53 protein-coding genes and 1 tRNA gene (1 of these 54 cut by a window edge) are annotated in these 55,381 nt (G+C 72.7%); 29 read left to right on the forward strand and 25 right to left on the reverse strand.

Annotated features, from left to right (window positions below):
• Positions 1-178 precede the first annotated feature (178 nt).
• Positions 179-301, forward strand: coding sequence for a hypothetical protein (locus DEF28_RS28755; protein WP_258862752.1), 123 nt, complete (start codon positions 179-181; stop codon positions 299-301).
• A 66-nt stretch (positions 302-367) separates the two neighbouring features.
• Positions 368-1,963: a hypothetical protein gene (locus DEF28_RS00885; protein WP_114400755.1), complete on the forward strand. Its 1,596-nt coding sequence runs from the start codon at positions 368-370 to the stop codon at positions 1,961-1,963.
• Here DEF28_RS00885 and DEF28_RS00890 read toward each other — a convergent pair.
• On the reverse strand, positions 1,953-2,402 hold the full coding sequence (locus DEF28_RS00890; protein ID WP_233515012.1) for a hypothetical protein: 450 nt from the start codon (positions 2,400-2,402) through the stop codon (positions 1,953-1,955). The two genes, DEF28_RS00885 and DEF28_RS00890, sit on opposite strands and share 11 nt — an antisense overlap.
• Positions 2,403-3,052: 650 nt before the next feature.
• Between DEF28_RS00890 and DEF28_RS27175 the strand changes: the two genes are divergently transcribed.
• Positions 3,053-3,331 carry a hypothetical protein gene (locus DEF28_RS27175; RefSeq protein ID WP_147280279.1) on the forward strand — a complete coding sequence of 93 codons (279 nt, stop codon included), beginning with the start codon at positions 3,053-3,055 and terminating at the stop codon, positions 3,329-3,331.
• A gap of 146 nt (positions 3,332-3,477) precedes the next feature.
• Here the strand turns inward: DEF28_RS27175 and DEF28_RS27915 are convergent, their stop codons facing one another.
• From DEF28_RS27915 to DEF28_RS00910, 3 genes are all read right to left on the reverse strand, one after another.
• Complete coding sequence (locus tag DEF28_RS27915) at positions 3,478-3,912, reverse strand: peptidoglycan-binding domain-containing protein (RefSeq protein WP_233515013.1); 435 nt, start codon at positions 3,910-3,912, stop codon at positions 3,478-3,480.
• Positions 3,913-4,228: 316 nt separating this feature from the next.
• A tRNA-Arg gene (locus DEF28_RS00905) sits at positions 4,229-4,301 on the reverse strand.
• A 1,353-nt stretch (positions 4,302-5,654) separates the two neighbouring features.
• Positions 5,655-6,584 (reverse strand): SDR family NAD(P)-dependent oxidoreductase, encoded by a 930-nt coding sequence (locus DEF28_RS00910; RefSeq protein WP_233515014.1) that lies wholly within the window; start codon positions 6,582-6,584, stop codon positions 5,655-5,657.
• A gap of 36 nt (positions 6,585-6,620) precedes the next feature.
• On the opposite strand from DEF28_RS00910, the gene DEF28_RS00915 reads away from it, so the two are divergent.
• Positions 6,621-7,037 carry a winged helix-turn-helix transcriptional regulator gene (locus tag DEF28_RS00915; RefSeq protein WP_114397809.1) on the forward strand — a complete coding sequence of 139 codons (417 nt, stop codon included), beginning with the start codon at positions 6,621-6,623 and terminating at the stop codon, positions 7,035-7,037.
• On the opposite strand, the gene DEF28_RS00920 is transcribed toward DEF28_RS00915, so the two are convergent.
• Positions 7,034-7,939, reverse strand: a complete 906-nt coding sequence (locus DEF28_RS00920; RefSeq protein ID WP_114397810.1) for a LysR family transcriptional regulator — start codon at positions 7,937-7,939, stop codon at positions 7,034-7,036. The two genes, DEF28_RS00915 and DEF28_RS00920, sit on opposite strands and share 4 nt — an antisense overlap.
• A 95-nt stretch (positions 7,940-8,034) precedes the next feature.
• On the opposite strand from DEF28_RS00920, the gene DEF28_RS00925 reads away from it, so the two are divergent.
• Positions 8,035-8,874: a PhzF family phenazine biosynthesis isomerase gene (locus tag DEF28_RS00925; protein ID WP_114397811.1), complete on the forward strand. Its 840-nt coding sequence runs from the start codon at positions 8,035-8,037 to the stop codon at positions 8,872-8,874.
• Between the two features lie 219 nt (positions 8,875-9,093).
• Here the strand turns inward: DEF28_RS00925 and DEF28_RS00930 are convergent, their stop codons facing one another.
• The gene (locus tag DEF28_RS00930) at positions 9,094-10,359 is read right to left on the reverse strand and encodes an aspartate aminotransferase family protein (protein ID WP_114397812.1); all 1,266 of its coding nucleotides are present in this window, start codon (positions 10,357-10,359) and stop codon (positions 9,094-9,096) included.
• Between the two features lie 247 nt (positions 10,360-10,606).
• On the opposite strand from DEF28_RS00930, the gene DEF28_RS00935 reads away from it, so the two are divergent.
• On the forward strand, positions 10,607-12,076 hold the full coding sequence (locus tag DEF28_RS00935; protein ID WP_114397813.1) for an NAD-dependent succinate-semialdehyde dehydrogenase: 1,470 nt from the start codon (positions 10,607-10,609) through the stop codon (positions 12,074-12,076).
• 95 nt (positions 12,077-12,171) lie between these two features.
• On the opposite strand, the gene DEF28_RS00940 is transcribed toward DEF28_RS00935, so the two are convergent.
• Positions 12,172-13,062, reverse strand: a complete 891-nt coding sequence (locus DEF28_RS00940; RefSeq protein WP_114397814.1) for an NAD(P)-dependent oxidoreductase — start codon at positions 13,060-13,062, stop codon at positions 12,172-12,174.
• Positions 13,063-13,213: 151 nt separating this feature from the next.
• Here DEF28_RS00940 and DEF28_RS00945 point away from each other — a divergent pair, with 151 nt between their 5' ends.
• Together DEF28_RS00945 and DEF28_RS00950 are read left to right on the forward strand one after the other, a co-directional pair.
• Positions 13,214-13,543, forward strand: a complete 330-nt coding sequence (locus tag DEF28_RS00945; RefSeq protein WP_114397815.1) for a winged helix-turn-helix transcriptional regulator — start codon at positions 13,214-13,216, stop codon at positions 13,541-13,543.
• A 122-nt stretch (positions 13,544-13,665) separates the two neighbouring features.
• Positions 13,666-14,508 carry a MerR family transcriptional regulator gene (locus tag DEF28_RS00950; protein WP_114397816.1) on the forward strand — a complete coding sequence of 281 codons (843 nt, stop codon included), beginning with the start codon at positions 13,666-13,668 and terminating at the stop codon, positions 14,506-14,508.
• A gap of 95 nt (positions 14,509-14,603) precedes the next feature.
• Here the strand turns inward: DEF28_RS00950 and DEF28_RS00955 are convergent, their stop codons facing one another.
• On the reverse strand, positions 14,604-14,837 hold the full coding sequence (locus DEF28_RS00955; protein WP_233515015.1) for a DUF397 domain-containing protein: 234 nt from the start codon (positions 14,835-14,837) through the stop codon (positions 14,604-14,606).
• 35 nt (positions 14,838-14,872) lie between these two features.
• Positions 14,873-15,700: a helix-turn-helix domain-containing protein gene (locus DEF28_RS00960; protein ID WP_114397818.1), complete on the reverse strand. Its 828-nt coding sequence runs from the start codon at positions 15,698-15,700 to the stop codon at positions 14,873-14,875.
• A 243-nt stretch (positions 15,701-15,943) separates the two neighbouring features.
• Between DEF28_RS00960 and DEF28_RS00965 the strand changes: the two genes are divergently transcribed.
• Complete coding sequence (locus tag DEF28_RS00965; RefSeq protein WP_147280117.1) at positions 15,944-16,267, forward strand: hypothetical protein; 324 nt, start codon at positions 15,944-15,946, stop codon at positions 16,265-16,267.
• Positions 16,267-16,848 carry an ATP-binding protein gene (locus DEF28_RS00970; protein WP_114397820.1) on the forward strand — a complete coding sequence of 194 codons (582 nt, stop codon included), beginning with the start codon at positions 16,267-16,269 and terminating at the stop codon, positions 16,846-16,848. The genes DEF28_RS00965 and DEF28_RS00970 overlap by 1 nt, the downstream gene beginning before the upstream one ends.
• Positions 16,849-17,172: 324 nt before the next feature.
• On the opposite strand, the gene DEF28_RS00975 is transcribed toward DEF28_RS00970, so the two are convergent.
• The 3 genes from DEF28_RS00975 to DEF28_RS00990 all read right to left on the reverse strand — a co-directional run bounded on the left by DEF28_RS00975 (position 17,173) and on the right by DEF28_RS00990 (position 20,322).
• Positions 17,173-18,231 (reverse strand): methyltransferase domain-containing protein, encoded by a 1,059-nt coding sequence (locus DEF28_RS00975; RefSeq protein WP_114397821.1) that lies wholly within the window; start codon positions 18,229-18,231, stop codon positions 17,173-17,175.
• A gap of 511 nt (positions 18,232-18,742) precedes the next feature.
• Positions 18,743-18,970 carry a DUF397 domain-containing protein gene (locus DEF28_RS00985; RefSeq protein ID WP_114397823.1) on the reverse strand — a complete coding sequence of 76 codons (228 nt, stop codon included), beginning with the start codon at positions 18,968-18,970 and terminating at the stop codon, positions 18,743-18,745.
• Between the two features lie 422 nt (positions 18,971-19,392).
• Entirely contained in the window at positions 19,393-20,322 is a 930-nt protein-coding gene (locus DEF28_RS00990; protein WP_181874292.1) for a nitroreductase/quinone reductase family protein, read from the reverse strand.
• A 528-nt stretch (positions 20,323-20,850) separates the two neighbouring features.
• Between DEF28_RS00990 and DEF28_RS00995 the strand changes: the two genes are divergently transcribed.
• Positions 20,851-21,765, forward strand: a complete 915-nt coding sequence (locus DEF28_RS00995; RefSeq protein WP_114397824.1) for an SDR family oxidoreductase — start codon at positions 20,851-20,853, stop codon at positions 21,763-21,765.
• A gap of 19 nt (positions 21,766-21,784) precedes the next feature.
• Here the strand turns inward: DEF28_RS00995 and DEF28_RS01000 are convergent, their stop codons facing one another.
• Positions 21,785-22,459: a FadR/GntR family transcriptional regulator gene (locus tag DEF28_RS01000; RefSeq protein ID WP_114397825.1), complete on the reverse strand. Its 675-nt coding sequence runs from the start codon at positions 22,457-22,459 to the stop codon at positions 21,785-21,787.
• 23 nt (positions 22,460-22,482) lie between these two features.
• Here DEF28_RS01000 and DEF28_RS01005 point away from each other — a divergent pair, with 23 nt between their 5' ends.
• From DEF28_RS01005 to DEF28_RS01015, 3 genes are all read left to right on the forward strand, one after another.
• Positions 22,483-23,727: a CynX/NimT family MFS transporter gene (locus DEF28_RS01005; RefSeq protein ID WP_199493074.1), complete on the forward strand. Its 1,245-nt coding sequence runs from the start codon at positions 22,483-22,485 to the stop codon at positions 23,725-23,727.
• A gap of 898 nt (positions 23,728-24,625) precedes the next feature.
• Positions 24,626-25,135: a hypothetical protein gene (locus DEF28_RS01010; RefSeq protein WP_114397827.1), complete on the forward strand. Its 510-nt coding sequence runs from the start codon at positions 24,626-24,628 to the stop codon at positions 25,133-25,135.
• Complete coding sequence (locus DEF28_RS01015) at positions 25,116-27,689, forward strand: M48 family metalloprotease (protein ID WP_114397828.1); 2,574 nt, start codon at positions 25,116-25,118, stop codon at positions 27,687-27,689. The genes DEF28_RS01010 and DEF28_RS01015 overlap by 20 nt, the downstream gene beginning before the upstream one ends.
• 29 nt (positions 27,690-27,718) lie before the next feature.
• On the opposite strand, the gene DEF28_RS01020 is transcribed toward DEF28_RS01015, so the two are convergent.
• From DEF28_RS01020 to DEF28_RS01045, 6 genes are all read right to left on the reverse strand, one after another.
• Positions 27,719-28,426 (reverse strand): GntR family transcriptional regulator, encoded by a 708-nt coding sequence (locus DEF28_RS01020; RefSeq protein WP_114397829.1) that lies wholly within the window; start codon positions 28,424-28,426, stop codon positions 27,719-27,721.
• Between the two features lie 110 nt (positions 28,427-28,536).
• Positions 28,537-29,271: a maleate cis-trans isomerase family protein gene (locus tag DEF28_RS01025; RefSeq protein ID WP_114397830.1), complete on the reverse strand. Its 735-nt coding sequence runs from the start codon at positions 29,269-29,271 to the stop codon at positions 28,537-28,539.
• A 32-nt stretch (positions 29,272-29,303) separates the two neighbouring features.
• Positions 29,304-30,107 (reverse strand): maleate cis-trans isomerase family protein, encoded by an 804-nt coding sequence (locus DEF28_RS01030; RefSeq protein ID WP_114397835.1) that lies wholly within the window; start codon positions 30,105-30,107, stop codon positions 29,304-29,306.
• A 379-nt stretch (positions 30,108-30,486) separates the two neighbouring features.
• A complete protein-coding gene (locus tag DEF28_RS01035; RefSeq protein ID WP_199493075.1) occupies positions 30,487-30,969 on the reverse strand; it encodes a DUF3830 family protein in 483 nt (160 codons plus the stop codon).
• Positions 30,970-31,367: 398 nt separating this feature from the next.
• A complete protein-coding gene (locus tag DEF28_RS01040) occupies positions 31,368-31,877 on the reverse strand; it encodes a hypothetical protein (RefSeq protein ID WP_114397832.1) in 510 nt (169 codons plus the stop codon).
• A 24-nt stretch (positions 31,878-31,901) separates the two neighbouring features.
• A complete protein-coding gene (locus DEF28_RS01045; RefSeq protein ID WP_114397833.1) occupies positions 31,902-32,261 on the reverse strand; it encodes a hypothetical protein in 360 nt (119 codons plus the stop codon).
• A gap of 815 nt (positions 32,262-33,076) precedes the next feature.
• On the opposite strand from DEF28_RS01045, the gene DEF28_RS01050 reads away from it, so the two are divergent.
• The gene (locus DEF28_RS01050) at positions 33,077-34,108 is read left to right on the forward strand and encodes a D-2-hydroxyacid dehydrogenase (RefSeq protein ID WP_114397293.1); all 1,032 of its coding nucleotides are present in this window, start codon (positions 33,077-33,079) and stop codon (positions 34,106-34,108) included.
• A 30-nt stretch (positions 34,109-34,138) separates the two neighbouring features.
• The gene (locus DEF28_RS01055) at positions 34,139-35,614 is read left to right on the forward strand and encodes an amidase (RefSeq protein WP_114397294.1); all 1,476 of its coding nucleotides are present in this window, start codon (positions 34,139-34,141) and stop codon (positions 35,612-35,614) included.
• Between the two features lie 66 nt (positions 35,615-35,680).
• Here the strand turns inward: DEF28_RS01055 and DEF28_RS01060 are convergent, their stop codons facing one another.
• A complete protein-coding gene (locus DEF28_RS01060) occupies positions 35,681-36,361 on the reverse strand; it encodes a DJ-1/PfpI family protein (RefSeq protein ID WP_114397295.1) in 681 nt (226 codons plus the stop codon).
• Positions 36,362-36,460: 99 nt separating this feature from the next.
• Between DEF28_RS01060 and DEF28_RS01065 the strand changes: the two genes are divergently transcribed.
• From DEF28_RS01065 to DEF28_RS01080, 4 genes are all read left to right on the forward strand, one after another.
• A complete protein-coding gene (locus DEF28_RS01065; RefSeq protein WP_114397296.1) occupies positions 36,461-37,462 on the forward strand; it encodes a GlxA family transcriptional regulator in 1,002 nt (333 codons plus the stop codon).
• 9 nt (positions 37,463-37,471) lie between these two features.
• Complete coding sequence (locus DEF28_RS01070) at positions 37,472-38,215, forward strand: hypothetical protein (protein ID WP_147280089.1); 744 nt, start codon at positions 37,472-37,474, stop codon at positions 38,213-38,215.
• Positions 38,216-38,445: 230 nt separating this feature from the next.
• Complete coding sequence (locus DEF28_RS01075; RefSeq protein WP_114397298.1) at positions 38,446-39,108, forward strand: response regulator; 663 nt, start codon at positions 38,446-38,448, stop codon at positions 39,106-39,108.
• Between the two features lie 71 nt (positions 39,109-39,179).
• Positions 39,180-39,587 carry a pyridoxamine 5'-phosphate oxidase family protein gene (locus DEF28_RS01080; protein WP_114397299.1) on the forward strand — a complete coding sequence of 136 codons (408 nt, stop codon included), beginning with the start codon at positions 39,180-39,182 and terminating at the stop codon, positions 39,585-39,587.
• Between the two features lie 173 nt (positions 39,588-39,760).
• On the opposite strand, the gene DEF28_RS01085 is transcribed toward DEF28_RS01080, so the two are convergent.
• Positions 39,761-41,452: a sensor histidine kinase gene (locus DEF28_RS01085; RefSeq protein WP_114397300.1), complete on the reverse strand. Its 1,692-nt coding sequence runs from the start codon at positions 41,450-41,452 to the stop codon at positions 39,761-39,763.
• Between the two features lie 740 nt (positions 41,453-42,192).
• Between DEF28_RS01085 and DEF28_RS01090 the strand changes: the two genes are divergently transcribed.
• On the forward strand, positions 42,193-42,963 hold the full coding sequence (locus tag DEF28_RS01090; RefSeq protein WP_147280090.1) for a hypothetical protein: 771 nt from the start codon (positions 42,193-42,195) through the stop codon (positions 42,961-42,963).
• A gap of 442 nt (positions 42,964-43,405) precedes the next feature.
• A complete protein-coding gene (locus tag DEF28_RS27180) occupies positions 43,406-44,098 on the forward strand; it encodes a hypothetical protein (protein WP_147280091.1) in 693 nt (230 codons plus the stop codon).
• Positions 44,099-44,230: 132 nt separating this feature from the next.
• On the opposite strand, the gene DEF28_RS01100 is transcribed toward DEF28_RS27180, so the two are convergent.
• From DEF28_RS01100 to DEF28_RS01110, 3 genes are all read right to left on the reverse strand, one after another.
• Entirely contained in the window at positions 44,231-45,130 is a 900-nt protein-coding gene (locus tag DEF28_RS01100; protein ID WP_233515016.1) for an ACT domain-containing protein, read from the reverse strand.
• Between the two features lie 78 nt (positions 45,131-45,208).
• The gene (locus DEF28_RS01105) at positions 45,209-45,922 is read right to left on the reverse strand and encodes a TenA family protein (RefSeq protein ID WP_114397303.1); all 714 of its coding nucleotides are present in this window, start codon (positions 45,920-45,922) and stop codon (positions 45,209-45,211) included.
• Between the two features lie 268 nt (positions 45,923-46,190).
• Positions 46,191-47,411, reverse strand: coding sequence for an LCP family protein (locus tag DEF28_RS01110; RefSeq protein ID WP_114397304.1), 1,221 nt, complete (start codon positions 47,409-47,411; stop codon positions 46,191-46,193).
• Positions 47,412-48,011: 600 nt separating this feature from the next.
• Here DEF28_RS01110 and DEF28_RS01115 point away from each other — a divergent pair.
• Both DEF28_RS01115 and DEF28_RS01120 read left to right on the forward strand, forming a co-directional pair.
• Positions 48,012-48,434, forward strand: coding sequence for a hypothetical protein (locus DEF28_RS01115; RefSeq protein WP_114397305.1), 423 nt, complete (start codon positions 48,012-48,014; stop codon positions 48,432-48,434).
• Between the two features lie 98 nt (positions 48,435-48,532).
• Positions 48,533-48,883 carry a hypothetical protein gene (locus tag DEF28_RS01120; protein WP_114397306.1) on the forward strand — a complete coding sequence of 117 codons (351 nt, stop codon included), beginning with the start codon at positions 48,533-48,535 and terminating at the stop codon, positions 48,881-48,883.
• 13 nt (positions 48,884-48,896) lie between these two features.
• Here DEF28_RS01120 and DEF28_RS01125 read toward each other — a convergent pair whose 3' ends face one another.
• Positions 48,897-49,151 (reverse strand): GlsB/YeaQ/YmgE family stress response membrane protein, encoded by a 255-nt coding sequence (locus tag DEF28_RS01125; RefSeq protein ID WP_114397307.1) that lies wholly within the window; start codon positions 49,149-49,151, stop codon positions 48,897-48,899.
• Positions 49,152-49,485: 334 nt separating this feature from the next.
• On the opposite strand from DEF28_RS01125, the gene DEF28_RS28935 reads away from it, so the two are divergent.
• The 5 genes from DEF28_RS28935 to DEF28_RS01150 all read left to right on the forward strand — a co-directional run.
• Entirely contained in the window at positions 49,486-50,775 is a 1,290-nt protein-coding gene (locus DEF28_RS28935; RefSeq protein WP_114397308.1) for a glycoside hydrolase family 16 protein, read from the forward strand.
• A 349-nt stretch (positions 50,776-51,124) separates the two neighbouring features.
• A complete protein-coding gene (locus DEF28_RS01135) occupies positions 51,125-52,093 on the forward strand; it encodes a substrate-binding domain-containing protein (RefSeq protein ID WP_220270023.1) in 969 nt (322 codons plus the stop codon).
• 54 nt (positions 52,094-52,147) lie between these two features.
• Positions 52,148-53,203, forward strand: a complete 1,056-nt coding sequence (locus DEF28_RS01140; protein ID WP_199493077.1) for a galactitol-1-phosphate 5-dehydrogenase — start codon at positions 52,148-52,150, stop codon at positions 53,201-53,203.
• A gap of 2 nt (positions 53,204-53,205) precedes the next feature.
• Entirely contained in the window at positions 53,206-54,720 is a 1,515-nt protein-coding gene (locus DEF28_RS01145; protein ID WP_114397310.1) for an FGGY-family carbohydrate kinase, read from the forward strand.
• On the forward strand, positions 54,717-55,381 hold the 5' portion of the coding sequence (locus DEF28_RS01150) for a sugar-binding transcriptional regulator (protein ID WP_181874261.1). The gene runs 310 nt beyond the window's last position; the window shows 665 of its 975 coding nt (coding positions 1-665); it begins with the start codon at positions 54,717-54,719; the stop codon falls past the right edge of the window. Before DEF28_RS01145 ends, DEF28_RS01150 begins: the two co-directional genes overlap by 4 nt.

Raw genomic sequence — 55,381 nt, forward strand, 5'->3', positions numbered from 1 at the left:
CCCCCGCCCCGGACGGCGACCGCGAACCCCCGGCCGTCCTCGCCGGGCTGCTCCTTGACGCCCCCGTGCCCTGACCCAGCGCGCGGGCCCGGCGAGAACCGGCGACCAGAAACGGTCAACCGCCCCGGAGCCCCGCCCACGCGGGAATCCCACGGATCGAACAGAAAGGACATCCACCATGCAGCCGAGCCTCGATGACCTGTTCACCGACCCCGAGACCCTGACCGTCCCGGACGACGCCGAGGAGTACACGAAGAAGAACGGCTCCTCCGACATCCCGACCAAGTACGACGAGATGTAGCCACCCCTGCCGCTTCACCTGTGGGGCGGGCGTGTGAGCGTCCGCCCCGCCCCTCTCGGAGGTGCCGTGTTCCGCCTGCGTTCCACCCCGACTGACGACCCGCCCCACCTGCGCTGGGAGCCCACCGGCCGCTACCGGAGCGGCGCCTCCTGGATCGAGCCGTTCACCCACCCCGTCCTCGAACACGGCGCCATCGTCCGCCGCTCCGACCAGCAGGCGGTCATCGTCAATCGGGAACGCCAGCGCGCCGTCCGCACCTGGTGCCACACCCCAGGACCGCACGTGGTGGATGACGCCGTCTACGAGCAGCGGCTGGCCGAGGTGCGGTCCTGGCCCCTCGCCCACACCCTCGTCCACGTGGATCGCGGCGGCCTGCGTGTGGAGGCGAGCCGGTGGGGTGCCGCCCCGATGCACCTGGCTGAGGTCGACGGTGAACTGCGCGGATCGTGGGACCTACTCGACCTCGCGCCGCTCATCGACACCTGCCGGCTGAACGAGCTGGAAGTGGTGCGGTTCCTCACCTACGCCACGCACTACTCGGCCCAGACCCTGCTCGCCGACGTCATCACGGTGACCGAACGCGCCACCGCCGCCCACGACGCCCGTGGCCTGCGCATCACCTACCCCGCGCCGGGCCTGCACGCCCAGCCCCGCACGCTCAAGCCCGGCGCCGATCCGGTGGGCTTCTTCGAGCACGCGCTGGCCGAGGTGGTGCAGCGGTGGGACGTCGACCCTGATGCGGCGGTCGCCGACGTCTCCGGCGGTATGGACTCGGCGAACGTCGCCGTCACGCTCGCCCAGCTGCACCCCGGCCGCGTGGCCACCGGCGCGATGATGCTTGTCGGCCCCTACCGCGAGCAGCAGGCCCGCCGGCGCCGGGAACTCCTCGCCGACGGGTTCGCCGAGGATCACCGGTTGGAGATGATCGCGCAGCTGCCGTTCGCGCCGGGCGGGCCGCGCGACCGCGGCGAGCCGTTCGACCCGCAGGAGGGCCCCTACGCCGAGGCCCGGAATCTGCTGCTGGACCGCTACGCCGCGGCCGGCAAGCGCGTGGTGTTCACTGGGCTGGGCGGCGACGAGATGATGAAGCTGCGCCGCGCCGAGGCCGCCGCCCTCGGCCTGGCCGCGCAGGCGCCGCCGCTGCGCGCCACCGAGGACGGGGTGCCGGTCTTCCTTGGGGAGCGGGGACGCGCTCTGCTGCCGCGCCGCTTCGACGGCCTGGCGCCGATCGGCCCTACCCTGTGGTCGATCCTGGACTGCTTCTCCGCGCTGTACCCGCACTACATGAAGCGCGGACTGTGGCCGATCAACCCGCTCGCGGCGCCGTCCATCGTGCGGCTGGCGGAGTCGCTGGCCGCGCCGTGGCGCGCCAAGAAGCACCTGCTGCGGGAACGGCTACGCCACCGCGGATTCTCCACCGACGTCGTCCACCCGGAGCTGCCGGAGAACTTCCAGCACATCCTCGACCTGGCGATGCGCCGCCACGGCGCCGCACTCCTGGAACACCTGGTGGATGAGGGGGCGCGGCTGGTCGCCGACGGCTACCTGGACGAGACCGAACTGCGCCGCGCGGCCCGGACGTTCGCCGTGACGGGGCGGCGGACGTTCGACGTCTACCGGCCCCTCATGCTGGAGATGGCGTTGCGGTCCCTCACCCGCTGACCGGCGCCACAACGGGCAGACCGGGCTGATACTGGGCGGGCCGGGTCATGATGTAGCCGGTCCGGCCGCGCCGCTCCACCTCACGCAGCAGCGTCCAGCCCTGCACCTCGCAGTAGTAGCGGGCCAGCCCCGCCTCGAACGCCCCCCGCCGCACCGCCGTCGCGCCGGTGCGCGCGGCGTGGTCCAACGCCCATCGCGCGATCACGTGCCCCAGCCGCCGGCCGTCGGTGGGAAGCGTCCAGGTCGAGGCGAGGAACAGCGCGGGCTGCGCCCGCTCGTGCTCGGTGAACGCCCACGCCGGGCTGTCCTCGAACACCGTCGTGCACCCCACGACGGTGCTGTCCTCCTCCAGCACCCACACCGGGAAGTCCGGATCACCCGCCTGCTCGGCGATGGTCTCCGCAGCGCCGTCGAAGACCCGCATCCCACGGCTACGCATCCACCCAGCGCGGGCCTCCACCATCGCCGCGACACCGTCACGGTCACCGGCATCAGCCGGCCGCATCCGAAACATCAGCGCCTCCCAGCATGCACGGTGCCCACCCTATGACGGGCACGCCGACCCGGCCCGGTAATGACGAGAACCGCCCCGCTCACCATCACGGCGAGCGGGGGCGGTGTTGTTCAGATGGGCATGCCGAGCAGCAGCCGGGTGGGAGCGCTCGAATCGTGGTCAAATAGCTCCGAATGTGGAGCGACGCATTCTTTGTCTCATCTGAGCGGTTTCCGACAATTTCCTGCAGCTGCTAACACAGATTGGCCACGGTCGGTCGTTCAGGGGTAACACCGACCACCCAGGAGAAGACCAGAAGAGACGGGAATTCTGGAGTAGCTACGGAGGTTGCCACAATGGCGTCCAAGTCACCAGCGAAGACGACCAAGCGGATACTGACCACAGCGGCAGCACTCACCACGGTACTCGTGGTCACCCCAGGGAGCGCGCATGCCTCAGCAGCGCAGGACCCCGCTGGCGCTGGGTTTCGGCTACCCGGGTGTGCCGTGACCTATCTGCCGAATGCGGACAGTACCGCAGGAGCGGAGTGCCTACAGGCCGAATCTGCCCATGCCCGCGCAGCTTCAGCTGCCGGAGTGACGATCACCCTCTATGAGAACGGGCCATACGGATCGGATGCCATGCGCAGGGGTGAGGCCTGGAACCTGACGTATTCCGGGTGGTACAAGCTGCCTTTCTTCATGGACAATGAAGCGAGCGCATGGCGCTCTTACTGCACAGAAGGTCACTTCTTCGACGTCGATCCCTATTCGGGCGGGACCGCTCATTTCCCTGCCCGGTCCTCGGGCAACTTCCCCCGTGGCGGCGTCGGAAACGACCGGCTCTCGGGGGTCGCGCCCTTCCGGAGCTGCTGAGGTCAGAGCGAATCACACGGGCGCCGCCGGACTCTTCGCCTGGAAGGGCAAAGTCCGGCGGCTCTTTAAGCGCCGATACGTCATTCCAGACAGAGCCTCCCCGGCCCCATTCGGCTTCCTCACTGGGATGCAGTCAGTTAGCTGGTTCAGATCGGCATGCCCAGAGTGAGCCGGGCCGGGGCGGGCGGGGTGGGCGGTTCGGGCCCGGGGTCGATCCACGGGCCGTCGCTGACGGCGACGTGGGAGACGTACAGCGGCGGCCACCGTCGGCCGAGTTCGTAGTCCATGGCGGCGCGGGTCTCGGGGCCGGGGATGCCGTCCGCCGGTGACAGGCCGCGCGACGTCTGGAACGCGACGACCGCGTTGTAGGTGGCGTTGCCGAAATCCCCGTCCGCGCCCGCAGGACCCAGCGAGTACCCGAGGTCCAGCAGTTCCAGTTGGAGCGCTCGCACCTCGGCGCCCTGGTCGCCCCAGTACAGGGTCGGCCGGCGCCGGTACCGGTACCCGGTGAGTTCCACCGTGGCCCCGCCGAGTGCCGCGTTCGACCAGGTGAGGACGCGCGGATCCACGACCTGTGCCACACCGCGGCGACGATCCTGTACGAGGAGGGATCCGACCTGAAGGACATCCAGCCCGCGCTCCGGCACACCCGGTTGCAGACCACGGTGGAGGTGTACACCCACTTCACGAAGAAGACCCAGCTCCGCACGGCGAACGTGATGGACGGCGCGCTGTCGCGGATGAACCTGGTGGCGTCGAAGTAGGCCCCTCACAGGGACGTTCGGTCCCTCCCGGATCGCCTCGAACTCTCTCGGTTGCTACACCCGTCGCTACACCTGAGAGGGTAAATGACGAAGGCGCCTACCTCGCTGAGGTAAACGCCGTGGTCAGAGTGTGCGCACCCGGGAGGATTCGAACCCCCAACCTTCTGATCCGTAGTCAGACGCTCTATCCATTGAGCTACGGGTGCCGATCTTCGGTTGTGGCGCCCGGGAAGACCTTGGGTCTCCCTGGGAACGACTAAGACTCTACCACGCTCCCCGGAGCGGATTGCCCGCGTTGTGCGGCCCGCGGCGCAGTGTGTAGGTGGTTCCCGCGCGGGTCTGCAGTACGAGGGTGGTGGGCGGGGTGAGACGGCTCCGAGGGCGGGGGTCGGTTGGGGCGGTGATCGTGAAGGGGGTGCGGAACAGCGGCACTGCGCAGGCGGAGGGTGCCGGTTGCGGGCGGTGTGCACCGTGATGGTCGTTGGTTGACACTCCGTCCAGGTGATGTCCACGGTCAGGTCGCCGCGGGCGCGCAGGCCGGTGTCCCACAGGTGGTGGTGCGCATCGACGCGGTGGAGTGCCGCGGGCGGAGTTCCGGTCATTGATCACCTCCGGTTTTCGGATGTGCGGGCCGGGCGGGAGTGTCGGCGGCCGGGGGCGGACGGACGGCAACCGGCGTTTCCTGGTCGGCGAGGGGGAACGGGCCGGAGGCGGACGGGAACGGGGGCGGCCTGCGCGTCATCCGGCTCCTCGCGGAGGATCGGTACCGAGGGGGACCGGGAGCGGCGGGACGGGCCGGCCGCTCCGGGACGGTCGGGCGATCTGCTCGGCCCCTATCCCGCGGGTCGACCGACCACCAGACGCCCGGGTGACTCGCGGCTCGTCGGGGCTCGGTGGTCGGAGTGGGCAGAGTGGTCGGACCACGTCCGCCGGTCTTCGAGCGAGTGAAGTGGACGCCGCAGGCCGCGGCTCGCCGATCTTCCCATGCACCTGGGGCCACGCCGCCGCAGGCCGGGCGTGTCGCGGACCGCCGTCCAACGGAGCCCGGGCCACCCGACGAGGGACGTCCCCAGGCCGCTCGGTTTTCCACAGGCTGGGGATACCCCTTGGCGGAGACCGGTTGCGGCCGCGCCGCGGTCGCCGACCGGGCCGGCAGCCACCGCAGGGCGTACGGGACGGAGCACGTCGGCACCGGCGCGCCCGCGGTCCCCGTCCGGGCGGCCCCGGACCCGCTCCCCGGACACCGCAGCGGCCCGCGCTCCCCTGCGGCCCTTGACACGAGGCTGCCCGGAACGTACTAGTGGTCAGACCAATCCGTTCGGTAGCGGACCCCGCACCCCCTCCCTCGCTGCACCTCGATCCCGCGTCCGCGCACCCGAGACGACGTCCGTCCGGCCCACCACGGCGTGAAACGGCCCTGCCAGCCGAGGTGGTGAGAGATTCCGAGCGTCGGGCGGGCGGCGTGGGAGGAGCGGACGCGGGACCTGCCGCGGGCCCGGATCGTGTCCTCCCGGATAGTCGCGACCTCCGGCGGGCGGCAGCCGCCGCGAGCACCCGGGTCACCTGCGGCGGTCGCCGTGCGCGCGGGCCGTCAACTTGTCGGCGAGGAGTCGCGCGGTGACCTGGTCGAGGCGCCGGGCCGCGGAGGGCTCCAGTGTCTTCAGCCCCAGGGGCACCAGCCGAGCACGGTCCACCGCCGTGAGGGAGGCGGTGGGAGGTGATTCGATGAAGCCATGGATCGGCGCGATCGCTCGTTCCACCGGCTGAGCCGCGATCGCGGCAAGCACCTTGAGGGTGAATCGGGCCGGTGGGCTGACGTGCTCCCTCGCGGCGGCACCGCTTCGGGTGAACCCGGGATGGTAGAGCACGTACGGTACCTGGTCGCCGTGCCGTTCCGCCATGGCGACCCCGAGCAGATCATTGGCCCGCCCCGCCTGGAGTTGTGCGGCCACGACGCGATACCGGTCGCGCAGTTGAAGGTCGTCCCAGTGGATCTGCCCGGCGGTCGCTCCGACGCCCGCGACGTTGACGATCACCGGTCCGGGGGCCTGCGACAGGAGGGGCATCAGCCCGTGGCCCAGGATGTACCGGCTGAGGTAGTACAGCGCGAACGTCGACTCGAAGCCGTCGACGGTCTCGACGCGTTTCGGAGACGGCCGGTTGGCCCCCAGCACCAGGGCGTCGATGCTTCCGTGCCGGCCGACGTGGTCGAGCACCGCCTGGTTCCCGGCGATCGTGCTGAGGTCGGCCCGCACGAACTCGATCCGACCCTCCAGGCCAAGCTCCGCGGCGTCGCTGAGGAGGCGGTCCCCTCTCGCCTGGCTGCTGCCGATGGCGATCGCGTGGTCACCTCGCGCTGCGCGTCCAAGCGCGAGGGCGCGGCCCATGCCGTCGCTGCCCCCGGTGATCACGACTGTCCGGCCGGTCCGGTCGGCATGCCGGTTGACCATCAGGACCTCCTGGTTACCTTTGGTAAGTAGCACCATCATCGGTAACCGTCTGGAGTTCCGAAAGAAGGCAGTTTGATGTCAGCAGCGAACACCGGTGTTCCCTCCCCACTCGACACCGCGCTGCCGAGTCCGGTGCCGAGTGAGGAGCACGAACGGTGTCCGGTGGCCGGCGTGCTGCGGCGCATCGGCGACAAGTGGACGGTGCTGGTGATCGTGTTGCTCGGCCAGCGGCCGCATCGATTCAATGAACTGCACCGCGGCATCGAAGGGATCAGTCAGCGGATGCTGACACGCACCCTGCGCGGCCTCGAAGAGGACGGCCTGGTCAACCGGGAGGTGTTCGCGACGGTGCCGCCCAGCGTGCGGTACAGCCTCACCCCGCTGGGCCGCAGCCTCCTGAGTCCCCTGTCGGCGCTCGCCACCTGGGCCGTCGAGAACCAGTCGGCGATTGCCGCGAGCCGGCGCGCCGGTAGTGTCCGGGCCGGCGGCTAGCGGCTCCGCTCGGTCGGCCACCCGGCTGCCGCGAGGGTGCGGATCGTGTCCATGACCGTCCGGGCGGCCGGGGCCGTCCAGCGGTCGCGGTGCCGCACGAGCTGGACGGGCACGTCGGGCAGCCGCGGCTGCGGGATCACCCCGAGTCGGCCCGCCGCGATGTCCGGGGCGATGCTGACCTCCGGGAGCAGCCCCAGCCCCAACCCGGCGGCCACGCAGGCGCGCACCGACTCGATGCTGCCGAAGCGGGTGAGCCTGGGCCGGGCGTCCGGGATCCGCCGCAGCCGGTCGGCCAGGTCGTCGCAGTAGCCGCATCCCTCCTCCAGCAGCACGAAGGACTCCGCGGCCAGTTCGGGCCAGGTGGCCTCCCGGCCGACCAGCGGATGGCCGGGGGCGGCGACGAGGACCGGCCGCTCGTGCCCGATCGGCTCGGCGTGCACCCGGGGCGCGGCGACGTCGGCGTCGAGCAGCAGCGCGAGGTCGAGCTGTCCGGCGGTGATCCGGTCGAGCGCCTCGGACTTCCCGGACGCGACCAGCCGGATCTCGATGCCGGGGTGTGTCCGGCGCAGGGCCATGACGGCGCCGGGGAGCCGGTAGGCGCACAGCGACTCGGTCGCGCCCACGGTCACCAGCCCCGTCTCGGCGGAGTCGGCAGCGGCCTCGGCGCGCAGCCGGGCCTCCGCGGCGAGGACGCGGTCCGCGTGGTCGAGCAGCCGGCGGCCTGTCTCGGTGAGCACGGCGCCGGAGGGAACCCGGTCGAAGAGCCGGGCGCGCAGTTCCCGCTCCAGCGTCCGGATCTGCACGGTGACGGTGGACTGCGCGAGGTGCAGCTCGGCCGCCGCCGAGGTGAAGCCGCCAGTTCGGGCGAGCGTGACGAACGTGCGCAGCAGCCGGGTGTCCATAACCGCAGCATACGGGCACAGATCGAAGTAATCGATGGCGCATATCGAAAGCCATCGTTTGCTCTGATGTGCGCAGGTGCGGCACTCTCGACCACATGGACGTGCAGCGCTACAGCGCCTTCACCGACCACCCCGCAGGAGGCAACCCGGCCGGCGTCGTCCTCGACGCCGCGGGCCGCAGCGACGCCGAGATGCTCGCGGTCGCCGCCGATGTGGGGTACTCCGAGACCGCCTTCGTCACGAGCCGCGACGAGCGCAGCGGGGCCTACCGGCTGCGCTACTTCAGCCCGCTCGCCGAGGTCGCCTTCTGCGGGCACGCGACGGTGGCGACGGCCGTGGCACTGGCGGAGCGCGACGGCCCCGGCGACCTGCTCTTCGACACGCCCGCCGGAGAGATCGCGGTGCGGACGGCTACCGATGGGCCGGGCATCGTCGCCACGCTGACCAGCGTCGCCACCAGATCCCGGCCCGCCGAGGACGCCGAAGTGGCCGACGCGCTGGCCGCCCTGCGCTGGACCCGTGCCGACTTGGACCCCGGGTTCCCCGCCCACGTCGCCTTCGCGGGCAACGACCACCTCGTGCTGGCCGCCGCCTCGCGCGCCCGGCTGGCCGACCTCGACTACGACTTCCCGGCGCTGCGGACCCTGATGGAGCGCGCCGGCTGGACCACCGTCCACCTGTTCTGGCGGGAGGGCCCGGCCGTCTTCCACGCCCGCGACCCGTTCCCGGTCGGCGGGGTGGTCGAGGACCCGGCGACCGGCGCCGCCGCGGCGGCCTTCGGCGGCTACCTCCGCGCGCTCGGCCTGGTCGAACGCCCCACGCGGATCACCGTCCACCAGGGCGAGGACATGGGTCGGCCGAGCCGGCTGACGGTGGACGTCGATCCCGCCGACTCCCGCATCCGGGTCACCGGGGGCGCGGTCCGCATCGCGTGATGCCGCTGCGGCCGCGCCCGCACCGGCAGAGAAGGAGGACGTGCGCGGGCGCCACACCCGCCGGTCCGGCACAGCGCCCGCCACGGGGAGGGCGGACGGACGTCCGCGCTGGCGCGGCACCGCCGCCGGAGCGCCGGACCGGGGCAGCCGCCGGGCACGACGCGAACGGCAGGCCGACCGCCACCCGGCGGTCGGCCAGCCGTCAGCTTTCCGGCGGCGTCAGGACGTCGCCTTGGCCACCGCCGAAGCCCAGATGTCCACAGCGGCGTCGATCTGCTCGGCCGTGACGATCAGCGGCGGGATCATCCGGACCACGTTGCCGTGCGGTCCGCAGGTGAGCAGCAGCAGGCCCTGCTCGGCGGCGATCTGGTGGGCCCGGGTGGCCGCCTCGGTGGCCGGGGACCCGTTCGACGCGGTGAACTCGCTGGCGAGCATCAGTCCGAGCCCGCGCACGTCGCCGATCGCCGGGTGCGCGGCCGCCACCTCGGCGAGGCCGGCGCGCAGCCGCTCGCCCATCCGGGCCGCGTTCTCGACCAGCCCCTCCTCCTGGATGACGTCCAGGGTGGCGAGCGCCGCGGCGCACGAGACCGCGTTGCCGCCGTACGTGCCGCCCTGCGACCCCGGCCACGCCTTCTCCATGAGCGCGCTGGGCGCGGCGATCGCCGAGAGCGGGAAGCCGCTGGCCAGTCCCTTCGCCGTGATGACGATGTCCGGGGTGATCCCGGCGTGGTCGTGGCCCCAGAACCGGCCGGTGCGCCCGAAACCCGTCTGGACCTCGTCCAGGACCAGCAGGAAGCCGTGCTGGTCGGCGCGCTCGCGCAGTCCCGTGAGGAAGGCCGGGGGCGCCGGCACGTACCCGCCCTCGCCCAGTACGGGCTCGATGAAGACGGCCGCGGTGTCGCGTGGCGAGCTGACCGTGGCGAGCAGGTAGTCGAACTCGCGCAGCGCGAACTCCACCGCCTGGTCCTCGCTCATCCCGTACCGGTAGGCGTAGGGGAACGGCGCGATGGCCACTCCGGGCATGAGCGGCCCGATCCCGGCGCGGATCTTCACGCCGGAGGTGGTGAGCGACGCGGCCGCCATGGTCCGGCCGTGGAACGAGCCCTGGAAGACGATGGCGTTCTGCCGCCCGGTCGCCTGCCGCGCCAGCCGGAGCGCCGCCTCCACGGCCTCGCTGCCGGAGTTGACGTAGAACAGCCGGTCGATCCCCTCGGGGAGCACCGTGCCGAGGCGCTCGGTGAGTTGCAGCAGCGGCCGGTGCATCACGGTGGTGTACTGGCCGTGGATGAGGGTGCCGACCTGGCGCTGCGCCGCCTCGACCACCTTCGGGTGGCAGTGGCCGGTGCTGGTGACGCCGATGCCGGCGGTGAAGTCGAGGTAGCGGCGGTCGTCCTCGTCGTAGATGTAGACGCCTTCGCCGCGGGCGGCGAGAACCGGCGTCGCCTGCTTCAGTACCGGGGAGAGTGCGGCCGGCGGTTCAGCCATTCCCTGACCTCATTTCCTGGACGGCTTCCCGAGATTCCGTAGGATTGTTGACAATCTAGCGGCGACAGAGCCATGCAATCATCCGTGCCGGGGTGGTGTCCAGGTTGACGGACCCGCCGCAGCCGACGTTCGCACCGGCCGTTAAGCACCGTGCCGGCGGGGGAAGGCGTAACCAGTGGGGCGTGTTCGGGGCGACGATCCCCGGCGCGCCCCGCGAGAATCGAACCCGGAAGGGGACGCGAGAACCATGACCGCGGCAGACCGCGAGGCACAGGTCATCGACCAGGTCTCCAAGCAGCTGTTCATCGGCGGCCAGTGGCGCGACGCCGGTTCCGGCGCCACGTTCAAGGTGGAGGACCCCGCCACGGGCGCGGTGCTGTGCGAAGTGGCCGACGCCGGAACGGACGACGCCTTCGCCGCGTTGGACGCGGCCTCGGCGGCCCAGCCGAGCTGGGCGAAGCACCCGCCGCGCGAACGCGGCGAGATCCTGCGCCGCGCCTACGAGCTCCTCATCGAGCGGCAGGACGACCTCGGCCTGCTCATGACGCTGGAGATGGGCAAGCCGCTCGCCGAGGCGAAGGGCGAGATCGCCTACGCGGCGGAGTTCTTCCGCTGGTTCGCCGAGGAGGCGGTGCGGATCGAGGGCGGGTTCTCCATCTCGCCCAACGGCCAGGCCCGCTTCCTCATCATGCGCCAGCCCGTCGGCCCCACCATGCTCATCACCCCGTGGAACTTCCCCATGGCCATGGGCACCCGCAAGATCGGCCCGGCGGTCGCCGCCGGCTGCACGATGGTGCTGAAGCCGGCTCACCAGACCCCGCTGTGCGCGCTCGCCCTCGCCGACATCCTCCGCGAGGCCGGCCTGCCTGACGGCGTGCTCAGCGTCCTGCCCACCACCGACCCGGGCGCCGTCACCGAGCCGCTGCTGCGCGACGGCCGGATCCGCAAGGTGTCCTTCACCGGCTCCACGGCCGTGGGACGCACGCTGCTGGAGCAGAGTGCCGGCCAGGTGCTGCGCACCTCCATGGAGCTGGGCGGAAACGCGCCGTTCCTGGTGTTCGACGACGCCGACCTCGACGCCGCCGTGGACGGCGCCATGCAGGCCAAGATGCGCAACATCGGCGAGGCGTGCACCGCCGCCAACCGGATGTACGTCCACGCGGGGGTGGCCGAGGAGTTCGCCCGCCGCCTCAGCGAGCGGATGGGGGCGCTGCGGATCGGCCGCGGCACCGAGGACGGCGTCCAGGTGGGGCCGCTCATCGACGACCGGGCCCGCCGCAAGGTGCAGGGACTCGTGGACGACGCGGTGGGCCGCGGCGCCAAGGTCCTGATCGGCGGGGAGCCGGGCGACGGCGCCGGCTACTTCTACCGGCCCACCGTGCTCGCCGACGTCCCGCAGAGCAGCGAGCTATCGCACACCGAGATCTTCGGCCCCGTCGCGCCGATCATTCCGTTCGAGACGGAGGAGGAGGCCATCGCGGAGGCCAACGACACCGAGTTCGGGCTGGTCAGCTACGTGTTCACCCAGAACCTCGGCCGGGCGTTCCGCGTCTCCGAGGCGCTGGAGACCGGCATGGTCGGGCTGAACCAGGGCATCGTCTCCAACCCGGCGGCGCCGTTCGGCGGCGTGAAGCACTCGGGCCTGGGCCGCGAGGGCGGCCGGGTCGGCATTGAGGAGTTCCTGGAGACGAAGTACGTGGGGATCGGCGGGGTGTGACGGCCCGGCCCGTCGATCGGCCGTCGTGAGAGCGGGGCGGGCGGCCCGCGCCGTCCGCCGCCGCCGGCGGGACCGCCGCGTTCCGGCCCATGGTGTCAGGCGTTGTGGGCCGGTGTTCTGAGCACCTCGGTCAGAGCCGAGACGCTGTGCTCGCCGTGACCCGCCGCGGCCGCTCGCTTCACCAGCTCGTGCAGGGGGGCGAGCCAGTCCGTGTCCACGTTCGTCTCCTCGGTCAGATCCTTGTCGTGGGCCATGCCCGAGAGGAAGAGGTTCACCGAGGAGGCGGCATCGGTGTAGTCGCCGCTGTCGATCTCCTTGGCATAGAGCGGCAGCAGGGACTTGATCATGTCCAGCCACTTGGCGGAGAACCGCACCATGCTGGTTGCCTCCAGCCCACGGGCCTGGACGGCCGCCGCCCCCTGGAAGAAGCCGACGAGCGTGGGCAGCAGCATGGCGCCTACGGCCATCTCGTACAGGGCGGCCAGATCGTGCTCGGCTCCCAGGTGGACGGTATCGCCGCCTAGGACCTTCAGTGTCGTCTCGTACTCGTCGAAGACCGTCCGGTCGCCGCTGTAGTACAGCAGGGTGTCCGGCGCGCCCACGGCCGCCGGCACGTTCTTGACCGCTCCGGCCAGAAACCGGGCGGCATGCCCGCTCGCCCACTCGGCCATGGCGCGGGCGCCGGCGGGCGAGCCACTGTTCAGCGTGACGAGGGCACGCCCGGACAGCGCCGCCGCGGCCGGCTCCAGGGCGGAGCGGGTGTCCTCGAAGGTGGTCAGACAGGTGATGACCAGCGGGCTGGCCTCGACCGCGGCCCGCACATCCGTGGCATGGACGGCTCCCTTGGCCACCAGCGGAACGGCCTTGGTAGCAGTGCGGTTCCACACCGTCGTCAGGTGCCCGGCGTCGACGAACGCCTCGGCCAGCGCCCGGCCCATCGAGCCCAGCCCGACGACGGTCACGGGGGTGCGGTGGTCCTCGGTCATGCGTCACTCCAGTCAGTAGTCGGATTGCCGGCCACGAAAGCGCGGACGAGAGCATCCCGCGTGGCGCTCGTCCATCCTGGAGCGGCACACACATTTCATCAAGTACCTACAATTCTGTCAGGTACCAACAGATTTGTTAGTGGGAGTGCCGGTGGCCAAGCGGAGCTACACGTGCGGACTTGATGCCGCCATCGCCGTCATGGGCGGCAAGTGGAAGGGCCTGATCCTGTTCTCACTCGGTGAAGGGCCGGTGCGCTTCGGCGAGTTGAGACGGGCGGTGCCGGGTATCAGCGAGCGGATGCTGACCCTCCAGCTCCGGGAGATGGAGGCCAGCGGCCTGGTGCACCGCGAGGTCTACAACCAGGTCCCGCCCAAGGTGGAGTACTCGCTGACCGAGTTCGGCAGGTCCCTCAACACGGCACTCGCACCGCTCGGGGAGTGGGGCGAGAAGCATATGGAGCGCATCGAGGCCCTTCCCTGACCAGAGACCGCGTCCCTCCGGCGCGTGACCCGCCGGAGGGATCGCCGTGGCACGCGCGGGGAGCGGACATCAGCCGTTGCCGCGTTTGACCTTGCGGTTACTGGAGGGGGGAACCTGGAGCCATGCTCTCCATCAGCGACTTCAGCGAGATGTGCAACCTGTCCCCGCAGACGCTGCGGTTCTACCACTCCGAAGGGCTGCTCGTCCCGGCCGAGGTCGATGAGCAGACCGGCTACCGCTTCTACACCTTCGACCAGGTCGAGCGGGCCGTGCTGGTCACCGCGCTGCGTGGCACGGGGATGAGCGTCAAGCTCGTCCGGCGCGCACTTGACGAACCGGACACGGCCGCCGACCTGCTGCGGCAGCACGTCAGCGAGGTGCGGCGCCAGCGGCAGGCCCAGGACGAGGCGATCAGGGATGCGCGCGAGCTCCTCGGCTCATGGCCGGAGGTGCGGCGGCGCCGCACACCCGCGATGACCGTGGTGTCCAAGCCCATGCCCGGCCCGGCGGCCGGGGGCGACCAGTACGACTGGGACGAGACCGATGCCGCCTTCACCGCCACCGTCCGGGAGATGGCCGCGGCCGTGGAAGCGTGCGGCGCCGTCGTGGCGGGGACCCCCTGGCGCACCTGGGCCACCGAGACGCCGGAGCAGAAGCGGCAGAGCCTCACCACCGAGGGACCGCACTGGCTGGTCAAGATCCCCGTCACGGCCGATGCGGGGGCGCTCGCCGCCCTGCCCGACGACGTCGAGGTGCAGGACTTCGAGGCGCGGGACGAACTGTCGATCTTCCTCCCGGGCCGGAGCTCGATGGCCAAGTACGGAACCGCGATCTCCCGCCTGGCCACGCACCCGCTCGATGCCGCCTTCGCCGACGTCTCCCGCATGCGCCAACTGCTGCACGAGGACGGCGTCGAGACGGCGATGGCGGTCTGCGAGCTCGGCGAGGCGGACGTGACCGAATGACCCGGTGTGCGCCGGAGGTCCCCTGCGGCGGCCGTGGACGGCAGGGTGCGGTGTCCTGGACGGACACCGCACTCGTGCTTGGCGGCGGCCTGTGGTTACAGCTCGCCGCTCTTGGCGGCGGTGATGAAGGCGGACCACTCAGCGAGCGGGAGGGTGAGGTGGCCGGCCTCGGGGTGCTTGGAGTCGCGGAGGGCGATGGTAGTGGGGAGAGCGGCGTACTCGACGCAGTTCGAATCACGTCCGCTGTAGGAGGACTTTGACCAGACAGCACCGACGCACTCGACGCAGTCGGAGTCGCGGCCACTGTAAGAGCTCTTGAACCACTGCATAACCGGGTTCGTTACTGTCTGGACTCTGGGGGACGTCATGCCGTTTCCAACTCCTTTGCGATGGAATTGACCAGATTCATAGAATTTTCGGCGCTCAGGGCGACGTCGCGCAACCTGTCGGCTTCTTTGCGGAAGAAGCTGATTTCGTGGTCAGCTTCCAGGAAGAGGCCAGTGATCTTGTGCTCGATGTGGACTACAGGCTTTTGTCCGGCGAAGTCCACCAGCGAGAACGAGCCGTCGAGCCCGCTGTATCCGCCGACGAAGCAAGGCACCACGCGCAGCGTGACGTTGGGCCGCTCCATGGCGTCCAAAAGGTGACGTAGTTGCCGCACCATGATGCGCGTGTTGCCCCAGATGCGGCGGAGTGCGCCCTCATCGACGATCGCTTCTAGCTTTGGTGCTTCGTCACGGCTCAGGACTGCTTGGCGCCCCATGCGGGCCGCCACCCGCACCTCCAAGTCATGGGGTGGGAGGCCGCACGCCTTCATGAGCGCTCGGGCGTAGTCGGAGGTCTGCAACAGGCCAGGGATGAGAAGCGCCTGCCACGTCAGAATGCTCCGAGCTTCGGCTTCGAGCTGGATCATGGTGCGCGACTCTCGCGATAACCCGGTGGATTCCCAGAGTCCGCTCTGTCCTGTCTTCTCAGCGCGCGCGAGCAACCTCTCCCGATTTTGACCGGTGACGCCATAGATGACCAGTAGTGAGGCGACGTCTTGTGACTTCACCCCTTGCTGACCGTTCTCGATACGGGAGATCTTCGAGGACTGCCACCCCAGTTGGTCGGCGACGTTCCGCATGCTCAGCTTCTTAGCTTCGCGTAGTGCGCGGAGTTCGCCACCCAGTCCGCGACTGGCGATGCCCATGAATCCTCCGAACGATCGAGAGACTGTACCGAGCCTAGCGAGAAGCTCATTTCGGCTTCTTACCTTCGGGATAGAGCAGCGTTGCTAGCTTCGTGAATGCTGTGGAAAGACTAGCAACGGAATCGCAGCGCTGCTTTTATGAAAGCAGCAATCGCAGCACTCTCATGCTCTGGAGGTGGCTTCCTTATGTCCAGTAATGTCACTCTTTGTGTTGACGTAACAGCACATAGCAATAGTCGTCAGGTGATGTTGGCCCACCTCGCCGCCGAACTACGCAAGCGGGGCCGCCGGACGCTCATCGCCCTCTCGAACACCGACCACCCCGTCCTCTACACCGTCCTCGCCGACGGCCGCCGCGTCGCCGTCCTCGTCGCCGAGCACCACGGCACCTGGTGGTATGTCTGGGGCCGGGCGGGGCAGGCGTCCGCCGGCAGTCCAGAGCTGGCGGCCCGGATGATCGATCCGTCCGAGCAGGGGAACGTCACCGACCTGTCCCGCCATCGGGCCCGCCTCGGCGCGCGGGTCCCGGCCGTCATCGCGGCCTCCGAGCTCACGGCGGTGGCGTGATGCGCGGCGAGGACAGCATCTACACCCTCAAGCGGGCGCGGCTCTTCCCCGGGACTCGGGACCAGGTGCGCGAGGCGCGCTGGTGGGCGCGGACCCATACCCGGCCGTTCCCGGACGTGGTGGACCGGGTGGAACTGGTGATCAGCGAGCTGTTCACCAACGCGGTGCGGCACACCGCATCGGGGGAGGACGGGGGGACCGTCCTCTGCACGCTCGTCGGCCTGGTCTATGGCACCGTCCACCTGGAGGTGCTGGACCTCGGACCGCGCTCCGACCGGCCGAAGACCGTGGCGCGCATCATGATGCCCGATCCGGAGCGCCCGGGCGGCTGCGGGCTGTTCCTCACCGCCGCCCTCACCAAGGAGTGGGGCCGGATACCCGCTGAGGCCGGACCGGGCTACCTGGAGCGGGGCTACACGAGCGTCTTCGACGCCGAGCCGGCCTCCGCGCCCGCGCCTCCCTGGAGCGCCCCTGCCACCACCGGTGCGTCCGAGGGCGGCTCCGGCCGCGACGGTTACACGGGGCCCATGGTGACCTGGGCCGTCTTCACGACCATGGCGACGCTACCCGCAACCGGCTGACGGCCCGGGCAACCTCCCGGACCCGGCATCCCTGGGCGCGCGATTGTCCGCGCCCCTTCACTCCGCCGGCTCGGAGAACGTTCGACCCGCAGCGTTCGACCGAGTCCGACATCACGTCCAGCGGCTGTCACACCACGTTCGCCGTCACGCACAGCCGCTTCCCCCAGCGCCCTCCCGGCGCCCGGTTCCCATGTCAGTGAAACCGTGAACGCGGCATGGGGGCAGCAGTACGGGAACCCGACCCGGCCCCGCCAGGTCAGAGGTTCCAACCCGGGCCCTCCGGCCCGTCCAGCCACACCCGATGCCGTCCGTCCTTCGTCACGGTCAGGCCTGCCGGTCCGACCCCGGGCGTCCGTGGTCGTGCCACTCCGCCAGCGCGACCTCGATCTCCGTCCAGAGTCGGCGCGGTCCGCCCTGGTCGATCCGCCATCCTCCGGCTTCGGGAACCACCCGGGCCCACGACGGTCCGTCAGTGGCTGACAGCCAGACCGTAAGCCCGTGCTCGCCCGGGCGCATCCCGTACCGCCAACGCGGAACGCGGACCGACAGCCCGAACGCCGCTGCCCCTTCGAACAGCACGCTGGTCGGGTCGTGCTCGACGTGTCGAGTCTCCTCGGCGTCTCGACCCAGATCGTGCGGCCGAACCATGGGCGGCCGTTGGGCACGCAGCCACATGAACGCCACTCCACCGAGGAACTCCCCGGTCGCGGTCCCGTCGCCGCCGATCCGCAACCGCGCCAGCACGCCGACAGGCCCGTCCATCGCCGCCCAGGGCGTGAGGATCACACCGCCCGGCGCGGTCTGTTCCCGCCAGGCCCGTGGAACGCATGAGACGGTGCAGGTCGCGATGATGCGTGCGTACGGCGCTCGGGAGGGAAAACCGTCCTCGCCGTCGAAGACGTGCACGGTGGGCGCGTACCCGGACCGCGCCAGGGCACCTCGCGCGTGGTTGATGACGGCTGGGTCAACGTCGACGCTGGTGACCCGGCCGGAGCCCAGGATCTCGGACAACAGCGCCGCGTTCCATCCGGTGCCGGTGCCGATCTCCAGTACCGTCCCTGACGGCGGCAGGTCGATCAGGTCTGCGGCCTCCAGCATCCGCGCGACGACCCCGGGGGCGGAACACGACGACGAGGACATTCCCCGCCGGACGGCCGGGTCGCCGTCGTCGGTCTGGGTGATGATCGGCTCGTCGGAGTAGACGGCAGCAAGCCACCCGGCGTGGTCGGTCGTGGCATCAAGCGGGGCACCGTTGTCGGTGCGCGCGCCGGTGAGCGGGACGAACCTTTCACGCGGTACCGCACGGAACGCGTCCGCGAGCGCGGGATGTCTCAGCCGACCGGAGTCGAGCAATCGCGCGGCCAGCGCGTCAGGGGAGGTCACAGCTTTTCACCGATCACCATCGGATCGCCTCGGGAGCTGCCTTGCCAGTCGTCGGGCAGGGGTGGGCCTCCCACCTGTTCGGGCAGCAGACGACCGAAAGATGGATGTACGCCCCGCTCTGAAGCCACCGACCGCAGACGGCGTCGGCACCCTGGTTCAGGGAAGCGAGCCAGAACCCATGAGTGTCGGCCAGCGGCAGCCAGGTCGGTAGCGGGTGAAGGAGCCGGTCGAGCACGCTCATGTACTGCTCCCGCATCCATTGCGCGGCCTCTGTTGGATCATCCCAAGTGTGGGCGATGCGCTGTCGTGGTCGGCGGAGGTTCCAGCACATTCGTTCCGGCGGGAGGTCAGAAGACTCGAATCCAGGGCTGCCCAGTGTGCGCTCGATTCGCCGACTGTCCAACTCGGTACCAGCCCCGTGCCACTCATACCCGTGGTAGTGCATACCCTGCCCTGTCTTCACGTGAAGGCCCTGGCCACGCCCGTGGCCAGGGCCCGGTCATGGTCCTGGTCAACTGGTCAAGCGATGCTGGCGCGCGTAGCCGCGTACGAATGCCTGCACCTCAGCTCGGGTGAAGCGGAGTTCCGGCCGATCAGGGTGCTTGGTGTCGCGAATGGCGACGACATCGCCCTGCTCCGCAAACCAGACGCAGGTCTCGTTCTCTTCCTCTTCGTTGTTTCCGCCGCAGAAGGCGGTCCACGGGGAGGTGATTACAGTGTGGTAGATGTCGTTTTGCATCTCACCCCTTATTTGTGGAGATTGGGGAGAAATGGACGGTGAGCGGGCGCATGTTGAGTGGGGAGTGGGAGCTGCCTGGCTTTCTGGGTGAATGAAACTAGAAGATGTCGGTCCCGTATCTCAACCGAGTTGCACGAAGTCGAACGGGCTCTATGGGCCCTAGTCGTATCGCGCCCTCCCGCGTTGAGACGGTTGCGCCTGTTGTACGAGCATCCGTTAGCGGGCTGGCCAGGTCAAGGGAATTGACCGAAGGTGGTCGTTGGTCGTTCGGATCTATTTTAATAAAAATGGATCCATGTGGTTTCTGGGAAGATTCTGATTAAAAGGTGCTCAGTACGGGCTCGTGCCGAAAGGGCGGTCCCGGGAAGGAGGGTGGTAGCGGCCGTAAACCGCCGCTACCACCCTCCCCGGCCGTCAGATTGTCAGTGCTGCGGCACAACCGGCGGGAACGGGATCTCGGCGAGGATCGGGATCAGTGACCGCTCCTCGTAGTCGAGATGCGCCGTCAGCTCCTCCGCCATCCGGTCCAGTTCCGCGCGGAACCGCTCGGGGCTGGCGGTGCCGATGTCGGCGAGCAGGGCGAGCAGTTCGCCCTTGATGCGCTCGACGGTCCGGTGCTCCTCACGGAGCCGGTCGATGGCGTCGCGCAGGTGGGGGTGCTGCTCCGCGAGGGCGGGGAACATGCCCTTGTCCTCGGAGGTGTGGTGGAACTCCAGGGACTCGCAGAACGCCAGGCAGTGCTGGCGGATCTGCAGCCCGAGCCCGGGGCCCGGCGGGTCGCCCGGGCCCTGGTGGGAGGCGCGGGCGGCGAAGTAGGCGTCGGTCTCGGCGCGGACGTGCCGCAGCTGCGAGCGCAGCCAGCGGTGGATCTCCACGAGCTTCTCGGCGAGATTCGCGGCCGGGGGCAGCTCCGCCTCCGCCTCGGGCTGCGAGCGTTCCAGGACGACCACCGGGATCACCCGGCCGGTCTTGGCCTGGTAGTCGGCGTAGCCGGGGGCCGCGCGCACGACGTGCTCGAACAGGGCGTCACGGCGCGCGCCCTCGGCGGGGACCGCGATGGCGCCGAACTCCTCGGTACCCACCTCCACCCGGACCATCGGGTGGGCCAGCAGGTTGTGGTACCAGGCGGGGTGGTGGTCGGCGCCGCCGGCCGAGCCGACGATGAGCAGGTCGTCGCCGTGCCGGACGTAGCCGAGCGGAACGGTGTGCTCGGCCCCCGATCGGGCGCCGGTGGTGGTCAGCAGCAGCAGGTCGGCGCCCTCGAAGGGGCCGCCGACCTTTCCGCCGTTGGCTCGGAACTCCTCGACGATCGACTGGTTGAAGGACGCGAAGGACGCGAAGGACGTGGACATGCGGTGTGGGCTCTCCAGGGCATAACGAGGGGCCGCGGTGGCCGCGGCCATGGCGGTGGGGTGCGCGGTGCGCGCACGGAACGTCGGCCGCACGTGAACCCTCGCCCCGGAACGGGACGCCGATCGGAGCACCGTGCCGCGCGGCCGCCGGGGACGGCGGCTGTCGACGGCCGGGCATGTGACATCACGGGAGCGGTGCCGGGCACCGCGGGAGACGGGGAACGGGGGACGACGCGCGGGGCGCTGAGCGTCAGACGATGACGGAGTGCGGACTCATCAAGGCGTCGTCCCTTCGTGAATGGTGCCCGCTTGACCACCGGCCTGCCCACTGCTCTCGGCCGGCGTCACGCTGCACGCCGACCGTTATAACCGCGGTGTCGGTGGCGTGTCAACGCCGTGTCCGGACCGGAACGCCGTCCCGGGACTGACAGCAGATGTCAGGTAGCGGCTGCCAGGATCGGCTGCGCGACGCCGGAGAGGCGTCGTGATCTGCGGGAACACGCGCCAGCCGAAGGAGACGGGGAGCAAATGACAGCACCGCTGAAGGACAGGGTCGCTCTGGTCGCGGGAGCCACGCGCGGCGCCGGGCGGGGGATCGCCGTCGAGCTCGGCGCGGCGGGGGCCACCGTCTACGTGACCGGCCGCACCACCCGCGAGCGGCGCTCGGAGTACGGCCGCCCCGAGACCATCGAGGACACCGCCGACCTCGTCACCGCCGCGGGCGGGCACGGCATCGCGGTACCGACCGACCACCTGGAGCCCGAGCAGGTCCGCGCCCTGGTCGAACGGATCGACGCCGAGCAGGGCCGCCTCGATGTCCTGGTCAACGACATCTGGGGCGGCGAGCTGCTGTTCGCGTGGGACGCACCCGTGTGGGAGCACGACCTCGACCGTGGGCTGCGGCTGCTCCGGCTCGCGGTGGACACCCACGCGATCACCAGCCACCATGCGCTCCCGCTGCTGCTGCGCCGCCCCGGCGGGCTGGTCGTGGAGATGACCGACGGCACCGCCGAGTACAACGCCGCCAACTACCGGGTGTCGTTCTTCTACGACCTCGCCAAGGCGTCCGTGCTGCGCATGGCGTTCGCGCTCGGCCGCGAGCTCGGCCCGCGCGGCGCCACCGCGGTGGCCCTGACGCCCGGATGGATGCGCTCGGAGATCATGCTGGACCACTTCGGGGTCACGGAGGACACCTGGCGGGACGCCCTGGAGCGGGAGCCGCACTTCGCCATCTCCGAGACTCCCCGCTACGTCGGACGCGCGGTCGCCGCGCTCGCCGCCGATCCGCAGGCGGCCCGCTGGAACGGCGCGTCGCTGTCCAGCGGCCAGCTGGCGCGGGAGTACGGCTTCACCGACCTCGACGGCTCGCAGCCCGACAGCTGGCGGTACTTGGTAGAGGTGCAGGACGCCGGGAAGCCCGCCGACGTGACCGGGTACCGGTGACCAGGGCCGGGTCGGCCGGTCACCGGCCGGTCCGGCACCCCGACGTGTGGGACGCCGCCTCGCTGGCGGCCGCACCCGCGTCCCCGGCGCGGATCGCGTCGAGGAGCCGCGCGTGGTCCATGTACTCGTCCGGCCGGAGCCCGGCGCCGAAGTGGTCGCGCAGCGAGTCCCGGACCACCTCGCCCAGGTCCGCGTACAGCTCCGCCAGCACCTCGTTGCGGGAGGCGGCCACCACCGCGAGGTGGAAGGCGGCGTCGGCGTCCACGAAGGCGTCGCGGTCACCGGCCTCCCAGGCCCGCTCGCGCCGCTCCAGCAGTCCGGTCAGCCGCTCCAGGTCCTCGGCCGTGCGCCGCCGGGCGGCGAGGCCGGCCGCGGTCGCCTCCAGGGAGCCGCGCAGTTCGACCACGTCGCGCTGGTCCGCGTCGGCGAAACGGCGCCGCATCACTCCGGCGAGTTCGCTGGTCGCCACCACGTAGGTGCCGGAGCCCTGGCGGATGTCGAGGAGGCCGTTGTGGGCGAGCGCCCGCACCGCCTCCCGGACGGTGTTGCGGGCCACCTGGAGCTGCTCCGCGAGTTCGGGTTCGGTGGGAATCCGCGTCCCGACCGGCCAGGCGCCGGAGGTGATCTGGTGGCGCAGCCGGACGATGACCTCGTCGGACAGTCCGGAGCGGCGGGGGACCGGAGGCAGATTCATTGGATGATTCTATGATGAGTCCCATGCCCACGCCGAACGAGGAGACGGGCCGCTCGCGGCCGATGACGGCCCGCCGTGTCGGCTGGCGGGGCCCGCTCGCCGCCGCTGCGCTGCTGGTGGCCGCGGTCAACCTGCGCCCGGCGGTCACCAGCCTCGGGCCGGTGCTCGAAGAGGTGCGTGCCGACGTCGGCATGAGCGCCACCGCTGCCGGACTGCTCGCCTCCCTGCCGGCCGTGTGCTTCGCGGTGATCGGCGTCGCCGCGCCCCGGCTGGCCCGCCGGTACGGCGCGGCCGGTGTCGTCGCCCTGGCCATGGCGGCGATCGCGGTCGGGCTCGCGCTGCGCCCGCTCGCGGCAGGCGCGGCGCTGTTCGTCGCGGTGAGCGTCCTTCCGCTGGCCGGGATCGCGCTCGCCAACGTGCTGCTGCCGGTGGTCGTCAAGGAGCGCTTCCCGGGCCGGGTCGGCGGGATGACCGGCCTGTACTCCATGTCCCTCAACCTCGGCGCCTCGACCGCCGCGGCTGTCACCGTCCCGCTGACCGGCGCCTTCGGCGGCGACTGGCGCGCGGGGCTGGGCGCCTGGGCGGTGCTGGCCGCCGTCGCCGTGCCGCTGTGGGGCCTGCTGGCCCGGGACCGCTCGGGGACCGCCGGCCGGGCGGCACGCCCGGCCGACCCCGGCCCGGTGGACCCGGCGCCCGGCCGCCGCCTCGCCCGCGACCCGGTGGCCTGGGCGCTCGCCGCCTACTTCGGCCTCCAGGCCACCGCCGCCTACGTCGTGATCGGCTGGCTCCCGCAGATCTTCCGCGACGCCGGGCTGAGCGCGGAGGCGGCCGGCCTGCTGTTCGCCGTCACGTCGCTGCTCGGGGTGCCGCTCTCGTTCGCCCTGGGAGCCGTCGCCGGGCGGCTCCCGAACCAGAGCGGGCTCGCGGCGGCCCTGGGACTCTTCGGCCTCGCCGGCTACGCCGGCCTCTGGGCGGCTCCCGCCGCCGCGCCCTGGCTGTGGGCCGTACTGCTCGGGGTCGCCAACTGCTCGTTCCCGCTGGCCCTGACGATGATCGGCATGCGCGGCCGGGACGGCGCGACGGTCACCCGGCTCTCGGCCTTCGCGCAGAGCACCGGCTACCTGCTGTCGATCCCGGGCCCGGTTCTCGTCGGCGCGCTCTACCAGTACGGCGGCGACTGGCGGGCGCCGCTCGCGCTCATGGCCTCGCTCATGCTGCCGCAGATCGCGGCGGGCCTGCTCGCGGGCCGCGACCGCCAGGTCGGGTGATCGCGGCCCGCGCCGGTGAAGGACGGGTAGGGCCGCGTACCCGCTGCGGAAGGAGCGGAGACGAAGGCGTCGCGGGTGTCGGTCCTGCCCTCGCCCCGGCAGGTGGCCCAGGCGCGGTGGGCGGCAAGGCCGGTCAGGTAGGTCACCGGCCGGCGCGGTCCAGGAGCGGGCCGATGAGCAGGGCGGCGCGGCCGCCGCTGAACGTCGCGGATCAGGTTCAGGCGGTTCGGTCTCGCCGTTCGCGGTCGGCGGCCTGGTCTGCGACGACCACGCAGTGGTGGTGGGTCTTGCCGGTGTCGAGTCCGGCCCCTGTCCGGGGCTCGGGCGCCTTCGCGGTTCGTCGGGTCGTGTCGGCCTCCCGGCGAACCACCGCGCCGCGTTGTCCTGTGCGGCGATCGCAATCGCGTCTCCCGGTCGGCGGTCAGGTCGTCACGGGACTCCGGGCGGCCACGTCGCCTACGCCGTCCAGCGTGACCTGATGACGGCCATGCCCGAAGCTCCTGGGCCTACCGGCCCCGCGAATGACCGGTTCCGGCCTGAGAAGAAGGTAGGCGGTGATGGTCGCGAAGCGCGGCGGAGTGGTCGTCCACCGGCGGCCGCTGTGCACGTACCGCGACGAGCTGTACGTCAGCCCGCCGTTCCCCTCTGCGGCACATCCAGGTGGACGACCGACGGGAGCTGGAGGCCGCCCGTCACCAGGTCCGGAAGGCGGCCGTGCATCGGTCAGGGCGGGAGCCGCCGCCGACGGTGCGGTCCGCGGCCCCGGGCCGACCGGCCACCGGGCGCCGCATCCGGCCGGGCGGTGGCCGGTTCCCGCCAACCCCGCGGAAAGTCTGCCGACATCGAGACACACCGCATAGCGTGAGTGCTCCGGCACCCGATCGGGAGGCGAGGTCAGATGCCCGACGCGTCACGCCCCAGCGGGCGGGCCCCCACCCTCGACTCCGTCGCGGCGCGGGTCGTGGCCCAGGTCGCGCCGGAGGAGACCGCGCACTATCCGCAGGTCCGGGACGAGTACTTCGAACGGGGGCGGGCGAACCGGGCGGAGGACAACCCGCTCGGGTTCGGTGAGATCGTCGTCGGTGCGATCACCGGCATCGTGCTGGGCGCGCTCCACGAACTGGCCGAAGGCACCCTCACCGACGTGCTGCGGCCCTGGTGGGACCGGGCGTGGCGCCGCCTCGCCGCGCGCCTGCGGATCCGGCGGGCGGAGCCGGTCGCGCCCGAGACCGCGCTTCCCGTGCTGGCCCCCGACCAGCTGCCCCACATCGCAGCGGCCCTCACCGCGTACTGCGTGCGGTCCGGTCTGCCACCAGAACAGGCGGCGGAACTGACGCGCGCCATCGTCGCCGAGCTCACCGCTCCCCGCGCCGTGGACGGCGGATCCGGTGCGGAATCCGGCGGCTGAGGCGGCCGCGCCGGAGGCGGCGACGCCCGGCCGGTACGACCCGTTCCTGCTGCCGTCCGCCACCAGCATCCGATTCTTCCTGCTGATCCTGGCCGCCGCCGTCAGCGCGATGTACGCCGGCATCTGGTATCTGCCGATGGTCAGCCTGGGTGGGGTGGACGTCATGGCGACCTCCTCGGCGGGGTGCGTGGCGGCGGCCCGTGACGGTGCGGCAGTGCTCGGCGACCGTACGGTCCTCGACGGCTTCCTCGACTGCTACGCCCGGATCGGGGGCGAGGTGCTCGTGGCGATGGTGGCCGCCGGGCCGGCGTGGGCGCTCCTGACCCTCGTCGGCTACGTCCTGTGGCCCGCCGTTCTCGATCGCCGACTGCACCCGGTCCGTGCCGCCGACGACGCGCGGGTTCGGGCGGCCCGCGCGGAGGTGGCGGCCGGACTGGCCGGCTCGCCCACCCGGGTGAGCCTGCTGGCCACCCGGGGCGGGGCCGGCGGGGCGCGTGTCTTCGGGGCCCTGGGCAGGTACCGGCTGGCGGTCGACTCCTCGATGCTCGCCGAGCGGACGGGCGGCGGGCTCGGCGAGCGGCCGCGTGCGGTGCTCCAGCACGAGATCGCCCATCTGAGTAACCGCGACGTGGACCTCACCTACCTGACGATGTCCGCGTGGTGGGGTTCCCTGCTCCTCATCGGGCCGCTGCTGGCCGGCTACGTGCTCCTGGCGCTCGCCACCCTGGCCACCGGGGAGTCGGCCGGATACCTGATGACCACCCTGGTCGCGCTGGTCACCGGAGTCCTCGCACTCGTGCTGCTCCAGACGGCCCGCGCCCGCGTACTGCGCACCCGCGAACACTACGCCGACGTGCGCGCGGCCGGAACAGCGGGCGGCGGCGCGCTGCGTGACATCCTGGCAACGCCGCGCCCGGTGGCCCACGCGGCGCCGTGGCGGCGCTGGTGGCGCGGAATCCGCGGCTATCACCCCTCGGCGCGGTCCCGGCTCCGGGTGCTTGACGACCCGCGCCGGCTCGCCACGGCCAGTCCGGTCGACCTGGCGATCGCGGGCATCACCCTGGGCGCGGTCCAGTTGTACCTCGGCGACGTGGGCGAGGTCGCGGCCGTCGGCGGTGGGCTGGCCGTGGGACCGGTCGCGGTGGGTGTGCTGATCGGTGGAGCGGTGGGTGCGCTCGTCGCGGCGGTCGTGTGGAACGCGGTGTACGCGGCCCCGGGCGGCCCGCAGCGATGGGGTGCGGCGGCCGCGGCGCTGGCCGGCGGGATCCTGGTCGGCTACTCGGTGCCGGATCTGCTCGGGGAGAGCTGGATCGCCCTCGTGCCGGCGTATCCGGTTCCGGCGCTGGTGTCGGCCCTGGTGCTGTGGGGGCTGTGCCTGGTGTTCCTGAGGTGGGCGGCTCTGTGCGCCCGGACCTGGCTGGCGGTCGCCCGGCGCGGACGGGCGGTGTGCGCGGTCGGGCTGGGCTGTGCGGCGGTCGTGTTCGGCTCCGTGTTCGCGCTGTGGCTGCTCTTCGACTCCGGCCTGCGCGCCGAGTCCGGCTGGGAGTGGAGTTACGTGCGCGGCTCCTTCCTGGCCACCCTCCTGTCCTGGCCCCTCCCCGTGGCGGTCGGCGTCGCGGTGGTGTTCGTCTTCGCCGGGCTGGCCCGGCGGAGGGACGGAGACGGGCCGGGCGCACAGCCCCTGGTGCCGGTGTTGGCCGGAGCCGCGTTCGCCGCCGGGCAGGCCGGGGCGCTCATGGCGTTGATCGCCAGCGGCTGGGTGGGCGGAGTGGGGGAGATGTTCTCCGTTCTGTTCGCGCTCCTCGGGGTCCTCTGCGTTCTCCTGATGGCGATGCTCGGCACCGTTCTGGGCGGATGGGCCGGTGGGCGGGGCCGGCTCGGCGACGCGCTGTGTACCACCGCCGTGTACGCGTTCACCGTGCTCGCGCTGCTGCCCGCCGTCATCCAGGTGCCCGTCCAAGGCACGGCCTGCCTCGGTGCGGGGGCCACCCCCTCATGCTGGGCCACGGCCGGTGTGGCGGTGGCCGCGGCCTACGGCGACGGGGAGATCGTCCGGGTCGTGCTTCCGGTGTACCTCGGGGCGTGCTGGCTGGGGGCGGTCGTCGGCTCGCTGTCGCGTGCCGCCCTCACCAGGCGGCGGCCGACGGTCCCCGTCGGTCACGGGTTGCCAACGCCTCGGCGGGCGCGGCGCCGGGCCGTCGTCCTGGCAGCGGTCCTCGCCCCGGTGGTCGTCAGCGGACTGTGCGCTGTTGACGCACTCGCCGCCAACTCGGGGCTGCCTGCCGAACGGCGTGCGGAGATCGCGGCGCAGGTGGAGCCCGCATCGGTCGACCGTGCTTCGGCGTGCGAGACCGCCGCGACGAACTGGGTCCCCAGCACCGCCACCTTCCGGGTCGACGCGATCGACCTGGAGGGCGGGGTTGTCGCGCTGGTCGCCAGCCACGAGCCTGTCCTCGCCGCCTTCGGGCGCGCCTACCTCGATGGCGCCGACATCAGCCACCAGGAGCTCTTCTACGCGGCCGACGCCTACTGCCGGTCGACCGGCGGCGGGTAGCCACGGCGGCCCGGTCCGGCGCCGCCGGATCACCCGGTGACGGCGCGCGCCCCTCCCGGGTCGCTGCCGGACCGGTCGTCCACCTCGCTGATCCGTTCGACGGTGCCCATCATGTGGTCCTCGATCAGCCGCAGCAGCAGCCGCTCGTCGCCGTCGGCGATGGCATCCACGAGCTTCTGGTGCTCGTCGACGAGCTCGGCCGGCTCGGGGTAGACGTCCTGCATCACCGTCAGGCACATCCGCGTCTCGACCAGCAGGGTTTCGGCCATCCGCTCCAGCCGGGAGTTGCCGGAGCAGCTGACGAGGGTCTGGTGGAACGCGTGGTCGGCGTTGCTCATCGCCGTGCGGTCCCCGGTCTCGGCGGCGGCGACCAGGGTGGTCAGCGCGGCCGTCAGGCGGGCCAGCGCCTCGCCGCGGTTCCCGCGCATGATCAGCTCGCAGGCGCAGCGCTCGATGGCGAGCCGCGCGGTGTAGACGTCGCGCACGTCCTCCGCCGTGAGGTCGATGACGAACAGCCCGCGGTGGCGCTCGCTGCGGAGCAGTCCCTCCTGGACCAGGCGCTGCATCGCCTCCCGCAGCGGGCCCCGGCTCACGCCGAGACGGCCGGCGAGGTCGGTCTCGCCGAGCTGGTCCCCGGGGGCCAGGGTGCCGTGCATGATGGCCGCACGCAGCTGGTTGGCGATCAGGGCCGCCGTGGACTCCCGGGGAACGGGTTCGAGTTCGCCTGGAGCGCTCATGACGTGGGGTGCGCCTCTCTTGAATTGGTCGAGCGGTGGGGGGTTACGACCCTAACCGCAACGGGCCGGCCGTCGGTCGGCGGCCGGCCCCGCGGGTGGTCGGTCCGGTGTCACGCCGCGACGCGGGAGCTCGTGCGGAAGAGCGTGCCGAGGCCCGAGCGCGCCGACGTCTCGCCGGCGAGCCGCAACCCCTCCCACACGCTCACCTGGTTGGCGGTCAGCACGGGCTTGCCGAGCCGCCGCTCCAGGTCGTCGAGGATTCCGGCGCTGTGCAGCGCGGTGTCGGGCACCAGGACGGCCTCGGCGTCGGGGTGGTCGTTGCGGGCCACGAAGTCGAGCACGTCCGCGGGCGGCAGTGTGCCGACCTCGGCGGCCGTGACGATGCCGCGGCTCGACATGGAGGCGACCTCGATGCCGCCGTCGCGCAGGAACTCCACGAAGCGCTGCGCGACGTCGTCCGGATAGGTCGCGGCGACGGCCACCCGGCCCAGGCCGAGGTGCCGGACCGCGTTGACGAAGGCGAACGACGTGCTGGACGCGGGCACGCCCGCGACCTCGCGCACCCCGGCGACCTGCCGGGCGGCGCCCTCCCAGCCGAACACGAAACTGCCGCTGGTGCACGCCCAGACGATCGCGTCGATGCCCTGCTCCCGCAGGGTGCGCGCCCCCTCGGCCAGCACGTCCGGGCCGCCGACGTCCAGCAGGGCGTCGACCCGGTGCGCGTCCTCGCGCATCAGGGTGTGCACCAGCCGCAGCGTGACGTCGCCGCCGAGCAGCCGCTGGAACGCCGGGTAGTCGTCCTCGGCGCTGTACCCGGGGTACAGGAAACCGGCCGTGGCCCCCATGGGCCCTCCTTCAACTCTCGTGGTGGACGTGATCAGGCCGCCGTGCGGCTGGTCGCGGACACCAGCCACTGGTCGTCGGCGACCGCGCTGCGGCCGATCGCCTGCAGCGCCGCCCACATGGTGACCTGGTTGGCCGCGAGCACCGGCTTGCCGAGCATGCGCTCCAGTGGCGCGATGATGTCGTAGGTGAGGACGTTGGTGCAGCTGATGAACACCGCCTCGGCGTCCGGACGGTCGACGTCGCGGACCGCCTCGACCACCTCCGAGTAGGTGACCTTCCAGATGTGGTTGAGCAGCCCCAGGCCGACGCTGGACACCGTCTCGATCCCGTGCTCGCCGAGGAAGCCGAGCAGCCGGTCGGTCACCGAGTCCACGTAGGGCGTGACGACGGCGATGCGGCGGGCGTCGAGGGCCTCCAGCGCCCGGATCAGCGCACCGGAGGTGGTGACCGCGGCGGGAGCGCCGGCGTCGAGGATGCTGGCGTGCAGCCGCTTCTCCCCGGCCGCGCCGTCCACGAAGCTGCCGGACGCGCAGGCGTACCCCACGACCAGCGGCTCGGGTGCGAGCAGGTCCTGGGTGGCGCGGCGCACCTTGTCGCCGTCGCTGAGCGCGGCGGCCATGTCCACCGTCACCGGGACGGGGACGTAGGGCAGGCGGGTCAGGTACAGCGAGACGTCGTCCGGGGCCCAGCGCCACAGCTCGCGGTCGAGCGCGAAGTCGAAGGGAGCGACCAGGCCGATTCCGGACTGCCCGGGCGGCTGCGCGAACGCCGAGATCTCGATCACGTTGTCCTTGGCGGTCACGCTGACGCGCTCGTCGGCCGCCGGCACCTCCATGGGCACAGCGGATCCGGAGCGCGCGGCGTCCGGCACGGGGACGGGCCCCACGGGGGTCGCCGAGGGCAACGGACCGCCCGGATCGGCCACGAACTCGTCCGCGTGCCACGCGGTGCTGTCGGGTACGAGGGCCGCGGCGCCCACCCGCACGGCGCCCGGAGCCTCGGCGGCGTGCCGGTCGGCGCCCGGGGGCGTGTTCGTGTCCGCGCCGAACCGTATCGACGCCGAGTTCGTGGTCATGACCCGCTCCCCCTGGTCCATGCCGCTCAGTGACGCACTGGCCGGCCGATCGGTCCGCATTGGTCACTCACCTCCTTCTCCGCTGTTCAGTCGACGCCCGCGAGGGGCCTTCTCTCCAGGGCAGCGCCGGACGGCGGCCCTACTCCGCACTCCGCCGGTACACCAGGCGCTCACCGATGCCGCCGGAACGCCACACGTCGTTGCACGCCTCCGCCATGCGGTCCAGGCCGTCGACGATCGTGGCGTAGACATTGCCGGGCACCCAGCCGACGTCGCCGTTGAGCAGCAGGTTGTTGCGCCCGTAGAAGATGGCGAGGTCGATCACGCCGGGCAGCTCGTGGATGCCCTTCTCCTCCTTGAACCGGCGGTCGAGCATGCCGCCGTGGAAGGAGAAGTACACGACGTCGCCGGGGATCGGGGTGACGGTCGGATTCTCCTGGCCCGGCTCCTCCTCGGCGAACCGAGGCACCATCGTGTAGACCTCGTTGCGGGCGTACTTGGCGTGGTAGATGTCGCCGCCCTGCGGCAGCGCGTTCCATACCGCGTCGCAGGTGCGCGGCGCGTCCTTGTCCAGCAGCTCCGCCACGCAGCTCACGCCGCGCTTTTCCAGGCTGATGGTCATGTACCTGGGCATTCTTGAACCGGCCCTTTCGTTCTCGGGCATGCGAAATCGGTGAGACACAGGGCGGCCGCAGAGGCCGTGAAGATCCGGAGCGCGGTTCGACGCACCGGGCCCGCCGGTGTGACCGGCCGGGAACCCGCCCAGACAGGCGGGACCAGGGAGAACACTCTCAACTTTGACCACGCCAGAGGAACCGTGGATTGTTGACAATCATACGATCGCGAATCGGGCTGTCAATGGTCGCGGAATGCATTGCTGTTACATCTTCGTTACATGGGCGGTCCTGTGATGGTAACCCGGCGGCGGGTGCCCAGGTCGGCACGCGGGGGCGGCGGTTTCCGCTCGGGTATGCGACGGGCCGGTGAGCGTGCTGCTCACCGGCCCGTCGCGCGTCTCGGCTAGCCCGCTGACCCGGGCGCGGGTCCGCCCGGAGGCGCCGCCGGGCCGGGCGGCCGGTGCTGCGGGGCGCCGGGCGGCTGCTGCCGTACCCCCGGCGGCTGGTGCGGAGCGGCGGGGGGCCGGGCGCCCGGATAGGCGGCCGGCGGCGTCGGTCCGGCCGCGGGGGTCCGCCGGCTGCCGCGGACGGCCGCCGCCAGGAGCAGGATGCCCGCTCCCACCAGAACCAGGGTGGACACGATGCCCGGGACCGGGCCAAGCGCGGCGAGCAGGTCGAGGGACGGCTCCTGCCAGCTCGGACCGGGGTAGCTCGCCATGGCGCCCAGGACCGCTCGGCCCAGGGTGATGAGGGCGTCCACGAGCAGGAGGGCGCCGGCGAACCGGACGAGCCCGCGGCCCGCCGGGGCACGGCCGGCCCAGAGCAGCGCGAACCCGCCGAGGAAGAAGGAGACCAGAGTGGAGAACAGCCCGCTGATCAGGCCGTTCAGTAGGACGTGGAGGGTGTAGGACATGGGAGTCGGCTCCGTTACCGGGGGTCAGCCGGCGGTCGGCGGCGGGGTGGTCGGGTAGCCGCCGTAGGGCGGCCCGGGCGCCGGGCGCGGCGGGGCCGGCGTATGGCGGCGGGCGGCGGGCTTCCGGCACGCCGCGACGATGAGCAGCGCGAACGCCGCCCCCATCAGCAGGCTGAGCAGTATCCCGACCAGCGTGGACGGCAGGCCCTCCAGCCAGAGGTAGGGGACGAAGAAGAGACCCGTCCGGGCCAGGGCGAACACCAGGAGCAGCGCCATGGCGGTCGCGGTCAGGCCGCGCCGCTCCGGCGCGAGGCGGGGCAGCAGCAGGAAGCCCGCGACGGCGAGCACGATCAGCGGGATGTTGGAGATCAGACCGTAGAGCAACGCGACTCCGGCGGAAGAAGTGGAGAGGACACGGGACGTCCGCCGCTTGGACGCTGGCCGGACCGCTCCGGTTCCCCGAGGTCCCCGCCCGGACGAGGGCTCCTCCCGGTCCCGGACCAGCACCGCCGCGAAGAGCAGGACCACCGCGCCACCGAGGACCGCCACGCTCTCGTAGGCGGGCAGGTAGGCCAGGTCGGCAAGGGGGCGGGGGCGGGTGGCCGTTCCGGCACCCCGGGACGGCGAGGGGCGCGAAGACGGCGGCCAGCAGCAGGCTCAGCGCCATGTCCAGCGGCATGCCGATCACCGGATAGGAGCCAGGGGCTCTGCCGCGAACACGCCGAGCACCAGGCGCAGCCCGGAGTGCGGTGCGAGCAGCCCCATGGCGAGCGCGGTGGGCGCGCACCGCTCGGCGGGGACCACGCGGGTGGGAGTGCCAGGCCGGTGCGGGCGATGGCGACGAAGGGCGCGTTGAGGACGAGGAAACGCCGGGGCTCCGGGGGCATGGACTGTGCTGTGCGGGGGAGGGGAAGGGGGGTGCGGCACGTGCGAGATCTCTGGTGGTTCGACACTGTGTGAGGCGGCGTGCGATGACGAGATCCCGGTTCCCCGGCGCCCTCACGGGCCCTCCGCCCGGTCGCGGTCCGGATTGTTGACAATCCTACGAGCGCTCCCTAGCGTGGCAATCGCTTCGGCCACCGGTGGCCGGGAGACGGCGCGGCAGCGGGAGATCCGGCCTCCCGGCGGGCATGATCACCGGAGCCGGAGGCGGGAGCCCTGGCCTCCGGCCGTACCCGTCGTGATTGGGAGCCGCACCCGTGAGCAACGAACCGCCGGACAGTGTGACGCTGGTCGTCCTGCACGGGGCCGACCTCCCACCCGGTCGGGAGCGCTTCGAGGGCGTCCCGGGTGTCGGCCCGGTCCGCTACGCCACCGCCGACGTGCTGGCGGACGCCCTCCCGGGCGCGCACGCGCTGTTCGTGTGGGACCTGTTCTCGGAGGCCGTCACCGCCGCGTGGTCCAAGGCCGACGCCCTGCGGTGGGTGCACGCGGCCACGGCCGGCGTGGACAACCTGATGTTCCCCGCCCTCGTCGGCAGCGACGTCGTCGTGACGAACTCGCGCGGCGTGTTCGACGAGCCCATCGCCGAATACGTCCTGGGCGCCGTCCTCGCCTTCGCCAAGGACCTGCCCACCACCCTTGACCTCCAGCGCCGGCGGGTCTGGCGGCACCGGGAGACCGAGCGTGTCGGCGGGCGGCACGCGCTCGTCGTCGGCACCGGGCCGATCGGCCGCGCCATCGCGCGCCGGCTGGCGGCGGTCGGGATGAGCGTCGAGGGCGCCGGCCGCACCGCGCGGCGCGCCGACCCCGACTTCGGAACCGTGGTGGCCGCCGAACGCCTGCCCACCGGGCCGGCCACCGCCGAACCCGCCGCCGACTCGTTCGCCGCCGCCCTCGGCCGCGCCGACTACGTCGTCCTCGCCGCGCCGCTCACCGACGACACCCGCGGGCTCGCCGACGCCGCCCTGCTGGCCCGGATGCGTCCGACCGCCCGGCTGGTCAACGTCGGCCGCGGCCAGTTGGTGGTGGAGCGGGACCTGGTGGCGGCCCTGCGCGCCGGCCGCCTCGCGGGAGCCGCACTCGACGTCTTCGAGACCGAGCCGCTCGCGGAGGACTCCCCGCTGTGGGAGCTGCCGGGCGTGCTCGTCTCGCCGCACATGTCCGGTGACGTGGTCGGCTGGCGTGACGAGCTCGTGGAGCTGTTCGCCGACAACCTCCGCCGCTTCGCCGACGGGCGCGAGCTGCGCAACGTGGTCGACAAGCGGCGCGGGTACGTCTCGGGATCCTGACCACCGCGCCGAACGGAAGAGAGGACGCCAGTGAGCAGCAGGACGAAGCCCGGCGAACCGGACCACGGCGCCCACGCGGCCCGCACCGCCGCCCGGGCCGCGGACCCCGCCTCTCCCGCGGACCTGCCGGCGACCGAACTGCTCGCCCGCTACCGCGCCGGCGACCTGTCGCCGGTGGCGGCGACGGAGGCGGTCCTCGACCGCGTCGAGCGGATGAACCCCGTGCTCAACGCCTACTGCCTCGTGCGCCCCGAGGAGGCCCGCGCGGCCGCCCGGGAGTCCGAGCGGCGCTGGCGGCGGGGCGAGCCGCGGGGGCCGCTGGACGGTGTCCCGGCGGCGATCAAGGACATCCATCTCACCCGGGGCTGGCCCACGCTGCGCGGGTCCCGGACCGTCGACCCCCACCAGCCGTGGCCGGAGGACTCGCCGGTGGTCGCCCGGCTGCGCGAGGCCGGAGCGGTGCTCGTGGGCAAGACCACCACCCCGGAGCTGGCCTGGAAGGGCGTCACGGACAGCCCGCTCACCGGGATCACCCGCAATCCCTGGGACCCGGCCCTGACGCCCGGCGGCTCCAGCGGCGGGGCCGCGGCCGCCGTGGCGACCGGCATGGCGCCGCTCGCCACCGGCACCGACGGCGGCGGATCGGTGCGCATCCCGGCCGCCTTCACCGGCACGTTCGCGCTCAAACCCACCTACGGACTGGTGCCGCACTACCCGGCCAGCGCCTTCGGCACGTTGGCGCACACCGGGCCGATGACCCGCACCGTGGCTGACGCCGCCCTGATGATGGACGTCATCACCCGGCCCGACCCGCGGGACTGGTCGGCGCTGGCGCCGCCCACCGCCGGGTTCACCGAGGCGCTGCGCCGGCCGGTGCGCGGTCTGCGCATCGCCTACAGCCCGACCCTCGGCTACGTGGACGTCAACCCGGAGGTGGCCGCCCTCGTCGCCGAGGCGGTGCGGGCGTTCGAGGAGCTGGGTGCGCACGTCGAGCTCGCCGACCCGGGGTTCGCCGACTGCGTCGAGGACTTCCACGTGCTGTGGTTCTCGGGAGCGGCCAAGGCGACCGAGAACGTCCCCGAGGACCGCCGCGCACTGTTCGACCCGGGCCTGCGCGAGGTCATCGACCAGGGGCTGCGCTACTCCGGCCAGGACTACCTCACCGCGATGGCCACCCGCATGGCGATGGGGGAGCGGATGGGCCGCTTCCACCAGCGCCACGACCTGCTGGTCACGCCGACGGTGCCCATCCCGCCCTTCGAGGCCGGGCGCGAGGTGCCCTCCGACTCCCCGCACCGGCGCTGGACCGGCTGGGCCGGGTTCAGCTACCCCTTCAACATGACCCAGCAGCCGGCGGCCAGCGTGCCGTGCGGCCGCACCCGCGCCGGCCTGCCGGTCGGCCTGCAGATCGTCGGACCCCGGCACGCCGACGCGCTCGTGCTCGCGGCCGCGCACGCCTTCGAGCAGGCCCGGCCATGGAGCGGCGAGCGCCCGCCGGCCCCCTGACGGACCGGGCGAGCACGCACGGCGCGGCCCCCTGACGGCGCGGCCCTTGGCGGCGCGGTCGGCCGGTCAGCCGGTCAGCCGCGCCAGCAGTTCAGGGTGGTCCGCCAGGCCCTCCCGCAGCGCCGCCTCCCCGAAGGGCGCGAAGGCGGCGGTGTCCACCTCGCTCCAGTCGATGGGGCCCAGCGGCGGCTCGGGGTCGTACTCGATCACCAGCTGGGACAGGCGGGCCGCCTGCTCCCCGGCGAGCTCCCGCACGAGCTGCAGCGCCATGTCGATGCCGGCGGACACGCCGGCGGCGGTGAGGACGTCGCCGTCCCGGACCCAGCGCTCCGCCACGGCCACCGCGCCGAACTTCGGCAGCAGGTGCCGGAAGCCCCAGTGGGTGGTGGCCCGGCGGCCCTCCAGCAGCCCGGCGGCGCCCAGCACCAGGGAACCGGTGCAGACGGAGGCGGTCACCTCGGCCGCGGCGGAGGCGGTGCGCAGCCACCGCAGCAGCTCCTCGTCGGCGCAGGCGGCGAAGGTTCCGGCCGTGCCCCCGGGGACGACGACCACATGAGGAGCGGTGACCTGGTCGAAGGTGGCGGTCGCGCCGAGGCGGACGGCGGCGTCGGTGTCCAGCGCCGCCAGGTCGCGGGCGACGACCACGGACTCGTATTCGCCGTCCAGGGCGGCCGTCACGGTGAGCGGGCCGATCAGGTCGAGGGCGGTGAGGCCGGGATAGAGCACGTAGGCGATGGTCTTCGTCATGCGTCCACCCTCGGGGGCGGGGCCGCCGCCGGAGAAGCCCGCCCGGCAGGGTGGTCCGGATTCCTGGGAAGCACGTCCGCCGGACATAGACTCACGGTCATGGCCGGACGTCGCGTGGTGGTCGTCGGATACGACGGGGCGGAGCTGCTGGAGATCGCGTCCATCACCACGGCCCTCGACGGCGCCAACCGCCTGGGGGTCGCGGTCCCCTACGACGTGGTGGTCGCCACTCCGGGCGGCCGCGCGATCACCTGCGTCTCGGGCCTGACCCTGCCCGGCCACCAGGCTTTGGAGCGGACCATCGGACCGCTCGACACGGTGATCGTCTCCGGCGGGTTCGGCTCCGACGACGCGGCGGCCGACCCGTCGATCACCGGGCACGTCCGCCGGCTGGCGCGGGAGAGCCGGCGGGTCGCCTCGGTGTGCACCGGAGCGAGCGTCCTGGCCGCCGCGGGTCTGCTCGACGGCCGGCGCGCCACCACCCACTGGATGTGGGCGGCCGAACTGGCGGCCCGCCATCCGCGGGTCGTCGTCGACCCGGCACCGATCTACATCCTGGACGGGAAGGTGGCCACCTCGGCCGGGGTCACCAGCGCCCTGGACCTCACGCTCGCCTTCATCGGTGACGATCACGGGGCCCGGACCGCCCGCGACGTGGCGCGCGCCCTGGTGACCTACCTGCAGCGTCCCGGCAACCAGACGCAGATGAGCATGTTCGTCGAGAGCCCGCCGCCGGGGGACCGGACGGTCCGGCGCGTCGTCGACCACGTCACCGCGAACCTCGACGGCGACCTCGGCGCGGCCGCTCTGGCCGCGCACGCCGGGGTGAGCGAACGGCACCTCACGCGGCTGTTCCTGCGCCACCTCGGCGAGCCGCCCGGCCGGTTCGTGCGCCGGGCCCGGACCGAGGCGGCCGCGCACCTGCTCGTCTCGACGCGGCTGCCCCTGGCGCGCGTGGCCGTCCGCTGCGGGTTCGGCTCGGCGGAGACCCTGCGCCAGGCGTTCGTGAGCCGCTACGGGGTCGCTCCGTCGCGCTACCGCGCGGCGCAGGAGGCGTGGGAGCGCGACGGCCCGGGGGCCGCTGTCACCGGCCGCGGCTAGCGTCGCCGGGTGACCTCCTTCTACCGCCGCTATGTCAGCGGGCACCGAGAAGCCGTGTGGGCGGAACTGCGGGCGCACGGGCCACTGGGCCCCATGCACCCCGCCGACGCCGAGGACGTGGCCGCGGTCGCGCGCGAGACCATGCGGCGGGCCGCACGGCACGTGGACCGGATCGCCGAGGCGCTGCCGTCGCTGGGGATCTCCGGACGGCCCGGCCTGCCGCCGCGGCGGCGGCCGGACGCGGTGGAGCGCGCCGAGGTGGACGCCCTGGCGGCCGAGATCGGCGGGCTTCCGGCGGCACTGGAGGCGTGTCTGCGCGAGATCGGGCACACGTGGTTCGCCGGCGACTACTCGGCGCTGCGGATCGGCTGCCCGCACGGTGCCCCCGTCCAGGGCGGGCCGCCGGGACCGGCCTACCCCGACCCGCTGTGCCTGCCGGACGCCGCCCGTCTGCGCTGGGAGTGGGACCTGCGCACGGCGGACCCGGAGCGCCGCGCGGAGGAACAGGGGTTCGTGTTCGACTTCGCGCCGGACGAGTACCACAAGGCCGGGGTCAGCGGGGCCGCCCACACCATCGTGCTGCCGGACCGGCGGGCCGATCCGGTGCTGCGCGGCGTGGCGGGCCGCCCGGGTGTCACCCTGGTGGAGTACCTGCGTGCGTCCGTGGCCTGGGGAGGCTTCCCCGGCTGGGAGTTCGGCGCGGAGCCGGTACCGGACGCCCTGCGGGCGCTCCGGGCGGTCCCGGACTTCTGAGCCCGGCACGGCCTCGGGAGGCCGGGAGACCGCCTCTCGGCCGGGCGCCGGCCCGCGTTGTACGCGCACCCGACGCGGTCGGGTGAAATGTGACACGATGTCACTGCACGTCACGGCGGATGTCCGGATCGGGACCTTCGTCGCTACGCAAGGAGTCGTTCGGCGTCACGGTCGCCGGGCGCGCGCGTTAACGTCGTTTCGAGGCGGACGACGCGACGTGGAGGCGACACATGGCGACGGCGGTCACGCCGGATCCGATCACGGTCTTTCTGGTGGACGACCACGAGGTGGTGCGGCGCGGAGTCGCCGCACTCCTGGAAGGCGAAGGGGACATGCGGGTCGTCGGCGAGGCGGGTACCGCCGAGCAGGCCACCAGCCGCATCCCCGCGGTTCGGCCGCGGGTGGCGATCCTGGACGTCCGGCTGCCGGACGGGTCCGGGGTCAGCGTCTGCCGTGAGATCCGGTCCGCGCGGCCCGAGATCGCCTGCCTGATGCTGACCTCGTTCGCTGACGACGAGGCGCTCTTCGACGCGGTCATGGCCGGCGCCGCCGGCTACGTCCTCAAGCAGATCCACGGCGCCGACCTGGTCGGCGCGGTCCGCGCGGTGGCGGCGGGCGGCTCCCTGCTGGACCCGCGCAGCACCGGCCGGATGCTCGAACGGCTGCGCGGCGACTCCGCCCAGCCCGATCCGCTCGCCGCCCTCACCACGCAGGAGCGGCAGATCCTCGACCTGATCGGGGAGGGCCTGACCAACCGGCAGATCGGCGAGCGGCTGTACCTGGCCGAGAAGACGGTCAAGAACTACGTGTCGAGCCTGCTCGCCAAGCTCGACCTGAAGCGCCGGACGCAGGCGGCGGTGCTGCTCGCCCGCCTCCGGCACAGGGGGAACTGAACCGACCCGGCGGCCGGCCAGCCCGCAGCGGCTGACCGGGGCGGGGGGAGCGCGGGAAGATGAGGGGCCAGATGACCATCGACACAGCCGGACTGGAGGTACTCGGCCGCCCGGAATGCCTGCGGCTGCTGGCCGCGGCGCCGATCGGGCGCATCGTGTTCAGCGACAGGGCGCTGCCGGCCGTGCAACCGGTGAACTTCGCGCTCTACGGCACGGACATCGTGGTGCGCACCGCACCGGAGTCGCGCCTGGCCAGGGCGACCCGGGACGCGGTGGTGGCGTTCGAGGTGGACGATTTCGACGTGGCCGCGCGCACCGGCTGGTCGGTGATGGTCGTCGGCATCGCGCGCGCGGTCACCGATCCCGACGAGATCGCCGAGTTGGCGGTGCTGCCGCTCGACCCGTGGGCGCCCGGCCCCAAGCCGCATCTCATCCGGATCGAGACCGACATCGTGACCGGGCGGCGGATCCCCGCCTAGCGGAGTGCGCGGGTCTGAGGGACGCGTGTTCGTGGTGTGCGGCGCAGCCGCGCGACAGATGAGGACCCCGAACCGGCCCCGGACCAGCGGTTCGGCTGTCCACGCGCCGCCGGCCTGCCGGAGCGCTCTGAATGGAGCGCTCCCAACGAACGGCGAGGGAGCTCGCCCGGCGGTCAGGGCAACGGCACCCGCCAAACCAGTACGGTGCCGCCGCCCTGCCGCTCCCGCGCCTCGAACTCGCCGCCCAGCGCGGTGGCGCGCTCGGCCATGTTGCGCAGCCCGCTGCGGCGCCCGCCCTCGGGGATGCCCACGCCGTTGTCCGCGACCTCCAGGGTGACGTGGGTGTCCACCGTCACCCGTAAGCGGACCTCGTCGGCGTGCGCGTGCCGCGCGACGTTGGACAGCGCCTCCCGGAGCACCGCCAGCATCTGCTCGCCGATGTCGTCCGGTACGGCGGCGTCCACCGGGCCGTCGAAGGCGAGCGTCGGCCGGCAGCCCAGCGCGTGGGTCGCGGTCTCGATGGCCGCCAGGAACCTGCCGCGCAGGGAGATGTCCTGCGGTGCGGGCGGATTCTGCAGGGCGAACACCGTCGAGCGGATCTCGCGGATCGTCTCGTCGAGGTCGTCGATGGTGCGCTGCACGCGGTCGCCCGCCTCGGCGTCGGGAATCAGCCGTATCGTGCTCATGAGCGTCATGGCCGAGGCGAACAGCCGCTGGATGACGGTGTCGTGCAGGTCCTTGGCGATGCGGTCGCGGTCCTCCAGGACCACCAGCCGCTCGGCGTCGCGGCGCGCGTCCGCGAGCTCCAGCGCCACGGCAGCCTGCCCGGCGAAGGCGTTGAGCATGCGCCGGGTGGTCGGATCGAACGGCGCGCACACGCCGTGCTTGCCGAGCAGCAGCACGCCGCGGGTCCGCTCCGGCGTGCCGAGCGGGATCAGCAGCCCGGGCCGGAAACCGCGGTGGCTGAGCATGGGGCAGTTGGCGTAGCGCAGGTCGGCGATGCTGGCGGCCTCGCCGCTGCGGTAGACGTCGCCGCACTGCGTCTCGCCGATCAGGACCGGTGTGCCGCGGATCTCCGCGGCCATGGAACCGTCGACCAGCTCGGCGATCAGGTGCTTGTCCTCGTCGTCGGGCAGCAGCACCACGGCGACGTCGGCGCCCGACATCTCCCGCGCCTGCTGGGCCAGGTAGCCGAGCACGTCCGAGGTGGCGACCCCGGACAGCAGGCGGGTGGTGATCTCGGTGGAGGCCGCGAGCCAGCGCTCCCGCAGCCGGGTCTCCTCGTACAGGCGGGCGTTCTTGATCGCGACGCCGGCGGCCGTGGCCAGCGCGGTCACGATGGCCTCGTCCTCCTGGTCGAACTCGCCGCCGTCGGCCTTGTCGCTCAGGTACAGGTTGCCGAAGACCTCGTCGCGCACTTGGACGGGCACGCCGAGGAACGAGTTCATGGTGGGATGGCCCGACGGGAAGCCCTCGAAGTCGGGGTGGTCGTGCAGTTCGCTCAGCCGCAGCGCGCGGCGTTCCCGCGACGGCACCGCGAGAATGCCCTTGCCGTGCGGGAAGCGCGCCACCTGCTGGGCTTGCTGCTCCGGGACGCCCACCGGGATGAATTCGGTGAACCGGCCGTCCTCGTCGACGACCCCGAGTCCCGCGTAGCGGGCGTTGACCAGGTGTGCGGCGGCCTCGGTGAGCCGGCGCAGCACGGTGGCGATGTCAAGGTCGCCGCCGATCGAGACGACGGCCTCCAGCAGGGAGTGCACGCGGTCGCGGGTCGTGAGCGCGGTCTCCAGGCGGGCGTGCAGTTCGGCGAGGAGCTCGTCGAGGCGCATGTGGGGGATCAGCGGGCGGTCAGGGGGCTCGGGCATGTGTCCATACCTCCGGGAACACGCTATCCCGTTACTCCCAGTATTGAGGAGCGAACCGCGCATCGGGCAGCCATCAGTGACAAATCTCTGCCCGGAACCGCTACACAGACGGGGAATCGGCGGACGAGACGGTGGAGTCCGATCACAATCCGCGCGCCTGACCGGACTCCACCGATCTCCGAGGAAACGCGGGGCGGGATCGCCGCACACGATGGCCGGGCCAAGCCCGGCCACACCCGTTACCCCGCGAGTCCTCTGCGCCGTGCCCGGGAGGTCCCATCTCCTGGAGCGCGCTCCCAGTGCATCGCACTCCGGCCGGCCGCGGCAGCGTCCGAACGGCACCACATGGCAAGGGCTTTGGTCCCGAACCCGGGAAGAGCGGGTGAGTTGGGCGGCGGCCGTCACCGCGCCGCCGTTCACCGTGCGTAGTACCGGAACCCGGGCTCGGCACCGATCTCCGCGGACCGCGCCGGATGGGTGCGCTCGAATTGCTGATGTGTCGACATAAAACGGGCCAACCAGGTCGGGAGCTCGGAGAAACGGCCGCGGGACTGCCGAATCTCGCGGGACCGGGTTGCTTTCACGAGCGACCGTGCTACGGTCACGGTGAGTCGAAGCGGCGGAGCGCTCTGTGTCCGCGTCCGCCCGAATCCCGTACGCCGAGGGGTACTGCCGTGCCGCGAGTCCGTCGAGAAGAGCGCGCCCGACGCGCTGCCTCGGCCGGACGTGTGGGCGGAACCGTGCTGCGCAGGGCGCTCGTGCTCGGCGGGTTCGCCGTCGCGGCGTGGCTGGTCGGCTCGGCGCCCGCGAACGCGGAGGCGCTCGGCGAGCAGGTCGGCCAGGTGGCCGGCACGGTGTCCGAAGCCGGCGCCGTCGCCGCCGATGCGGGCGGCGTCGGCACGGAAGCGGCCCAGGCGGCCGAGGCCGTCACGACGACGGTCCGCGATGCCGGGAGCGGGGCGGAGCCGACGGTTCCGGCGCCGCCCGGCAACTCACCGGACCCGTCCGATATCTCCGGTGTGGTCGAGCAGGCCCGTCAGCAGACCGAGAACGCCGTCGCCGCGGTGACCGGAACCGGCCACCTCGATTTCCCCGGCCCCGAGGCGGCGGCGTCCGGCGCCCCCGCCCCCGAGGAGCCGGAGACCCCGGCCCAGGAGGCGGCCGAGTCCGCCGATCGCGATCCCGCCGCCGACCGGGAGCCGATCCGGCGCGCGCCCGCCGCGTCGCCGGCCGCCGGCGCTCCGCGCGAGTTCCACGCGCCGCAGCGCGCGGCGGCTCCCGAGCGGCTCGGTGAGTTCGCGGACGCGACCGCGGTCGACTCCGACGCCCGCGGCACGATGGCCGTCGGCTCCGCCCAGCCGCAGTTCGGCGGTTCGGTCGCCATGTTCGCCGGCTATCTCGCCCGGCTCCCCGAGACGGCCCGGCCGCTCGCGTCATCGCCGGCCGGCCGGCACGCGCTCGCCATGGTTCCGCAGAACCCCGTGGACGAGCCCTCCTTCTCACCCGACTAGCCCGGCTCCGGGACCGTCCGCGCCGGGTGCGCGACGGCACCGGCGACCGCGATGTCGCCCTGCCGCACCCCCTGCGGAGACACCGAGGCCCGTTCCGCGGCCGGTGGCCGGTCCCTCCTCGACGGCGACGCTCCCCCTACCCAGTTCCCCTACTGGGGGTTGACGCGAGCTTCGTGCCCCGACCCCGCTCGGTTCCACGAGGTTCACGTCAGCCGGAGGTCCGCCAGACCCCTCGGTTGACCCCGGTGCACGCCGGCGCGCTCCCCAGGCGCGCGGGTGGCGGCGCCGGAGCCCGCTCTCCGGAGCACGACGGCATCGGTGCGGCGCGGCACTCAGGCCAGAGCGCCGCCGCACGGCCCGCCTTCCGGCGGGCCGCCCCGAGACCGTCTCATCTCAGCGAAACCGCACGACCGTGAAACCGCGAACACAGCAAAGGAATCCCATGTTCTCCTCCGCCCGCTCGTCCGCCAAGGCCGTCCTGCTCGCCGTCGGTGCCGCCGGCTTCGTCGCCCTCGGTTCCGGTGTCGCCTCCGCCGACGTGCTCGGCGACACGACCCGAGTGCTGAACGGCACCGTCCCGGCCACCGGCGCGCTCGGTCAGATCACCGACCAGCTGCAGACCGCCCTGAGCGGCGACACCCCGGAGCTGGCCACCACGCTGCCGGCGCCCGCCGTCAGCAACCTCAACACGCCGCTCGGCGACGCCACCGGCCCGGTGACCGACGCCGGAACCCGGGTGACCGAGGTCCAGCAGCAGGTTGACGAGACCGTCCGCCGGCTCAAGGGCGGGCTCCCCGGCGGCACCTCGGTGCCGGAGGCCGGCGGCGCCACCACGCTGCCCGCGACCGTGGAGGTGCCCAGCACCGAGTCGCTGCCCGACGCCCGTGACGTCCAGGTCGGCATCGAGGACGTCCGGTCCCAGGTCGAGGGCCGGCTGCCCGAGACCTCGGCGAGCATCGGCGCCGTCGAGCTGCCGGCCGACCAGGTCACCTCGCTGGTCGAGGGCACGCTGCCCGCCGCCGGCGACGTCGCCGACCCCGCGGCGATCGTCGGCCAGACCGGTGCGGTCGAGACCGTCGAGTCCGTCGACCTCGGCCTCTCCGAGCTGCCGGTGCGGGACCTGACCGCGCGGTAACCCACCGGGCCCGCTTCCGGTCCGACCCCGCTGATGCCCGGTCCGGTGGCCCCGGCCGCCGGACCGGGTGCGCGGGACCCGGCCTCCCCCGCGGCCCCCGACGTTGCGCAACCGCCCCCGGCCTGCCCGAGGTCACGGCTCGCGGATCTCGGAGCCCGCCTCCCTCGACGCGCCGGTCCGCCGCAGCAGCGCGGCGACGTCCACCAGGGCACGGCAGCGGGCGAACTCCACCGGACCGAACGGCACGCCCGCCCGGCGAAGGACCAGGACCCCGCCGCCGGGGGCGGCCAGGCACATGACCGGCCCGGAGACCTCGTCGGCGGCCAGCCCCTCGGGCGGGCGGCTCAGCCGGGCGACGGTGTCGGCCCCGGTGAGGCTGAGCAGAGCGGCGGAGAGCGTGCCCGGCTCGGTCACCAGTTCGGCGACCAGCGCCAGCGTCCGGCTGGTGGTGTCGATCAACTCGTGCGCGTCGGCCGGCTCGATGACCGGGTCCCGGCCCCCGGCCCGCACCACCGCATCGGCCAGCCGCTCTCGGGCCACGTGGCGCGGGACGCTCGCCAGGAACTCGTCGACGGCGTCCACGTACCCCGGCAGCACCTGCATCAGCCGGATGTTCACGCCGAGCCGCGCCAGCTGGGTCGTGAGGGTGGCCAGCCCGCCGGGCACGTCGGCGACGCCGACCCGGATCCGCCACAGCGTCTCCGCGCCCTCTTCGGCCATGGGGTCGCGCGGCCACGGCAGCGGTGCGGGCGCGGCCGGGCGGGGGGTGAGAGCACGCCGGTGCGTCCGCCAGCGGTGCAGGAATCCCACCAGGATGAAGCCGGCCCCCGCCGTGACGAGCAGCGGCGGGCCGTGGCCGTGGTGGCCGAGTGTGAGTACCAGCAGGTGCGCCGCACCCGCGGTGAGCAGCAGCGCCCCGATCTCCAGGAGCTCCCGGCCGACGAAGTCCCGGCGCGGGGCGTGCTCCCCGCCCTGGCCGGTGCCCGGCCGGTCGCGTGTGCGGTCGTTGCGGTCGCGTCCGCGTTGGTCCATGGCGGCTACGATGCCGTGGCCACGTTGCGTCAGCTTGACGCAGCGTGACGGGATCGTAACTTCTCAGGGTGACTCGGGTCACTCCGCAGGTGGGGACGGCGGCGACCAGTCCTCCAGCGTCCACGCCATCTGCCAGAAGCGCACCTCGTGGTGGCAGCTGTCCCGGAAGGCCCGGTGCATCCGCTCCCGCTCGGCGCCGCCGGCGTCGGCGGCGAGGCCGTCGAGGAGCCCGCGCAGCCGGGTCGTGACCGCGACGCATTCCGGGTCGGCGTAGAAACGCCACCAGCCGGCGAAGGGGTGCCGCGGCCCCGGCGCCTCCTCCTCGACGAACCGCCGGGCCGCCCAGGTGTAGGTCCACGGGCACGGCAGCAGCGCGGCCAGCAGCACACCGAGGGTGTCCCGGCCCGCGGCCATCATGTGGTCGACGTAGCCCTGCGCACTCGGGGCGAGCCGGTCGACCTGGGCCTCGGCATAGCCGGTGCCGGTGTAGTCGCACAGCACGTGGTGCGGGTGCGCCTCCTCGTCCAGGACGAACGCCACGCTGTCGTGGAAGTACCGCATCCAGGCACGGTCCGGTGAGAGGGCCAGCCCCAGGCCGTAGCAGCGGACGTAGGCGCTGAGGTACTGGTGGTCCTGGCCGACGTAGTGCAGGACGCGCTCCCGGGCCAGCGTGCCGTCCCGCAGGCCGGCGACGAAGGGATGGCGGTAGAAGGTCTCGAAGAGGTCCGCGTTCCGCCGTCCGAGATCGGCCGTGAATCCGGACTCGCGGTTGTCGACGACGGGGTGTTCCACGGTTCCTCCGCTCGGTTCTGACCGATCGTGCGGCAACCACGGCCGGTGTGGAGACCTGCTGCCGCCACGTTAACCGGTGCCCGCAGGCGCCCGTCGTCCGCGTCCGGAGCCGGTCGGCCACCCGGGAAACGACCGGGAAGCCGGGCGCACGGGGCGCGACCGCAGCGCCCATCTGGACCGCCGCCGCGGTAGCGGGCGCCGGGGACGCGGACGGCCCCGCGCCCGGTGACCGGGTGCGGGGCCGTCGCCGGGTGCGCGGCGCGCGGGCTCACTCCTCCTCGGTGCCCTCACCGAGGCCGTTCACGCACGGGTTGGAGGTGGCGTCGCGCCCCTCGATGGCCTCGGCCTGGTCCGCCGCGGCGTCCACCGGCTCGGTGGACGGCTCGGCCGGGTAGGACGGCGACGGCTGCGCCGACGGCGACGGGCTCGCCCCGGGGGCGCTGGGAGCGCCCGTCTCCAGGGCGGCGTCGTCCAGGCGCCGGTCGTTGTTGATCGCCTGGAACAGCTCGGCGGCGCGCTCCTCGTCCCACACCACCCGGTTCGGGTCGAGCGGCGCCGGCCACCAGGGCACGGTGTAGAAGGTGATGTCGTGCAGGTCGACGTCGGCCAGGGTGGAGCCGATGGAGATCATCTGGTCCAGTGAGAGGTCCTGGTCGGTCGCGGTGTGCTCGGAGACCGCCTGCAGCAGCGACGTCGTCCGGCTCGGGCTGGTGAGGACGTCGCTGCTGGTCACCTGCTCGGCGAGCGCGCCGAGGAACATCTGCTGGCGGTCGATGCGGCCGATGTCGCCCCCGTCGCCGATCTCGTAGCGGGCGCGAACGAAGGCCAGCGCCTGCTCACCGTCCAGCACCTGCTGGCCGGCCTCCAGGTCGAGCTTGGAGCGCTCGTCCCGCATCGGTTCCGGGATGCACATCTCCACGCCCCCGATGGCGTCGACCATGTCGCGGAACCCGACGAAGCTCAGGTGGACGAAGTGGTCGATGCGGATGTCGGTCAGGGTCTCGATGGTCTTGACCGCGCACGGCGGGCCGCCGTGGTACAGCGCGGCGTTGATCATGCCGTAGTAGCCGTAGGTGCCCTCCGTCCCCTCGTAGGGCTGGCACTCCGGCAGCTGGACGAGGGAGTCGCGGGGGAAGTTCACCATCGTCACGCCGTTGTCCGGCGAGATGTGCGCCAGCATCAGCGAGTCGGAGCGCTCGCCGACGAAGTCGCGGCCTCCGTAGGCGGAGTTGCCGCCCTCACGCCCGTCGGACCCGATGAAGAGGATGTTGATGTCCTCGCCGATCTTCGGCGGGCGCTCCTCCTCGTCCAGGGCCGAGGACAGGTCGTGCTGCACCATGTTGCCGCGCAGCACGCGGTAGTAGGCGTAGGCCGTCCCGACCCCGGCGACCAGCACCACCGCCAGCGCCGCGGAGGTCCACACGAACAGGCGTTTCCACCGGCGGCGGGGGGCGGCGTCGGAGGGAGCTGCGGGGGCGTCATCGGACATGAGGCGGCGCGCCTTCTATCGGCTGGAGGGAGGAGAGCAGGGCGAGAGGGCTTCCCGACCAGGGGTCCGAACGAGGGGCAGAGCGCCGCGGGGGATGAGGACCCGGCTGGTGTGAAGCCGATCTTAGGGGAGAACGCGGGGGAGTGCGCGGGTGTAATGTCCCGCATTCGCCTGTCATGTCGGGAAAACATGGGGTAATACGTGGCGAGATCGGGGGTTCGGCGCGAATCGCGGCCGTGCCGGGGACACGCCCGCCGCCGGCGGTCGCGGGGCGGGTGGGCCGGACCCGGGGTGGCGGACGCCGGGGGCGCGCATGCGGCGCGGGCCGTACTCGTCGAGGGGCATGTGCTGCTTTCCGGGAGTCGGCGACCGCCATGGAGGGTCCGGTGGTCGCGGTGGGTGACCGGAATCGGGAGTATCGGCACGGAGCGTGGCGGGGTCGCTACGAATGTCCGGGACCTCCCACTAGGGGACGCGTGAGCGCGTGTAAGGTTTACCCATGATCGCGAGGAATCGTGTGGTTTATCCCCGTCCTCGTGTTCCCCCCCCGTCGCCCGGAAGCGACGTCCCCTGACTGGCCCCATGTGAAGCGGAGCCTTGATGTCGATCCCGCCGCCCCCGGCCGACAGCCCGCAGCCGGTCCGGCTGTCCTACGTCCGCCTGGGTGAGACGCAACCGGAACTCGTCGACCGCCTCGCCGGGGAGCTCCGCGCCCACGGGCGGGTGATCATCGGCGCGCTCACCGACCGTGACCGGCAGCGCATCACGTCCGGCGCCCGGGTCGCCGGGAAGCGGCTGAAGCGCACGGTCCGGGTCACCGACACCCCCAACGGCATGGTGATCGAGTTCTACGACCTCTCCGCCCCCTCCGGGGACGACGGCGCCCAGGCGCCGCGTCCGCCGGGTGCGCACCGCGCCCCAGCGCCGGACGCGCCGGCGGGCGGCATCGCGGGCGAGTCGTTCCACCGGGCGCCCGACCCGGGTGCGCCCCCGCCGCGGCACGCCACCGGAGGCGACTCCTGAGCGGAGCTCCCCGAGGGCCACGTGACGCAGCTCATGGTCAAGAGGGCGCAAGGCGGGTGTGATCGACCGCCGCGCGTTGTTGTGCCAGGTGGGACCGCATGGCGGGTGAATGGTCGGCCGCGACGCCGTTCGGTCCGCGCACCAGGTCGCACGGCACGGAGGGAACGACCATCGTGGGCAACACCGCGCTCGCCCGGGGCATCGCCGAACGAGTACTCCGCTGCCCCGAGGTCCTCGGACTGTCGCCGCTGCCCGGCCGCGGCGACGACCCCCCGACGGGGGTGGTGGTGACCCGTGACTCGGTGGAGATCCGCGTCCGGGCCCGCCGCGACCGCCCCCTGCCCCTGGTCGCCGCCCAGATCCAGGCCGCCATCGGCCAGCTCGTCTCCGGCCACTCCGTGCGGCTCTACATCGACGGCGCTGACACCACCCGCGACGTGCCGTTCTGAGCGTCCGCCCAGCTCACGCCGGGCCCCGGGCCCGGGAGCCGGCGAGGAGGTAGACCGCCAGGATCGCCAGCAGCGCCTGGACGACCAGCGTCAGGAACGTCCCCACCTCCAGCGCCGCCCCGATCGCCGTCCCGGCCAGCGCGGCGGCGATCCCGATGCCGACGGTCACCCAGAGCGGCATCCGCCTCTGGCGCGGCAGCAGCGGGCGCGCGAGCGCCCCGATCACGAGTCCGACGACGAACGCGCTGATGATCCCGGTGCCGGCCACGGCTGTCCCTCCCCGCCGGTCGCGTTGCAGGTCCTCCTTCCCAGCTGCCCGGAAACCGCAGGGGGAACCGCCGCGGACCACGGCGGCGGGCTCGCAGCGCTGTGGTCCCGGACCGCCGGCCGTCTGGGCGTATCGGGACCTTGGTCCCTTGGAAGGTGCGCGGGGAGGGACTAGATTGCGACTCGCTACCAACGGTGATCAGGTGGACGCGCTGCGTTGGAGGCATCGCGGTGTATCCACGACTCGCCGACCATCCCCCTGTCGCGAGTGACGGTTCGTTCGAAGGACGCGGCGCGACGTCCTTCCCTCGCGACGTCGCGAGAAGAGGACAACGATGAACGGACGCGGATCGCGTCGAACGTCCGGTAGGTTCCGCCCCTTCCCCCTCGTCGCCGCCGCCACGGCGGTGCTGCTCGCCGCCGGCCTGCTCGGGACGGGGTCAGCCGAGATCGAGGCCGCCTCCGCGGAGACGGTGGCCGCCGAGGCGCCGGCCGCACCGCAGGCGGCGCAGCTCGTGTGGTCCGACGAGTTCAACGGAGCGGCCGGCACCCGGCCCGACCCCAACAAGTGGACCCACGAGACCGGTGCCCACGGGTGGGGCAACAACGAGCTGCAGAACTACACGACCAGCACCGCCAACTCCGCGCACGACGGGCAGGGCAACCTGGTGATCACCGCCCGGCGGGAGGCCGACGGGGGCTACACCTCCGCCCGGCTGATCACCAAGAACACGTTCACCCGGCAGTACGGGCGGTTCGAGGCGCGGATCAGGGTGCCGCGCGGCCAGGGCATCTGGCCGGCCTTCTGGATGCTCGGCTCCGACTTCGACCAGGTCGGCTGGCCGAACTCCGGTGAGATCGACATCATGGAGAACATCGGCCGCGAGCCGAGCACCGTGCACGGCAGCCTGCACGGTCCGGGCTACTCCGGCGGCAACCCGCTGACCGGCAGCTACACGCTGCCCGGCGGACGCGCGCTGGCCGACGACTTCCACACCTTCGCGGTCGAGTGGCGGCCCGACTCCATCTCCTGGTTCATCGACGACGTGCGCTACCAGACCCGGACCCCCGCGGACGCGGGCGGCAACCGCTGGGTCTTCGACCACCCGTTCTTCATGCTGCTCAACGTGGCCGTGGGCGGGAACTGGCCCGGCTACCCCGACGGCACCACCACCTTCCCGCAGACGATGACGGTCGACTACGTGCGGGTCTACGCGCTCGACGGCGGCGGGAGCACCGGCCCGACGGGCGCGATCACCGGTATCGGCGGGATGTGCGTGGACGTGGCCGGCGCGAACACCGCCAATGGCACCGGCATCCAGCTGCACCCCTGCACCGGCCACGCCGCGCAGACCTGGACCATGGCGGCCGACGGCACGGTCCGGGCCTTCGGCAAGTGCCTCGACGTGGCGTCCGGTGGCACCGCGGACGGCACGCGCGTGCAGTTGTGGGACTGCAACGGCACCCCCGCGCAGCAGTGGGTGTACTCATCCGGGCGCGACCTCGTGAACCCGCAGGCGAACAAGTGCCTGGACGCCACCGGCAACAGTTCCGCCGACGGCACCCCGCTGCAGATCTGGACCTGCGCGGGCACCCCCAACCAGAAGTGGAACGTGCCGGCGTAGACCGCACGACCTCCGGCACCGGCGCCGGGCGGGCCCCAGCCCGCCCGGCGCCGCCGTGTGCGGGGCCCGCCCCCACTCGCGTCGCACGGCGCAGGGCAATCGGGTCCCCGCCGGGGACCGCGGGCGAGGCTCCGGGGGGCCGCCCCTGGCGGCGTCGGCCCCCGGTCGGGGGCTCTGGGCCGACGGCCGTGCTGACCCGCGTTTCCGCAGGTTGACCACTGTGTGACCTGGATCATGCTCATATGAGCAAAAACCAACTCAGATGTTGCCTCCGTGTGAACTGCGGATCTATGGTCCGTTACCAGGATCACACCTGGAGGCCCATATGCGTGGAATGCGGGTTTTTGTCGTGCCAGCCGTGCTGGGACTGGCCGTAGCCGCGTCGGCGTGCTCGGTGTCCACCACGCCCGGCGGCGAGAGCGGCGGGAACGGCGGGAACGGCGACGGCACGGTCACCATCGGTTTCAGCCAGGCGACCCAGCAGTCGCCGTTCTACGTGCAGCTGCGCGAGGGCGCCGAGCAGGCCGCCCAGGACGCCGGCGCCGAGCTGTACTTCGCCGACGCCGGGGGCGACGTCACCAAGCAGAACGACGACATCCAGGACCTGCTCACCCGGCAGGTCGATGTCCTCCTGATCAACCCGGTCGACCCCGAGGGCGTCCGCGCCGGGCTCGCCGCCGCCGAGGCCGCCGGGGTGCCCGTCGTCACCGTCGACCGCCCGGTGCCCGAGGGGGCCGTCTCCCATGTCGGCCGGGACAACGAGGAGATGGGCCGGCTCGTCGGCGAGCAGCTCGCCGAGCGGCTCGGCGACGAGGGCGGCGTCGTCATCGAGATCCAGGGCGACGCCGGCGGTGCCGTCGCGCGCGACCGCAGCGCCGGGTTCCACGCCGCGGTGGAGGGCGACTCCCGGATCGAGATCGTCGAGGGCCCCTACTGCGACTACATCCGGTCCAAGGCGGTGACCGCCATGCAGGACCTCATCCAGACCAACCCCGACGTCCGCGCCGTCTACGCGCACAACGACGACATGGCCCTCGGCGCGCTCCAGGTCCTCCAAGAGAACGGCCGCGACGACGTGCTCGTCGCCGGTGTCGACGGACTGATGGAGGCGGTCGACGCCATCGCCGCCGACGGCCCCTACACCGCCACCGCGCTCAACGACCCCATCTCGCTCGGCACCACCGCGGTCGAGACCGCTCTGGGCGCGGCCGGTGGCGAGGACGTCGCCGAGCAGGTCGACGCCGGCACCGCGCTGATCGACACCTCCAACGCCGCGGACTACACCGGCGACACCGTGTTCGCCGGCGCCCGGGAGTAGCACCCGGCCGGTACCCGCCACCGCCACCCGAGTGAAGGAAAGAGACCGAGAACCATGCCGGACACCATGCGGGCCGCCGTACTGCACGCCCCCGGAGACATCCGCGTCGAGGAGGTGCCCGTCCCGGAACCCGGGCCGAACGACGCGCTGGTGCGCGTCGCCGCCTGCGGGGTCTGCGGGTCGGACATCCCGCGGATGCTGCGCCCCGGCGGCTCCTACCACCTGCCGCTCATCTGCGGCCACGAGTTCTCCGGTCACGTGGTCGCGCTCGGCGACGAGCTCGCCGCCGCCGGGACCGTCCAGGTCGGCGACCTCGTGACCGTGCCTCCGCTCATCCCGTGCGAGAAGTGCGGGCCCTGCCAGCAGGGCAACTTCAGCCTGTGCGAGGACTACGACTACTTCGGCAGCCGCCGCCCCGGCGCCTACGCCCAGTACGCCACCGTCCCCGCGCGCAACCTCATGGTGCTGCCCGCCGACCTCGACCCCCGGGCCGCCGCGATGCTCGACCCCGCCGCCATCGCGCTGCACGCGGTCTGGCGGACCCGACTGCGCAGCGGCCACCGCGTCGCCGTCGTCGGCGCCGGCCCCATCGGGCTGTTCGCCGTGCAGTGGGCCCGCATCGCCGGCGCCGCCGAGGTCCTGGCGATCGACCTCAACGAGCAGAAGACCGCCATGGCCCGCGAGGCCGGTGCCACCCACACCGCGGCCAGCCCGGAGGAGGCCCGCGAGCTCGCCGGAGCGGGGTACGACGTCATCATCGAGTCGGCCGGCGTGCCGCCCACCATCGAGCAGGCCGTGACGCTGACCGCCCGGCACGGCGAGGCGGTGTTCATCGGCATCCCGCACGACCCCGTGGTGCTGCCGAAGTCCGCCTTCGGCCACTTCCTGCGCCGCGAGGTCACCCTGCACGGTGCGTGGAACTCCTTCTCCGCGCCGTTCCCCGGCGACGAGTGGCGGACGGCGGCGCGCGCCATGGCGTCGGGCGCCCTGGCCTGGAAGTTCATGATCACCCACGAGCTGGGCCTCGACGCGCTCCCCGGCACCATGCACCAGCTGGGCGACCGGTCGGTCTTCAGCTCCAAGGTGCTGTTCCTGCCGAACGAGGACTGAGCATGAGCGCACTGCTGGCGATCGACCTGGGGACGGAGAGCGCCCGCGTCGCCGTGTACACCGACGACGGGCGCCGGCTCGGCCAGGGCGAGAGCGGCTACCCCACCGACTTCCCGCGGCCCGGCTGGGCGGAGCAGAACCCCGAGGACTGGTGGCGCGCGGTGGTGGCCGCCACCCGCACCGCCCTCGACGAGGCCGGGCGGCCGGACGTCGACGGGGTCGCCGTCGCCACCACCGCCTCCACGGTCACCGTGCTGGACCGGGCCGGCCGTCCGCTCCGTCCCGCGCTGCTGTGGATGGACAGCCGGGCCGACGCGGAGTCGGCGCGCACCGCCGAGGTCGACCACCCGGTACTGCGCTACGCCGGCGGCTCCGACGCCGTGGAGTGGCTGGTCCCCAAGGCCATGTGGCTGGCCGGCCGCGAACCCGCCGTCTACCGGGCCGCCGCGCGTATCACCGAGGCGGTCGACTACCTCGTGTGGCGGCTCACCGGCGAGTGGACCGGCTCCCGGATGAACGCCGTGTGCAAGTGGAACTACGACCCGCGGGGCGGCGGCTTCCCCGAGGACCTGTACGCCGAACTGGGCGTGCCCGACCTCCGGGACAAGCTGCCCGACCGGGTCGCGCCGGTCGGCGCGCCGGTGGCCACCATGCACGCCGCCGCCCGCGCCGAGCTGGGCGTCACCGGCACCGCGGTGGTCTCCTCCGGCGGGATCGACGCCCACCTGTCCCTCCTGGCGGTGGGCGGCGCCGGGGAGGGACGGGTGTCGATCGTCTGCGGTACCTCCAACGCGTTCGTCACCGAGATGGCCGAACCGGTGTTCCCGCCGACGGTCTGGGGGCCCTACCCGGACGCCCTCAACGAGGGCCGGTGGCTGGTCGAGGGCGGGCAGGTGGCGTCCGGATCGGTGCTGAAGTGGGCCGGCGAGCGGCTGCTCGGCCGGCCGCGCGCCGACCTGCCCGGACTCATCGCCGCCGCGACCGCGGTCCCGGCGGCCGGGCACGGCCTCCTGGTGCTCGACTACTTCATGGGCAACCGGACCCCGCTGCGCGACCCGCGGCTGCGCGGCGCCGTGCTCGGCCTCACCGTGGGCAGCACACCCGAGCAGGTGTACCGCGCCGCGGTGGAGGGGGTCGCCTACGGGACCCGCCAGGTGCTCGACTCCTTCGTCGCGGGCGGCGTGCCCGTGGAGGAGGTGTTCGTGTCCGGCGGCATCCGGCACAACCCGCTCTGGCTGCGGACCACCGCCGACGTCCTCGGCCGGCCGCTGCGCCTGGTGGCGGGCGACAACCTGTCGCTGCGGGCCTGCTCGGTGATCGCCGCGGTGGGTGCCGGGCACTACCCGTCGCTCGGCGCCGCCGCGGCCGACTTCGCGCCGGAGACCCGCACCGTCGAGCCCGACGCCGCCCTGAAGGACGCGTACGAGGCCGGCTACGCCGACTACCGCGCGGCGACCACCGCCACCCGCGACGTCTCGCACCGGCTGAGCGCCCCCGCCGCGGAGCGCACGCCATGACCGACCCGGGCTACGAGGAGATGCTGTACCGGGTCGCCACCCTGTACTACGAGCAGAACCGCACGCAGGAGCAGATCGGCCGCGAACTGCACTTCACCCGCTGGAAGGTCGGCCGGATGCTCGTGGAGGCCCGCGAGGCCGGGATCGTCCGGATCGAGGTGGTGCACCCGCAGTCCCGGGTGCGCTCCCTGGAGCTCCGGCTGCGCGAGCGGTTCGGGCTGCGCGACGCCGTCGTGGTGTCCGCGCGGTCCGCCGCCGACGACGAGGAGGTCCGCGAACTGGTCGCCACTGCCGCCGCCGAGCACCTCGCCTCGCTGCGGCCGGCGCCCGGCCTGCTCGGGGTCTCGTGGGGGCGCACCCTCGACCTGGTGGCGCGCGCGGTGCAGCCCGGGTGGGCGCGCGGTGTCGACGTCGTGCAGATCAACGGCGGGCTGAGCCGGTCGCGGCGGCCCACCTCCGCCCACGACATGGCCAGCCGGCTCGCCCACCACGGTGGTGGCACGGTGACGCTGCTCCCCGCGCCGGCCATCGTCGAGGAGGAGAGCACCCGGCGCGTCCTGGAGCGGGACAGCGCGGTGGCCGACGTCCTGGCGCTGGCCGGCCGCGCCGACGTGCTGCTGTTCAGCCCCGGCGGCATCGAGCGCGACTCCGTGCTGGTGGA

Origin of the sequence: Marinitenerispora sediminis (assembly GCF_003336425.1) — a bacterium.
In the GTDB taxonomy this organism is placed as follows: Bacteria; Actinomycetota; Actinomycetes; order Streptosporangiales; family Streptosporangiaceae; genus Marinitenerispora; species Marinitenerispora sediminis.

What these genes read in the sequence shown, in the direction of transcription:
- DEF28_RS27180 (WP_147280091.1), top strand. Translation starts at nt 43,406, where the DNA reads ATGTTCTCCTCCGCCCGCTCGTCCGCCAAGGCCGTCCTGCTCGCCGTC.
- DEF28_RS28755 (WP_258862752.1), top strand. Translation starts at nt 179, where the DNA reads ATGCAGCCGAGCCTCGATGACCTGTTCACCGACCCCGAGACCCTGACC.
- DEF28_RS00920 (WP_114397810.1), bottom strand. Translation starts at nt 7,939, where the DNA reads ATGGACACCCGGCTGCTGCGCACGTTCGTCACGCTCGCCCGAACTGGC.
- DEF28_RS00990 (WP_181874292.1), bottom strand. Translation starts at nt 20,322, where the DNA reads ATGTCCACGTCCTTCGCGTCCTTCGCGTCCTTCAACCAGTCGATCGTC.
- DEF28_RS01035 (WP_199493075.1), bottom strand. Translation starts at nt 30,969, where the DNA reads ATGACCATCAGCCTGGAAAAGCGCGGCGTGAGCTGCGTGGCGGAGCTG.
- DEF28_RS01065 (WP_114397296.1), top strand. Translation starts at nt 36,461, where the DNA reads ATGGCCGGACGTCGCGTGGTGGTCGTCGGATACGACGGGGCGGAGCTG.
- DEF28_RS00925 (WP_114397811.1), top strand. Translation starts at nt 8,035, where the DNA reads ATGGACGTGCAGCGCTACAGCGCCTTCACCGACCACCCCGCAGGAGGC.
- DEF28_RS00935 (WP_114397813.1), top strand. Translation starts at nt 10,607, where the DNA reads ATGACCGCGGCAGACCGCGAGGCACAGGTCATCGACCAGGTCTCCAAG.
- DEF28_RS00930 (WP_114397812.1), bottom strand. Translation starts at nt 10,359, where the DNA reads ATGGCTGAACCGCCGGCCGCACTCTCCCCGGTACTGAAGCAGGCGACG.
- DEF28_RS28935 (WP_114397308.1), top strand. Translation starts at nt 49,486, where the DNA reads ATGAACGGACGCGGATCGCGTCGAACGTCCGGTAGGTTCCGCCCCTTC.
- DEF28_RS00985 (WP_114397823.1), bottom strand. Translation starts at nt 18,970, where the DNA reads ATGCAAAACGACATCTACCACACTGTAATCACCTCCCCGTGGACCGCC.
- DEF28_RS00995 (WP_114397824.1), top strand. Translation starts at nt 20,851, where the DNA reads ATGACAGCACCGCTGAAGGACAGGGTCGCTCTGGTCGCGGGAGCCACG.
- DEF28_RS01140 (WP_199493077.1), top strand. Translation starts at nt 52,148, where the DNA reads ATGCCGGACACCATGCGGGCCGCCGTACTGCACGCCCCCGGAGACATC.
- DEF28_RS00950 (WP_114397816.1), top strand. Translation starts at nt 13,666, where the DNA reads ATGCTCTCCATCAGCGACTTCAGCGAGATGTGCAACCTGTCCCCGCAG.
- DEF28_RS01100 (WP_233515016.1), bottom strand. Translation starts at nt 45,130, where the DNA reads ATGGACCAACGCGGACGCGACCGCAACGACCGCACACGCGACCGGCCG.
- DEF28_RS00960 (WP_114397818.1), bottom strand. Translation starts at nt 15,700, where the DNA reads ATGGGCATCGCCAGTCGCGGACTGGGTGGCGAACTCCGCGCACTACGC.
- DEF28_RS00940 (WP_114397814.1), bottom strand. Translation starts at nt 13,062, where the DNA reads ATGACCGAGGACCACCGCACCCCCGTGACCGTCGTCGGGCTGGGCTCG.
- DEF28_RS00970 (WP_114397820.1), top strand. Translation starts at nt 16,267, where the DNA reads ATGCGCGGCGAGGACAGCATCTACACCCTCAAGCGGGCGCGGCTCTTC.
- DEF28_RS01080 (WP_114397299.1), top strand. Translation starts at nt 39,180, where the DNA reads ATGACCATCGACACAGCCGGACTGGAGGTACTCGGCCGCCCGGAATGC.
- DEF28_RS01025 (WP_114397830.1), bottom strand. Translation starts at nt 29,271, where the DNA reads ATGGGGGCCACGGCCGGTTTCCTGTACCCCGGGTACAGCGCCGAGGAC.
- DEF28_RS01060 (WP_114397295.1), bottom strand. Translation starts at nt 36,361, where the DNA reads ATGACGAAGACCATCGCCTACGTGCTCTATCCCGGCCTCACCGCCCTC.
- DEF28_RS00890 (WP_233515012.1), bottom strand. Translation starts at nt 2,402, where the DNA reads ATGCGTAGCCGTGGGATGCGGGTCTTCGACGGCGCTGCGGAGACCATC.
- DEF28_RS01005 (WP_199493074.1), top strand. Translation starts at nt 22,483, where the DNA reads ATGCCCACGCCGAACGAGGAGACGGGCCGCTCGCGGCCGATGACGGCC.
- DEF28_RS01040 (WP_114397832.1), bottom strand. Translation starts at nt 31,877, where the DNA reads ATGTCCTACACCCTCCACGTCCTACTGAACGGCCTGATCAGCGGGCTG.
- DEF28_RS01000 (WP_114397825.1), bottom strand. Translation starts at nt 22,459, where the DNA reads ATGAATCTGCCTCCGGTCCCCCGCCGCTCCGGACTGTCCGACGAGGTC.
- DEF28_RS01110 (WP_114397304.1), bottom strand. Translation starts at nt 47,411, where the DNA reads ATGTCCGATGACGCCCCCGCAGCTCCCTCCGACGCCGCCCCCCGCCGC.
- DEF28_RS01020 (WP_114397829.1), bottom strand. Translation starts at nt 28,426, where the DNA reads ATGAGCGCTCCAGGCGAACTCGAACCCGTTCCCCGGGAGTCCACGGCG.
- DEF28_RS01030 (WP_114397835.1), bottom strand. Translation starts at nt 30,107, where the DNA reads ATGGAGGTGCCGGCGGCCGACGAGCGCGTCAGCGTGACCGCCAAGGAC.
- DEF28_RS01145 (WP_114397310.1), top strand. Translation starts at nt 53,206, where the DNA reads ATGAGCGCACTGCTGGCGATCGACCTGGGGACGGAGAGCGCCCGCGTC.
- DEF28_RS01085 (WP_114397300.1), bottom strand. Translation starts at nt 41,452, where the DNA reads ATGCCCGAGCCCCCTGACCGCCCGCTGATCCCCCACATGCGCCTCGAC.
- DEF28_RS01075 (WP_114397298.1), top strand. Translation starts at nt 38,446, where the DNA reads ATGGCGACGGCGGTCACGCCGGATCCGATCACGGTCTTTCTGGTGGAC.
- DEF28_RS00915 (WP_114397809.1), top strand. Translation starts at nt 6,621, where the DNA reads ATGTCAGCAGCGAACACCGGTGTTCCCTCCCCACTCGACACCGCGCTG.
- DEF28_RS01120 (WP_114397306.1), top strand. Translation starts at nt 48,533, where the DNA reads ATGGCGGGTGAATGGTCGGCCGCGACGCCGTTCGGTCCGCGCACCAGG.
- DEF28_RS00910 (WP_233515014.1), bottom strand. Translation starts at nt 6,584, where the DNA reads ATGATGGTGCTACTTACCAAAGGTAACCAGGAGGTCCTGATGGTCAAC.
- DEF28_RS00955 (WP_233515015.1), bottom strand. Translation starts at nt 14,837, where the DNA reads ATGCAGTGGTTCAAGAGCTCTTACAGTGGCCGCGACTCCGACTGCGTC.
- DEF28_RS01010 (WP_114397827.1), top strand. Translation starts at nt 24,626, where the DNA reads ATGCCCGACGCGTCACGCCCCAGCGGGCGGGCCCCCACCCTCGACTCC.
- DEF28_RS01115 (WP_114397305.1), top strand. Translation starts at nt 48,012, where the DNA reads ATGTCGATCCCGCCGCCCCCGGCCGACAGCCCGCAGCCGGTCCGGCTG.